49 protein-coding genes and 1 pseudogene (2 of these 50 cut by a window edge) are annotated in these 57,671 nt (G+C 44.6%); 19 read left to right on the forward strand and 31 right to left on the reverse strand.

Going from position 1 to position 57,671, the window contains the following annotated elements:
- Positions 1-39 carry the start of a substrate-binding periplasmic protein gene (locus ACMXYT_RS09480; RefSeq protein ID WP_415911363.1) on the reverse strand. Its footprint begins 747 nt before the window's first position, so 39 of the gene's 786 nt are visible here — the first part of the coding sequence; its start codon is at positions 37-39; its stop codon lies off the left edge, out of view.
- A 292-nt stretch (positions 40-331) separates the two neighbouring features.
- On the opposite strand from ACMXYT_RS09480, the gene ACMXYT_RS09485 reads away from it, so the two are divergent.
- The gene (locus ACMXYT_RS09485; protein WP_415898469.1) at positions 332-991 is read left to right on the forward strand and encodes a DUF4253 domain-containing protein; all 660 of its coding nucleotides are present in this window, start codon (positions 332-334) and stop codon (positions 989-991) included.
- A 164-nt stretch (positions 992-1,155) separates the two neighbouring features.
- The gene (locus ACMXYT_RS09490) at positions 1,156-2,022 is read left to right on the forward strand and encodes a DMT family transporter (protein WP_415898470.1); all 867 of its coding nucleotides are present in this window, start codon (positions 1,156-1,158) and stop codon (positions 2,020-2,022) included.
- A 127-nt stretch (positions 2,023-2,149) separates the two neighbouring features.
- Here the strand turns inward: ACMXYT_RS09490 and prpF are convergent, their stop codons facing one another.
- The 6 genes from prpF to ACMXYT_RS09520 form a co-directional block, all read right to left on the reverse strand.
- On the reverse strand, positions 2,150-3,328 hold the full coding sequence (gene prpF, locus ACMXYT_RS09495) for a 2-methylaconitate cis-trans isomerase PrpF (protein WP_415898471.1): 1,179 nt from the start codon (positions 3,326-3,328) through the stop codon (positions 2,150-2,152).
- Between the two features lie 257 nt (positions 3,329-3,585).
- The gene (gene acnD / locus ACMXYT_RS09500; protein WP_415898472.1) at positions 3,586-6,189 is read right to left on the reverse strand and encodes a Fe/S-dependent 2-methylisocitrate dehydratase AcnD; all 2,604 of its coding nucleotides are present in this window, start codon (positions 6,187-6,189) and stop codon (positions 3,586-3,588) included.
- A gap of 123 nt (positions 6,190-6,312) precedes the next feature.
- The gene (prpC, locus tag ACMXYT_RS09505; protein ID WP_415896018.1) at positions 6,313-7,440 is read right to left on the reverse strand and encodes a 2-methylcitrate synthase; all 1,128 of its coding nucleotides are present in this window, start codon (positions 7,438-7,440) and stop codon (positions 6,313-6,315) included.
- An 85-nt stretch (positions 7,441-7,525) separates the two neighbouring features.
- Entirely contained in the window at positions 7,526-8,419 is an 894-nt protein-coding gene (prpB, locus tag ACMXYT_RS09510; protein WP_415887839.1) for a methylisocitrate lyase, read from the reverse strand.
- Positions 8,409-9,125, reverse strand: a complete 717-nt coding sequence (locus tag ACMXYT_RS09515; RefSeq protein WP_415881527.1) for a GntR family transcriptional regulator — start codon at positions 9,123-9,125, stop codon at positions 8,409-8,411. Before ACMXYT_RS09515 ends, prpB begins: the two co-directional genes overlap by 11 nt.
- Before the next feature lie 140 nt (positions 9,126-9,265).
- Positions 9,266-10,135: an alpha/beta fold hydrolase gene (locus ACMXYT_RS09520; protein ID WP_415881528.1), complete on the reverse strand. Its 870-nt coding sequence runs from the start codon at positions 10,133-10,135 to the stop codon at positions 9,266-9,268.
- Between the two features lie 237 nt (positions 10,136-10,372).
- On the opposite strand from ACMXYT_RS09520, the gene pabB reads away from it, so the two are divergent.
- The 3 genes from pabB (at position 10,373) to ACMXYT_RS09535 (ending at position 13,156) form a co-directional block, all read left to right on the forward strand.
- Positions 10,373-11,704, forward strand: coding sequence for an aminodeoxychorismate synthase component I (gene pabB, locus ACMXYT_RS09525; protein ID WP_415898473.1), 1,332 nt, complete (start codon positions 10,373-10,375; stop codon positions 11,702-11,704).
- 13 nt (positions 11,705-11,717) lie between these two features.
- Positions 11,718-12,179, forward strand: a complete 462-nt coding sequence (locus tag ACMXYT_RS09530; RefSeq protein WP_415891765.1) for a cyclic nucleotide-binding domain-containing protein — start codon at positions 11,718-11,720, stop codon at positions 12,177-12,179.
- A gap of 68 nt (positions 12,180-12,247) precedes the next feature.
- The gene (locus ACMXYT_RS09535; protein ID WP_415898474.1) at positions 12,248-13,156 is read left to right on the forward strand and encodes a hypothetical protein; all 909 of its coding nucleotides are present in this window, start codon (positions 12,248-12,250) and stop codon (positions 13,154-13,156) included.
- Here the strand turns inward: ACMXYT_RS09535 and ACMXYT_RS09540 are convergent.
- The 3 genes from ACMXYT_RS09540 to panD all read right to left on the reverse strand — a co-directional run bounded on the left by ACMXYT_RS09540 (position 13,128) and on the right by panD (position 15,746).
- Positions 13,128-14,309 (reverse strand): HD domain-containing phosphohydrolase, encoded by a 1,182-nt coding sequence (locus ACMXYT_RS09540; RefSeq protein WP_415898475.1) that lies wholly within the window; start codon positions 14,307-14,309, stop codon positions 13,128-13,130. The two genes, ACMXYT_RS09535 and ACMXYT_RS09540, sit on opposite strands and share 29 nt — an antisense overlap.
- A gap of 155 nt (positions 14,310-14,464) precedes the next feature.
- Positions 14,465-15,082, reverse strand: a complete 618-nt coding sequence (gene thrH / locus ACMXYT_RS09545) for a bifunctional phosphoserine phosphatase/homoserine phosphotransferase ThrH (protein WP_415887833.1) — start codon at positions 15,080-15,082, stop codon at positions 14,465-14,467.
- 229 nt (positions 15,083-15,311) lie between these two features.
- Complete coding sequence (gene panD, locus ACMXYT_RS09550; protein WP_415898476.1) at positions 15,312-15,746, reverse strand: aspartate 1-decarboxylase; 435 nt, start codon at positions 15,744-15,746, stop codon at positions 15,312-15,314.
- Between the two features lie 566 nt (positions 15,747-16,312).
- On the opposite strand from panD, the gene metH reads away from it, so the two are divergent.
- Entirely contained in the window at positions 16,313-19,963 is a 3,651-nt protein-coding gene (gene metH / locus ACMXYT_RS09555; RefSeq protein ID WP_415901111.1) for a methionine synthase, read from the forward strand.
- 212 nt (positions 19,964-20,175) lie between these two features.
- On the forward strand, positions 20,176-20,982 hold the full coding sequence (locus ACMXYT_RS09560) for a transporter substrate-binding domain-containing protein (RefSeq protein WP_415898477.1): 807 nt from the start codon (positions 20,176-20,178) through the stop codon (positions 20,980-20,982).
- 502 nt (positions 20,983-21,484) lie between these two features.
- Here ACMXYT_RS09560 and ACMXYT_RS09565 read toward each other — a convergent pair.
- Complete coding sequence (locus tag ACMXYT_RS09565) at positions 21,485-21,703, reverse strand: addiction module protein (RefSeq protein ID WP_415898478.1); 219 nt, start codon at positions 21,701-21,703, stop codon at positions 21,485-21,487.
- Between the two features lie 328 nt (positions 21,704-22,031).
- Between ACMXYT_RS09565 and ACMXYT_RS09570 the strand changes: the two genes are divergently transcribed.
- From ACMXYT_RS09570 to ACMXYT_RS09590, 5 genes are all read left to right on the forward strand, one after another.
- Positions 22,032-23,603 carry an inorganic phosphate transporter gene (locus tag ACMXYT_RS09570; protein WP_415898479.1) on the forward strand — a complete coding sequence of 524 codons (1,572 nt, stop codon included), beginning with the start codon at positions 22,032-22,034 and terminating at the stop codon, positions 23,601-23,603.
- 92 nt (positions 23,604-23,695) lie between these two features.
- Entirely contained in the window at positions 23,696-25,498 is a 1,803-nt protein-coding gene (locus tag ACMXYT_RS09575) for a Na/Pi cotransporter family protein (protein ID WP_415898480.1), read from the forward strand.
- A gap of 32 nt (positions 25,499-25,530) precedes the next feature.
- Positions 25,531-25,773 (forward strand): hypothetical protein, encoded by a 243-nt coding sequence (locus ACMXYT_RS09580; RefSeq protein ID WP_415898481.1) that lies wholly within the window; start codon positions 25,531-25,533, stop codon positions 25,771-25,773.
- A 172-nt stretch (positions 25,774-25,945) separates the two neighbouring features.
- Positions 25,946-26,866 (forward strand): MYG1 family protein, encoded by a 921-nt coding sequence (locus ACMXYT_RS09585; protein WP_415905679.1) that lies wholly within the window; start codon positions 25,946-25,948, stop codon positions 26,864-26,866.
- Positions 26,867-27,229: 363 nt separating this feature from the next.
- Entirely contained in the window at positions 27,230-27,622 is a 393-nt protein-coding gene (locus ACMXYT_RS09590) for a sirohydrochlorin chelatase (RefSeq protein WP_415898483.1), read from the forward strand.
- On the opposite strand, the gene ACMXYT_RS09595 is transcribed toward ACMXYT_RS09590, so the two are convergent.
- Both ACMXYT_RS09595 and ACMXYT_RS09600 read right to left on the reverse strand, forming a co-directional pair.
- Positions 27,615-27,830, reverse strand: a complete 216-nt coding sequence (locus ACMXYT_RS09595) for a DUF6500 family protein (protein ID WP_415898484.1) — start codon at positions 27,828-27,830, stop codon at positions 27,615-27,617. The two genes, ACMXYT_RS09590 and ACMXYT_RS09595, sit on opposite strands and share 8 nt — an antisense overlap.
- 63 nt (positions 27,831-27,893) lie before the next feature.
- On the reverse strand, positions 27,894-28,769 hold the full coding sequence (locus ACMXYT_RS09600) for a LysR family transcriptional regulator (protein WP_415898485.1): 876 nt from the start codon (positions 28,767-28,769) through the stop codon (positions 27,894-27,896).
- Positions 28,770-28,863: 94 nt separating this feature from the next.
- Between ACMXYT_RS09600 and ACMXYT_RS09605 the strand changes: the two genes are divergently transcribed.
- Positions 28,864-29,364 (forward strand): lactoylglutathione lyase family protein, encoded by a 501-nt coding sequence (locus tag ACMXYT_RS09605; RefSeq protein ID WP_415891779.1) that lies wholly within the window; start codon positions 28,864-28,866, stop codon positions 29,362-29,364.
- 23 nt (positions 29,365-29,387) lie between these two features.
- Here ACMXYT_RS09605 and ACMXYT_RS09610 read toward each other — a convergent pair whose 3' ends face one another.
- Together ACMXYT_RS09610 and ACMXYT_RS09615 are read right to left on the reverse strand one after the other, a co-directional pair.
- Positions 29,388-30,164, reverse strand: a complete 777-nt coding sequence (locus ACMXYT_RS09610; protein WP_415898486.1) for a substrate-binding periplasmic protein — start codon at positions 30,162-30,164, stop codon at positions 29,388-29,390.
- 131 nt (positions 30,165-30,295) lie between these two features.
- Positions 30,296-31,228, reverse strand: coding sequence for an exopolyphosphatase (locus ACMXYT_RS09615; protein ID WP_415898487.1), 933 nt, complete (start codon positions 31,226-31,228; stop codon positions 30,296-30,298).
- A 380-nt stretch (positions 31,229-31,608) separates the two neighbouring features.
- Between ACMXYT_RS09615 and ACMXYT_RS09620 the strand changes: the two genes are divergently transcribed.
- Positions 31,609-32,811, forward strand: a complete 1,203-nt coding sequence (locus ACMXYT_RS09620) for a hypothetical protein (protein WP_415898488.1) — start codon at positions 31,609-31,611, stop codon at positions 32,809-32,811.
- A gap of 64 nt (positions 32,812-32,875) precedes the next feature.
- Here the strand turns inward: ACMXYT_RS09620 and ACMXYT_RS09625 are convergent, their stop codons facing one another.
- Entirely contained in the window at positions 32,876-33,337 is a 462-nt protein-coding gene (locus ACMXYT_RS09625; protein WP_415911364.1) for a hypothetical protein, read from the reverse strand.
- Positions 33,338-33,483: 146 nt separating this feature from the next.
- On the opposite strand from ACMXYT_RS09625, the gene ACMXYT_RS09630 reads away from it, so the two are divergent.
- Complete coding sequence (locus ACMXYT_RS09630; RefSeq protein WP_415898490.1) at positions 33,484-35,379, forward strand: phosphate ABC transporter substrate-binding/OmpA family protein; 1,896 nt, start codon at positions 33,484-33,486, stop codon at positions 35,377-35,379.
- Positions 35,380-35,445: 66 nt separating this feature from the next.
- Here ACMXYT_RS09630 and torT read toward each other — a convergent pair whose 3' ends face one another.
- On the reverse strand, positions 35,446-36,546 hold the full coding sequence (gene torT / locus ACMXYT_RS09635) for a TMAO reductase system periplasmic protein TorT (protein ID WP_415898491.1): 1,101 nt from the start codon (positions 36,544-36,546) through the stop codon (positions 35,446-35,448).
- 170 nt (positions 36,547-36,716) lie between these two features.
- Between torT and ACMXYT_RS09640 the strand changes: the two genes are divergently transcribed.
- The gene (locus ACMXYT_RS09640) at positions 36,717-37,334 is read left to right on the forward strand and encodes a LysE family translocator (RefSeq protein WP_415898492.1); all 618 of its coding nucleotides are present in this window, start codon (positions 36,717-36,719) and stop codon (positions 37,332-37,334) included.
- Here ACMXYT_RS09640 and ACMXYT_RS09645 read toward each other — a convergent pair.
- Positions 37,323-38,132 carry an SDR family NAD(P)-dependent oxidoreductase gene (locus ACMXYT_RS09645; RefSeq protein WP_415898493.1) on the reverse strand — a complete coding sequence of 270 codons (810 nt, stop codon included), beginning with the start codon at positions 38,130-38,132 and terminating at the stop codon, positions 37,323-37,325. The two genes, ACMXYT_RS09640 and ACMXYT_RS09645, sit on opposite strands and share 12 nt — an antisense overlap.
- 30 nt (positions 38,133-38,162) lie before the next feature.
- Complete coding sequence (locus tag ACMXYT_RS09650) at positions 38,163-39,191, reverse strand: zinc-binding alcohol dehydrogenase family protein (RefSeq protein WP_415901112.1); 1,029 nt, start codon at positions 39,189-39,191, stop codon at positions 38,163-38,165.
- 129 nt (positions 39,192-39,320) lie between these two features.
- On the opposite strand from ACMXYT_RS09650, the gene ACMXYT_RS09655 reads away from it, so the two are divergent.
- Positions 39,321-40,319, forward strand: coding sequence for a LysR substrate-binding domain-containing protein (locus tag ACMXYT_RS09655; RefSeq protein WP_415898494.1), 999 nt, complete (start codon positions 39,321-39,323; stop codon positions 40,317-40,319).
- Between the two features lie 22 nt (positions 40,320-40,341).
- On the opposite strand, the gene ACMXYT_RS09660 is transcribed toward ACMXYT_RS09655, so the two are convergent.
- The 3 genes from ACMXYT_RS09660 to ACMXYT_RS09670 all read right to left on the reverse strand — a co-directional run bounded on the left by ACMXYT_RS09660 (position 40,342) and on the right by ACMXYT_RS09670 (position 44,498).
- The gene (locus ACMXYT_RS09660) at positions 40,342-41,967 is read right to left on the reverse strand and encodes a hypothetical protein (RefSeq protein ID WP_415911365.1); all 1,626 of its coding nucleotides are present in this window, start codon (positions 41,965-41,967) and stop codon (positions 40,342-40,344) included.
- 152 nt (positions 41,968-42,119) lie between these two features.
- The gene (locus ACMXYT_RS09665) at positions 42,120-42,812 is read right to left on the reverse strand and encodes an aspartate/glutamate racemase family protein (RefSeq protein ID WP_415898496.1); all 693 of its coding nucleotides are present in this window, start codon (positions 42,810-42,812) and stop codon (positions 42,120-42,122) included.
- Between the two features lie 9 nt (positions 42,813-42,821).
- Positions 42,822-44,498, reverse strand: a complete 1,677-nt coding sequence (locus ACMXYT_RS09670; RefSeq protein ID WP_415898497.1) for a diguanylate cyclase — start codon at positions 44,496-44,498, stop codon at positions 42,822-42,824.
- 302 nt (positions 44,499-44,800) lie between these two features.
- On the opposite strand from ACMXYT_RS09670, the gene ACMXYT_RS09675 reads away from it, so the two are divergent.
- Positions 44,801-45,571, forward strand: a complete 771-nt coding sequence (locus ACMXYT_RS09675) for a DUF4197 domain-containing protein (RefSeq protein ID WP_415898498.1) — start codon at positions 44,801-44,803, stop codon at positions 45,569-45,571.
- A gap of 61 nt (positions 45,572-45,632) precedes the next feature.
- On the opposite strand, the gene ACMXYT_RS09680 is transcribed toward ACMXYT_RS09675, so the two are convergent.
- The 7 genes from ACMXYT_RS09680 to ACMXYT_RS09710 form a co-directional block, all read right to left on the reverse strand.
- On the reverse strand, positions 45,633-46,529 hold the full coding sequence (locus ACMXYT_RS09680) for a helix-turn-helix transcriptional regulator (RefSeq protein ID WP_415911366.1): 897 nt from the start codon (positions 46,527-46,529) through the stop codon (positions 45,633-45,635).
- 150 nt (positions 46,530-46,679) lie between these two features.
- A complete protein-coding gene (locus ACMXYT_RS09685; RefSeq protein WP_415911367.1) occupies positions 46,680-47,636 on the reverse strand; it encodes an alpha/beta hydrolase in 957 nt (318 codons plus the stop codon).
- 315 nt (positions 47,637-47,951) lie between these two features.
- Positions 47,952-48,308, reverse strand: coding sequence for a hypothetical protein (locus ACMXYT_RS09690; RefSeq protein ID WP_415898501.1), 357 nt, complete (start codon positions 48,306-48,308; stop codon positions 47,952-47,954).
- Positions 48,309-48,358: 50 nt separating this feature from the next.
- Entirely contained in the window at positions 48,359-49,339 is a 981-nt protein-coding gene (locus ACMXYT_RS09695; RefSeq protein WP_415911368.1) for an alcohol dehydrogenase catalytic domain-containing protein, read from the reverse strand.
- Positions 49,340-49,341: 2 nt separating this feature from the next.
- Positions 49,342-50,814 (reverse strand): TolC family protein, encoded by a 1,473-nt coding sequence (locus ACMXYT_RS09700; protein WP_415911369.1) that lies wholly within the window; start codon positions 50,812-50,814, stop codon positions 49,342-49,344.
- On the reverse strand, positions 50,807-53,992 hold the full coding sequence (locus ACMXYT_RS09705; RefSeq protein WP_415911370.1) for an efflux RND transporter permease subunit: 3,186 nt from the start codon (positions 53,990-53,992) through the stop codon (positions 50,807-50,809). The genes ACMXYT_RS09700 and ACMXYT_RS09705 overlap by 8 nt, the downstream gene beginning before the upstream one ends.
- A gap of 10 nt (positions 53,993-54,002) precedes the next feature.
- On the reverse strand, positions 54,003-55,130 hold the full coding sequence (locus ACMXYT_RS09710) for an efflux RND transporter periplasmic adaptor subunit (RefSeq protein ID WP_415911371.1): 1,128 nt from the start codon (positions 55,128-55,130) through the stop codon (positions 54,003-54,005).
- A 223-nt stretch (positions 55,131-55,353) separates the two neighbouring features.
- Here ACMXYT_RS09710 and ACMXYT_RS09715 point away from each other — a divergent pair, with 223 nt between their 5' ends.
- A complete protein-coding gene (locus tag ACMXYT_RS09715) occupies positions 55,354-56,259 on the forward strand; it encodes a LysR family transcriptional regulator (RefSeq protein ID WP_415898506.1) in 906 nt (301 codons plus the stop codon).
- A gap of 12 nt (positions 56,260-56,271) precedes the next feature.
- On the opposite strand, the pseudogene ACMXYT_RS09720 reads toward ACMXYT_RS09715, so the two are convergent.
- Together ACMXYT_RS09720 and aspS are read right to left on the reverse strand one after the other, a co-directional pair.
- Positions 56,272-56,364: pseudogene (locus ACMXYT_RS09720) on the reverse strand (YebC/PmpR family DNA-binding transcriptional regulator); the annotation flags it as partial.
- Positions 56,365-56,478: 114 nt separating this feature from the next.
- Positions 56,479-57,671, reverse strand: partial view of an aspartate--tRNA ligase gene (gene aspS, locus ACMXYT_RS09725; RefSeq protein WP_415898507.1) — the 3' portion only. The gene runs 568 nt beyond the window's last position; the window shows 1,193 of its 1,761 coding nt (coding positions 569-1,761); its start codon lies beyond the right edge, outside the window; it ends in the stop codon at positions 56,479-56,481.

Here is a 57,671-nt window from a genome sequence, read left to right on the forward strand (position 1 = left end):
AAAACATATTATCTTTGCTATGTATCGATTTAACCCCATCTAGCATGCCTCGATTTTCTCAAATATCTAAACAGTATTGTGCATATTCCTCATAGATCAAATCAGGCAATTTGCTACTGACTTACGTTAAGCTTTAAGCCACCGATCGGAAGAACACTCATAACACCGCATCAAAGAATATCAGTCACTTTCTTCCAACTACACGTAACTGCTCGACCCGTACTTAAAAAAGACTGATTAACTAAGCCACTCCCTTAGCAACTCAAACAGACTGATAAATCCCCCTCCCATTTCTGATACCATTACGCGAAACTATTCTTTAGGGCCGAAAATGAAATTCGTCAATCTTGATCCAGCTGATGCCTTCGCAAAAGCTATTAAGGCAAGCAGCAAAGATAACAAACTGGTGGTATGCGGTACTGAAGAAGATAAATCTTATATTGAAGAGCACCTTCTAGAAAGCTCGCAATCTCCAAAAGATATTATCCGCGCTGCTGCAAAGATCAAAGCAGCTACATGGCTCAGCAAACGACGCCAACTGTTAGAATCAGATGAGGAGTTAAACCTCGCAGAAATAACCGGCGAATTTAAAGCTGAATCAAGTGATAAACAAGGCTTTAATCTTGCGACAGACTTTGTCACAGGCGAAGCCGTAGATAATCTTTTAGGCGTCAAAATTAAAACCGACAGTAGCTGGAAGATCCCCGCTCATTTTAAGTTTGGTGGCTGGAACGCCTGCCCTGAACCAGAAGTTCACTGCGCCATGTGGAAACATTGGCAGCTAAAGTATGGCGCTAAGATTGTCGGGGTCAGCAATGACGTGATTGAAGCTTATATTACTAAGCCACCACAAACCGCAGAAGAAGCAATGGAACTGGCTTGGGAGCAATATCTATATTGTCCGGATATTGTAGATCAAGGCGTGGAAACAGTTTCAAAACTTGCAGAAGTTCTACTTAACCACGACTGCTGGTACTTTTGGTGGGATTAAGTTTAAAGACAGGCCAAGTTCGGTAGAAAACAGCTAAAAGCAGCAAAAGACTGATAGAGAAATAGCTTAAAGAGCTAAGCCCCGTTCTAACAGCTGAATAACTGGCCGTCAGAACAGACTTAGGGTACTGTCCTTACACCTACATACCTAATACCGAGTTAAGGATGACATTAAAATCCAAAGCACTTCTCATTGCTTTCCTGCTAGTAGGCTTGTCGCTCATACCTGTTGGGGACTCCGCCGGTAAACTGCTTGGCATTCAAGGTGTAGATCCACTATTTATTGCTTGGAGCAGGCTCGCTGTTGGCTTTGCGTTTGTTCTGCCCTTCTCTGGATTGACGATTAAAGAGGTCGGTCAACTCTTTAACTGGCGCTTATTAATCCGTGCAGGTTTATTCACCTGCGCTATCTTCAGCATGCTCACAGCGCTGAAAACCGAGCCTATCGCCAATGTCTTTGGTATCTTCTTTATAGGACCAATCGTTTCTTATTTTCTAGCCGGATTAATTCTTAAAGAGACAATTACACCGGCGCGCTCAATCGCTTTGCTTATAGGCTTTGCCGCTGTTCTGATGGTAGTAAAGCCAGGATTTAATATGGGAACAGGCGCACCCTTAGCACTACTAGCAGGTACGTGTTTTGGCTGTATGCTGGTGTGTAATCGATGGCTGGCCGGGCAATTTAGACCAAGACTCATTCTGCTATCCACTCTCTTAGCAGGCAGTTTGGCTCTGGCGCCTATAGCTACACCAACCATTCCCGCAGAATTGGATACCCATCTGGTCACACTGATCTTAGTTAGCTCACTCGCGTCTGCTATTGGAAATCTAATAATCCTGCAAAGCAGCAAACACCTAGAAGCCAGTATTGTTGCACCGTTCGTTTATTCTCAACTCATTATCGCAACGGCACTTGGCGTTGTTTTGTTTGATGAATGGCCTGATATGATCAGCGGTATTGGGCTCATCATTATCTTTTCTTCTGGTGTATGTTCTTTTTTCTTATCTAACAAAAAAGCGCCTAACCCATAAAATGATCATTTAGCTTTTTCCAGATAAAAAAAACCACGCTAAAAAGCGTGGTCGTTAAGGAAGAGCTGGAGTATCTACTCTGATAGGAAAATAGAACCCCAGTGAGCCCTTCAGGGTTACTCTAGAACTAGAAACTGTCTCCTGGAATGCGTAGATTGCCTTCCATAATTACACGGGCACTTCGGCTCATTACCGCTTTCTTAGCAGTCCAATCGCCGTTAACCTCTTCAGCGGCAGCACCAACACGCAATGTGCCAGATGGATGACCAAAAGTTACCGCTTCACGCTCACCACCACCGGCAGCAAGGTTAACTAAGGTACCTGGTACAGCTGCAGCAGTGGCAATAGCAACAGAGGCTGTGCCCATCATCGCATGGTGTAATTTGCCCATAGATAATGCACGTACACAGACATCAATATCGTTTGCAGAGATCTGCTTACCGCTTGATGCTTCGTAGTCAGTCGCAGGCGCAACAAACGCAATCTTCGGCGTATGCTGACGTGCAACTGCTTCAGAGATATCGCTGATCAAACCCATCTGCACAGCACCGTGTGCACGCATGGTTTCGAAACGCGCCAACTCATCGGCATTACCATTAATATCTTTCTGTAGCTCAGTGCCTTTGTAGCCAATATCTTCAGCATTCACGAAGATAGTCGGGATACCTGCATTGATGAATGTTGCTTTAAAGGTACCAATACCCGGCACTTCCATATCATCAACCAAGTTACCCGTTGGGAACATGGAACCTTCACCATCAGCCGGGTCCATAAACTCAATCACAACCTCAGCCGCTGGGAAAGTTACACCGTCCAACTCAAAGTCACCGGTTTCCTGCACTTCACCATTGGTAATTGGCACATGAGCAATGATGGTTTTCTTAATATTCTTTTGCCAAATACGAACTGTGCAGATGCCGTTTTCAGGAATACGCTCTGGGTCTACTAGCCCGCCACTGATCGCGAAAGCACCTACGGCTGCCGTCAAATTACCGCAGTTACCCGACCAATCTACGAAAGGCTTATTGATCGCTACCTGACCGAACAGGTAATCCACATCGTGATCTGCAACTGAACTTTTATCCAAAATCACGGTTTTACTGGTACTGGATGTTGCACCGCCCATGCCATCAATTTGCTGGCCGTAAGGGTCTGGGCTACCGATCACACGCATTAGTATGTTGTCACGAGCTTCGCCTGGCTCTTGCGCTACTTCTGGCAGATCCTGACGACGAAAGAAAACACCTTTACTGGTTCCGCCGCGATAGTAAGTCGCTGGGATTTTTATCTGTGGTACGTGTGACATAAACTTTTCCTACTTGATTCACACAGCTATCAAAAGCTGCTCTATCAATTCGAATAAAACGCTTAGTAACAATGACTGACATGACCTTGCATTCAAGGCCACATGCAGTCTCTACTCTGGCCAGTCATTGTTAGTAAAAGCTTTGCTTCTATTCTCGGCAAAATGATGGGCGCTGCTTGCTCGACTTTGAAACCCCAGCCCTACGTGAGCCTGTAGAGCTAGGATTTGCAAACAACGCCTATCGGAACTGCCTGCTATTAATTTCCTTCTAGGAAATCTTTAGCGAAACGCTGTAGAACACCACCCGCGTTGTACACATGTACTTCCGCAGCAGTATCCAAACGACAAGTCACTGGTACTTCTACCTTCTCGCCGTTAGCACGGTTGATGATCAAAGTTAGATCGCAACGTGGTGAGATATCACCAACGATGTCAAATGTCTCAGTACCATCAATACCGTAAGTGTTACGGGTATCACCCTCTTTGAACTGAACAGGTAGTACGCCCATACCAACTAGGTTAGTACGGTGGATACGCTCGAAGCCTTCAGCAACGATTGTTTCCACACCTGCAAGGCGAACACCTTTCGCAGCCCAATCTCGGGATGAGCCCTGACCGTAGTCAGCACCTGCAACGATGATTAGGTTCTGTTTACGATCCATGTAGGTTTCAATTGCTTCCCACATGCGGCTTTCTGTACCTTCAGGCTCGATACGCGCAAGGGAACCCTGCTTGATCTCACCGTTTTCGTCACGACACATTTCGTTCAACAGTTTCGGGTTAGCGAACGTTGCACGCTGTGCTGTTAAGTGGTCACCACGGTGAGTTGCGTAAGAGTTAAAGTCTTCTTCTGGAAGACCCATCTTCGCGCAGTATTCACCTGCAGCAGAACTCGCTTGAATCGCATTAGATGGGGACAGGTGGTCAGTTGTGATGTTGTCACCTAGAACCGCCAGCGGACGCATACCTTTCATAGTACGCTCGCCTGCCAATGCACCTTCCCAGTATGGAGGGCGACGGATATAAGTAGACATTTTACGCCAGTCGTAAAGCGGGCTTTCTGCGCGCTCAACGTCACCAAGATCGAACATTGGGATGTAGATCTGGTTGAACTGCTCTGGCTTAACTGCCTTAGCTACGATTTCATCGATCTCTTCATCTGATGGCCATAGATCTTTTAGTGTGATCTCTTTGCCATCAACAACAGCCAATACATCATTCTCGATATCGAAACGAACTGTACCTGCGATTGCGTAAGCAACTACCAGCGGTGGCGACGCTAGGAATGCTTGCTTGGCGTGTGGGTGGATACGCCCATCGAAGTTACGGTTACCCGATAGAACAGCTGTTGCGTATAGATCGCGTTCAACGACTTCTTTCTCGATAACAGGGTCTAGCGCACCGGACATACCGTTACATGTAGTACATGCGTATGCCACGATACCGAAACCTAGTTTCTCAAGTTCTGGTAATAGACCCGCTTCTTCCAAGTAAAGTTTCGCAACTTTAGAACCTGGTGCAAAAGAGGTTTTAACCCAAGGCTTACGCACTAGACCTAGCTCGTTTGCCTTTTTAGCAACTAGACCTGCAGCAACAACGTTGCGCGGGTTAGATGTGTTTGTACAAGATGTGATAGCAGCAATGATTACCGCACCATCTGGCATTAGGCCTTCTGCTTCTTCAGCTTTTGCTGCAGCCAACATATCTTCACCAGCAATACCGCGCTCATTTAGCGCAGTCGTTGGTAGACGACGATGTGGGTTAGAAGGACCAGCCATGTTACGAACAACGCTAGACAGATCAAACTCAAGTACACGCTCGTACTGTGCTTCAACTAGATCATCAGCCCATAGACCTGTGTGTTTCGCATATTGCTCAACTAGCGCTACCTGTTCTGGTTCACGGCCTGTTAGCTTCAAGTAATCGATAGTCTGCTCATCGATGTAGAACATACCCGCAGACGCACCGTATTCAGGTGTCATGTTGGACAGTGTCGCACGGTCACCGATAGACAAGGTCGCAGCACCAGGACCGAAGAATTCTAGGTAAGCAGAAACAACTTTCTCGTTACGTAGGAACTCAGTCATTGCAAGTGCGATGTCTGTCGCAGTGATGCCAGGCTGGCGTTCACCAACAATCTTCACACCTACAATGTCTGGTAGGCGCATCATAGAAGGCAGACCAAGCATAACGGTTTCTGCTTCTAGACCACCTACACCAATCGCGATTACACCTAGTGCATCAACGTGTGGCGTGTGGGAGTCCGTACCTACACAAGTATCTGGGTAAGCTACACCATCGCGGTTTTGGATAACCGGAGACATCTTCTCCAAGTTGATCTGATGCATGATGCCGTTACCTGCTGGGATAACATCTACGTTATCAAACGCAGTTTTACACCAGTCGATAAAGTGGAAACGGTCATCGTTACGGCGATCTTCAATCGCACGGTTTTTCTCAAACGCATCTGGATCGAAACCTGGCGCTTCAACTGCTAGAGAGTGGTCAACGATAAGCTGAGTCGGTACAACTGGATTTACCTTAGATGGATCACCACCTTGGTCAGCAATCGCATCACGCAGACCAGCAAGGTCAACCAGTGCAGTCTGACCAAGGATGTCATGACATACAACACGCGCTGGGTACCATGGGAAGTCCAGTGTACGTTTAGTTTCGATCAATTGTTTTAGAGAGTCGGTCAGCGCAGATGGCTCACAGCGACGCACCAGTTGCTCAGCCAAAACACGAGACGTGTATGGCAGTTTTGCATAAGCACCTGGCTGGATATCTTCAATCGCTTGGCGGGTATCAAAGAAATCTATAGAGGTACCCGGAAGAGGCTTGCGGTATTCAGTATTCATGGCACAACCTGTCAGGTTCATTCAAGCCGAGAGGGGTTAGCAAAGCTAATCTTTCAGCTTTTTATTATTCAAATCAGGACAGCGATCCGGCTGATAGCTCAAACCGCTGTCTACTGTCGTCTCTTATGGACGATCTTCGATAGCAACCCAATCAGCCGTTTCTGGACCAGTGTAGTCAGCAGATGGACGGATGATACGGTTGTTAGCGCGCTGCTCCATTACGTGAGCAGTCCAACCTGCCGCACGAGAACAAACGAAGATAGGTGTAAATAGCTTCGTAGGAATTCCCATGAAGTTGTATGCAGATGCATGGAAGAAGTCTGCGTTACAGAACAACTTCTTCTCGCGCCACATAACTGCTTCAACACGCTCAGAAACTGCGTACAGGTGAGTATCACCAACCTGCTCAGATAGCTTCTTAGACCACTCTTTGATGATCGCATTACGTGGGTCAGACTCGCGGTAGATCGCGTGACCGAAGCCCATGATCTTGTCTTTACGCGCCAACATACCCATGATCGCTTCTTCAGCTTCATCCGCAGATTTCCACTGCTCAACCATATCCATTGCCGCTTCATTAGCACCGCCGTGAAGAGGACCACGAAGGGAACCAATTGCAGCAGTCACACAGCTATGAATATCAGATAGCGTTGATGCACATACACGCGCAGTGAATGTAGACGCGTTGAATTCGTGCTCAGCGTAAAGGATCAAAGACGCGTGCATTACTTCAACGTGTAGCGGCTCAGGCTTCTCGTTGTGAAGTGTCCATAGGAACTGCTCAGCAATAGAATCTGCATCAGTTTCAACGTTTACACGTACGCCGTTGTGGCTGAAGTTGTACCAGTAGTTGATCATGCCAGGGAAGACTGCAAGCATGCGATCGATGTGATCGTGCTGCTCAGAGAAATCTTTCTCTTCTTCTAAGTTACCCAACATAGAGCAACCTGTACGCATCACGTCCATTGGGTGCGCTTCAGCAGGAATCTGTTCTAGAACTGTTTTTAGTGCTTCTGGCAGAGCACGCATACCTTTTAGCTTAGCTTTGTATGCATCTAGCTCAGCCTGATTTGGCAGTTTTCCGTAAAGTAGAAGATAAGCAACTTCTTCAAACTGCGCTTTATCAGATAGTTCTTTGATATCGTAACCACGGTAAGTCAGACCTGAACCTGTTTTACCTACAGTACATAATGCCGTTTCACCTGCAGACTGACCACGTAGACCAGCACCACCCAGTTTTTTGTCGACCATGATTATGCTCCTGTTTCCTATCTATGCGGGTTCTGCGACCCGCTTGCTAAAATCAATTAAGTAAGGCGTAAAATAAAAATAGCGCTTACTTGTTCTTACCTTCTGCGAACAATGCATCCAACTTCTGCTCGAAGTCGTGATAATTCAAGAAATCGTAAAGTTCCATACGTGTTTGCATAGTGTCGACAACCGCTTTTTGATCACCATCTTTTAGAAGGTGCTCGTATACATTAAGGGCTGCCTTATTAGCTGCGCGGAATGCAGACAGTGGGTATAGCACCATGCTTGCACCGTGTTCAGCCAATTCATCTTTATTGAATAGTGGCGTAGCACCAAACTCAGTGATGTTAGCCAATAGATGCGCACCATTGATGCCATCAGAAAACGCTTTGTAATCATCTAGCGTGTGCACTGCTTCTGCGAAGATGCCATCTGCACCTGCTTCTAAACATGCTTGTGCGCGCTCAACTGCAGCATTCAGACCTTCCATCTGGAAAGCATCTGTACGTGCTACAACAAAGAAGTCGTCATCAGTTTTGGCATCAACCGCTGCTTTAACACGATCAACCATCTCTTCAAGCGTAACAATCTCTTTGTTTGGACGGTGACCACAACGCTTTTGTGCTACCTGATCTTCAATGTGAACTGCAGCCGCACCTGCTTTGATCATCTCTTTAACTGTGCGTGCAATGTTAAAAGCACCACCCCATCCCGTATCAATATCAACCATCAGCGGAGTTTCTACTGCGCTGGTAATACGGCTTACATCTGCTAGAACATCATTCATTGATGTCATGCCTAGGTCAGGCAAACCGTATGAGTGGTTAGCGACACCACCACCAGATAAGTAAATTGCTTTATGACCTACACGTTCAGCCATCATGGCGTGATATGCGTTAGTCGTACCTACAATCTGAAGTGGGTTTGTTTCAGCTAGTGCTTTACGAAAACGTGCACCGGCAGACAGGTTATTGGACATGTTCTTCCCCTCTGGTTTCGGTCGCTGCGTTCAGTTTCTCTTCCACGTTTCGGCGTGCTGCACCTATATGTCGGCGCATGAGCATTTCAGCCAATTCCGGATCACGAGATTCAATCGCGTCTACAATCTGGCGGTGCTCTTTAAGTGCACGTTTTGGTCGTGAACTAGAGACACTGAACTGGTATCTGTACATTCGTACTAAGTGATATAGATCCCCGCCTAAAAATTCGAGCAGCTTCTCATTTTTGCTGCCGTGAACAATGCGGTAGTGAAAATCCAGATCACCCTCTTTTTGGAAATACGATCGGCCCTCTAGCTGTTCGACACTCTGTTCATGCTCATCTAATAGAGCACGCAGGCTATCGATTTCGTCTTGAGGCATATTCTCTGCTGCTAAGCGGCAGGCCATACCTTCAAGTGCTTCGCGGACACGATATATTTCAATAAGTTCTTTTGCCGACAGATTAACAACCCGCGCACCGACATGAGGCTTACGCTCAACTAACCTTAGCGCTTCCAAACGACGCATCGCTTCTCGCAATGGCCCACGGCTAATGCCGTATGTTTTGGCAAGCTCAGGCTCGCTGATCTTCTGACCGGGAGGAATATCCCCCACCACAATCGCAGTTACAATTTGTTCGCAAACGCGATCGGCCAATGTGCGCGTTTCTTGTTGAAACGCTTTATTGTCTGTTTTATCAGTCATAACAACCCTTGATTGAAGATTGTCGACAATCTTGAACTGAGACCAAGATACTCCTGCTAAATTGAGCCGTCAACTCGAAATAGCGAAAAGATTGTCAACACAATACAAAAGTTTAAGGGTTTTACCTTATCACTTCGTAATTATTTGTTAGTTATATAACGCTGTAACTCATCATTCATCACTCGCGCGATCTGGCGCGGCTTTTGAAACGGTAACGAATGATCAGTTCCAGCCATCAAAAAGTAGTGCCAATTAGGCAGACGCTCCGCCAGCTCTCGCTGGTACTGGTGCATAAGGTCGACACTGTTACCACCTATAAAGCTGGTCACATCACCTTGCGCCGCCACTAATTCTTCTCTATCTATCTGCTTTACTGCCTGTGTTACGCAGTCCAAAGCATTCGCAAAACCCTCAGGTCGTGCCCCTAATCTGCTGACAGTTAACTTTTCTACTTGCGGTGAAACTTTACGATTAGGCGAGATCGCGTCTAAAAAGTTAACAATACCCTTCTCTACCTGCACAGAACCTCTAAGATTCAGCGCCGCCTCCGAGAATTGGTTACGTAGCTCTATGGTGGTTTCCCAGCAAGGACGATCTAGCACCGCCGATTCCAATAGATACTGCTTACCAACACGATCAGAGTGCTGCTGTTTAAACAGCAGCGAGATTAAGCCACCTAAGGAATAACCTGCTAAATCAAACTGCCACCAGCCTAAGTGATCAACTAAGGCATTTAAGTCTGCAACCAGCTCCTGCGCTGCAAAGGGGTGTTCTTTCTTATCGGGGAAATAGGTATCACCCATGCCTCTTTGGTCAGGCACTAACACCTCAGACCATTGAGTTAAAAATGCAGTGATATGCTCCCAAGTATCAACCCCAGCAACACCTGCACCATGCAGTAAGACCAGCCTTCTGGAAGGCTTAATATCAGGATTTCGATAGATTCGATAAACAATATGCTGATCAGGCAAAGTAAGGCTTTGCTTATCAACACTAAAAGGATGCTTCATGTAGCAACAATACTCTTAATGCTTTAATAGATTTAATCTCATTCTAGCTGAACAGAGTAACCAAACCAGCATTTTGTCGACAATCTTTGGTATGAACGAAAAACAAGCAACGATTTTTAAAGGTTTTCAGTTGTTTTCACTTATTTCGTTGCGACAAAGCCTTTCACATAGACAGTTCCAATGGGGTTACATACAATTCACACACTTCATTCAATAACTAAGAATTAAGCCAGTTCATTGATCACCCAACGTTCTGTTCCGTATTTAGCTAACAGTGAAATTTACTTTGAGCGCCTTCGCCCTCTAGGTAATGCTGTATTTCTTGATAGTGGTCGCCCTAACTGTCCATGGGGACGGTTCGACATCATCGCGGCTGCACCGGTTGAAACCTTGAGCATGAATGCAGATCAACCTGCATTTGATGCACTACAAGATCTGTACAACCGCTATCAAAACCCGCAAGCGAAACAAGCAGACCTGCCCTTCCAAGGCGGTATCATCGGTCACTTTGCTTATGATCTGGGTCGATCCGTTGAAAACATGCCGGCGAAGGCAGAAGATTTTGCATCCCTACCCGACATGCAAGTAGGCATGTACCTATGGGGTTTAGTGGTTGATCACCATAAAGAGCAAGCTTACCTCGTTGCCGATCATCGCGTATCTAAAGAGCAACTCGACCAGATCGAACTGCAACTGACTCGAGCAACAACCTCGCCAAACGCTGATTTCCAGCTTGATAAAGCCTTTAGCGCCAATATCACTGAAGCGGAATATCAACAGAAGCTTGAGCAGATAGATAACTACATCCATGCTGGCGACTGTTATCAGGTTAACTTTGCTCAACGCTTTAATAGCAGCTATCAAGGCGACAGCTGGGAAGCCTATAAAAAGCTAAGAACCCATGCGCCAACACCCTATTCTGCTTACATCGATTTGGGTGAGCAGCAAATTCTGTCTCTATCCCCTGAGCAGTTCTTAGAAACTAAAGACGGGGTAGTAACGACTAAGCCGATCAAAGGTACGCGACCACGCTCATCTGATACGGCAGAAGATCAACTCCTCAAACAGGAACTTAGCGATTCACTTAAAGATCGCGCAGAGAATCTTATGATCGTCGATCTGATGCGCAACGATCTTAGTAAGGTCTGTCAGCATAACTCTGTAAAAGTACCTAAGCTCTTCAACATTGAGAGCTACGCCAATGTGCATCACAAAGTCAGCACAGTCACTGGCTACTTAAGTTCCGATTACTCGCCGATTGCTCTACTAAAACATTGCTTCCCTGGTGGCTCTATTACCGGCGCTCCAAAGATAAGAGCAATGGAGATTATCGAGGAACTAGAACCGCATCGTCGTTCTATCTACTGCGGGTCTATCGGCTATATCAGCCTATGCGGTCGAATGGACACCAGCATTACTATTCGCACCCTGCTTTGCGAAAACAATCAGATTTTCTGCTGGGCGGGTGGCGGGATTGTCGCAGACTCTGTTTCGTCCATGGAATATCAAGAAACCTTCGACAAAGTGAATAACTTGCTCCAATGCTTGGAAGCGACTATTCCTAACTAGAAGGAGTATATCTATGGCTAAAAACAAGACGCTCAGTAAAGAAAGTGCTCTAGCCATTCTGGATAAAGTGGCTTTATTCGACGATATGAACCGCAAGGACAAACAGCTTCTTGCTCAGTTTCATTGGTATTTCGTTGCTTACAAAACCGGAGATTATCTAACCGATGAAGACTCACTAGATAAACGCTTTTTTATCCTTTTGAGCGGCGGTGTCAATGTACTAAAAGGTACTTCTCAGCAACTAATAACCCAACTTTCACCTGGCGAGATAATTGGTGAGATATCTTTCTTAACCAATGAACCTCGAACAGCTAGTGTTATCGCTAATACAGACAGCACGGCGCTTGTTATCGACCAAGAATTGCTGGATGAGCTTCCGATAGAAACTAGAGAGAAACTCAAGGACCAATTGATCCTAAAGATGGCACTTCGTTTAAACCGAATGAACAATCGATTCGCACTGAGTCAGACCTAGCTAAATTTAACCTACATATCCCAATAGATTGCCTATACTTGAACTGTCGTGTTCCAAAAGGAATTACTATGCAGCGCAGCAGGCTATTATCAATCTCACTACTAATGTTTTATTTGGCTAGCCCTTATGCTGCTGTAGCCGATAAGCACCCATCAAAAATATCGACCAACGAAAAACCGATCATCGTATGGGCCAGAACCGATTTTGCTCCCGTATTCATCCTAAAAGGCAAATACAGCAATCAAGGTATCGGCGATGAAGCAATCAAGCTATTTAAGCGAAAGTTAAAACATTATCGTCATATCAGTAGCGATATGAGCCTAAAGCGCGCAATGCAGTTAGCTAAAGAGGGACAGATGATCTGCCATGTATCTTTAGTTAATTCGAAAGAAAGACAAAAATTTATGGATTTTAGTCAGCCATTAATGCGCTTGTACGCAAATGGCTTAGTGACCACAAAAGGAGCTCTACATAAATTTGGCGTCAGTGCAGACAAAATTAACCCTGTTAACCTTAACAGTTTAACCAAAAAGCCCCTTTCTATTAGCATTCATGATGCAAGAGCCTACTCTGCATACATCGACGAAATCATTCAAAAGAATAAAACTAAGCCAAATAGCATCTTTAAAGTTAAAACAGGCCAAAAAGATCAGGAAAGACTTATTCAGATGGTGCAGAACCATCGGTTAGACGCAATGATCGGTAGGCCTGAAGAAGCACAGTTTAGCAAGTTAGAGCACGATATTAGTGAAGATCTATATTTTGTTCCGCTTGAAGGCCAACCAGTAACAAGCATGGGGCACGTAGGATGTGCCAAAGGAGACTGGAATAAAGCGCTGATAAGCACGCTCAATCAGATGATCGAAAAAGATGAAGAGTTAAAAACAACCATCTATGAGTCCTACCAAAAATGGCTTCCTTCACAACTCAGGACTACCCGCGAAGCATTTAACTACCCGCTAGTTCCTCAGCCGTAGCAAGATCATTTTCAGCAATAAGATCGCTCATGGAATGAAGCATCAAATCAGCACTGGATGGGAACACATCTTCCAGCTTGAAAGAGATCCTTTCAAACATATCCTGTAGATCCAAAAACGCATCCACAACTGCTGGATCAAAATGGCTACCGCGACCGGAAACAATGACATTAGTCACGCGTTCATGATCAACAGCATTTTTATAAGGCCTGCGTGAGATCATCGCATCATAAACATCAGCCACCGCCATCAAACGTGCAATCAATGGGATGTTTTCACCTTTCAAGCCTTGCGGATAGCCTTCTCCATCCCAGCGCTCGTGATGACTTAAAGTCACTTGCTGAGCCAGCTCCAAAAACTTAACCGCTTTGCCGCTGGATGAACTATCCAGCAACTGTTGAGCCGAAGTTACTGCCTGATAACCTAAAACCGTATGAGTTTTCATCACACGATACTCTTCAGCTGTTAATTCACCCGGTTTTTGAAGGATATGATCTGGAATTCCCACTTTACCGATATCGTGCAGAGCTGAAGTCTTGTAGTACAGCTCAATCGTCTCAGCATCCAGCTCGTCATGATAAGCAGGATTCTTATAAAGGTGCTCAGCTAATGCTTTTACATAGTGCTGAGTTCTAAGAATATGGTTCCCGGTAGAATGGTCACGGATTCTAGCAATCGTCGCCAAACATAAGATAGCCGCATCTTGAACGGCCAATAGTTCTGTGACATCAACTAGATCACCAGCAGGTACTGCACTCGTAGGCACATCTGTTGCTGCACGCGATGTAAAGTTCTGCTTGAGTTTAGCCAAGCTGATATAAGTTTTGCACTTGGCATTTACAACCGATGGAAAAAACGGCGGTCTTAGATAATCAGAACATCCTACTTCGATAGCGAACTCACGGTAATCTTCCTCTGCATTGTTCCAAACTAAAATGACCGGAACATGCAGATGCTCATACTGCTGGATAGCCGTAACTAATTCAGATTCGTCATACTGGCCAACAAGGTCATGATCAAGTAACACTAGATCACTATCTACACACACCTCCCTCAAGCAAGAAGATATTTCCAGTTGATAGTCCTCAGCCAAAATACCAACCAATTGGTCGGATAGAAGAGAATTAGCACTGATAATCTTTGCCAGAGGCATAGGGTAAACACCTTAAATAAGAGGAAGAATAAATCCGGCGCTTAAACGACGACGGGAAATATATTAACAAAAACTAATAAGAAAGGCTTGGGGAGAATGCCTAATCTACTGCCCAATATAGACTTTTTTGAGCAGTAGATTAAGTAGGAAAGAGCTTACAGGCTTAGATCGCGGTTACTTGCCTTGATAAATTCTTTCTTCAGATCTTCGTACGTGTGCACTGCTGGGAACTGAGGGAACTCAGCAATTACATTATCAGGCGCGTGGAACAAGATACCCGCTTCTGCTTGCTTAAGCATAGTTGTATCGTTGTAAGAATCGCCCGCAGAGATTACACGGTAGTTCAACAACTGGAATGCACGAACAGACTGACGCTTAGGATCTTTCTGACGCAAAGTGTAGTCAGTGATACGGCCATCTTCGTCTACTTCTAGCTTGTGACAAAGAAGTGTTGGAAAGCCCAGCTGACGCATTAGCGGCTGAGAGAATTCGTAGAACGTATCAGATAGGATCACAACCTGAAAACGCTCACGCAACCAGTTAACAAACTCAACTGCACCTTCTAGAGGCTCAAGTTTGCTGATAGTTTCTTGAATCTGCGGCAGTTTTAGACCGTGTTCATCAAGAATGCGAAGACGCTGCTGCATTAGCTCGTCGTAACAAGGAATATCACGAGTCGTCGCTTTTAATTCTTCAATACCAGTTTCTTCAGCAAAAGCGATCCAGATTTCTGGGATCAATACCCCTTCAAGGTCAAGACATGCGAGTTCCACGTGTAACTCCTAATATTGTATTTTGGTGTGCTTATTATGTTTGCCTAAGCAATATTCTGGGCGCCAATTTACCCGCAATAGCCCTACCATGCAAGGCGATATTAGGCCTAAAAATTCATACCTCAGTGGGATTCACTACAAACATATAGACAAAAGAAAACCCGCACTCGGCGGGTTTTCTCTAAACAAAAAAGCCACTCAACGGTGAGTGGCTTTTTAAAAATCTTGATCAGATATCTTTCGGCTGAACAGGAATTGCGCGTTTCATACCTGTTAGCACGTTTCGCTGATGAAGCTCTTCATCAGTTGCGCCTACGCCGCCATCTGACTTCGCATTTTCAAAGTAGCAAAGTGTTGGCTGGTGTTCTTCAACCTCTTTGTCGTCCAGTTGAACGTAAGAAGCGATGATCAGTAGATCACCTTTACTTGCTTTATGCGCTGCCGCACCGTTAACAGAGATAATACCGCTGTTCTCTTCTGCACGGATTGCATAAGTAGTAAAGCGTTCGCCATTGTTGATATTGTAAATATGAATTAGTTCATATTCACGAATGCCTGACTTATCAAGCAACACACCATCGATCGCACATGAACCTTCGTAGTGAAGCTCAGCGTGAGTTACTGTTACACGGTGTAGCTTGCACTTTAAGAATGTCTGCAGCATAGACTAAATCCTGCGTTTGCTCATCTTTACCAGGGTTTACCCCGGTTGCCCCCTTTCGCTACTCATCTCAGCTTTTGGCCGAATAAATATGAGTAACACATCAACGCTGTACCTGTTTCTACCCTTTTTAACGGTATGACAGGAAAGCTCGTCCACAAAAAACGGCATTTTAACCAGTATTTTGCGCTGCACATAATACGAAAAACGTCTAAAGGACTGACATTTTTGCCCTTCGAGATATATTCGCACTGCACAAAGGGCGGCTATTCTACCACCATCTGGGAAAATATTAAGGGGTTATTGAGCATTCTTTAGCACAAACAGATTTAATACCCGCCCCTCATATAGGACCCAATACTAAAGACATAGCTAAATTAGTGCTATTTATTAGCTTTGCTCAGCTCAAATTGAGCGAAGTTCATCAATAGATTAACTTTCCTCACTCCCTTTCTTAACTAATTGATTTACAATAGCGACCTTATTCTAGTAGTCGCTGATTTAGGTATTTAACTGTGACCGATAAAACTTTGATTGAAACGCTTTCAGAGAGCCTTAAAAAACGCATTATGATTCTGGATGGTGGTATGGGCACCATGATTCAGGATTACAAGCTTGAAGAAGCGGATTACCGCGGCGAGCGTTTCGCAGACTGGCACATTGAAGTCAAAGGTAATAACGACCTTTTGGTACTGACTAAGCCAGATATCATCAAAGCGATTCACAAAGAATACCTCTTGGCCGGTGCTGATATCATCGAGACCAATACCTTCAACGCGACCCAGATCGCTATGGCTGATTACGAGATGGAATCACTCAGCCGTGAGATCAACGTAGAAGCAGCGCGTCTAGCGCGCGAAGCTTGTGACGAAATTACAGCCGAAACCCCGGATCGCCCACGCTATGTAGCAGGTGTGCTTGGCCCAACAAACCGTACTTGTTCTATCTCTCCCGATGTAAACGATCCGGCGTACCGTAACGTTTCCTTTAATGAGCTAGTTGAAGCGTACACAGAATCAATCGACGGATTGATTGAGGGTGGTTCTGACATCATCCTAATCGAAACTATTTTCGATACTCTAAATGCTAAAGCGGCTATCTACGCGGTAGAAACTTACTTCGAAGAAAACGACATCCGTCTGCCAGTGATGATCTCCGGTACGATCACCGATGCATCCGGTCGTACCCTATCCGGTCAAACAACCGAAGCTTTCTGGAACTCCGTTCGCCACGCTAAGCCAATCTCTGTTGGTCTTAACTGTGCCCTAGGTCCTAATGAGTTGCGTCAGTATGTAGAAGAACTGTCTCGTATTTCTGAAACTCACGTTTCTGCTCACCCTAACGCAGGTCTACCAAACGCCTTTGGTGGTTACGATGAAACACCAGAGCAGATGGCTGAAGAGATCGGCGAATGGGCGCAGTCAGGCTTCTTAAACATTATCGGTGGTTGCTGTGGTACGACCCCAGCACACATCAAAGCGATTCGTGAAGCGGCAGAAAAAGCTGAACCGCGTCAGCTTCCTGAACTACCAGTAGAGTGTCGTCTGTCGGGTCTTGAACCTATGAACATTGGCGAAGATACCCTATTCGTTAACGTTGGTGAGCGTACCAACGTTACTGGTTCTGCGATGTTCAAACGTTTGATCAAAGAGCAGGACTACGAAACAGCACTGGATGTTGCTCGCCAACAGGTTGAAAACGGTGCACAGATCATCGATATCAACATGGACGAAGGCATGTTGGATGCTCACGCAGCGATGGTTAAGTTCCTTAACCTAATCGCATCTGAGCCTGACATCGCTTGCGTACCGATCATGATCGACTCCTCTAAGTGGGACGTTATCGAAGCTGGTCTGCAGTGCATCCAAGGTAAAGGTGTTGTTAACTCAATCAGCCTTAAAGAAGGTGAAGAGAACTTTATCGAACAAGCGAAAAAGCTTCGCCGCTACGGTGCCGCTGTAGTGGTAATGGCCTTTGATGAAACAGGTCAGGCCGATACTTACGAGCGTAAGATCGAGATCTGTGAACGCTCCTACCGTGTTCTTGTCGATAAAGTGGGCTATCCACCAGAAGACATCATCTTCGATCCAAACATCTTTGCCGTAGCAACCGGTATCGAAGAGCACAACAACTACGCCGTAGACTTTATTCAAGCAACAGGCTGGATCAAACAGAACCTACCTTACGCGAAGATCTCCGGTGGTGTATCCAACGTATCCTTCTCCTTCCGTGGTAACAACCCGGTACGTGAAGCGATCCACTGTGTGTTCCTTTACCATGCAATTCAGCAAGGCATGGATATGGGTATCGTTAACGCCGGTCAGTTGGCAATCTACGATGATCTTCCAGAAGAACTTCGTTTAGCAGTAGAAGACGTTATCCAGAATACCCGTGAAGACGGCACTGAACGCCTACTGGATATTGCGGAGAAATACCGTGGCGATGGTTCGCAACAAGAAGATACTAAAACGCAAGAGTGGCGCGAGTGGGACGTTAATAAACGTCTTGAGCACGCACTGGTTAAAGGTATCACCGAATTTATCGAAGACGACACAGAAGAAGCACGTCAAAACCACGACCGCCCACTTCATGTAATTGAAGGTCCATTGATGGATGGCATGAGCGTGGTGGGTGACCTGTTCGGTGCCGGTAAGATGTTCCTGCCGCAGGTAGTAAAATCTGCACGTGTAATGAAAAAAGCCGTTGCTTACCTAATGCCGTTTATCGAAGAAGAGAAAGACGGCGCGAGCAGTTCTAACGGTAAGATCGTACTAGCAACCGTTAAAGGTGACGTACACGATATAGGTAAAAACATCGTGGGCGTAGTACTGCAATGTAACAACTACGAGATCATCGACCTTGGCGTAATGGTGCCGGCAGAAACAATCCTGCGTACTGCACGTGAAGAGAACGCTGATCTAATCGGACTGTCTGGTTTGATCACACCATCTCTAGACGAGATGGTTCACGTTGCCAAAGAGATGGAACGTCAGGAATTTAATATTCCTCTACTGATCGGTGGTGCAACTACATCTAAAGCCCACACAGCGGTTAAGATCGATCCGGTATTCCATCGCGATCAAGTAGTCCACGTAACCAACGCATCCCGAGCAGTAAACGTTGCTTCTAGCCTGCTAGGTGAGAAGAAAGAAGGTTACGTAAAAGAGATTCAAGAAGAGTACCAAGCGGTACGTGATCGTCACGCTGCCCGTATGAACGACAAGCGTCGTGTCACACTTGAAGCAGCACGTGAAAACAAATACCAGATCGAGTGGGATAACTACACTCCACCAGCACCGCTAAAACCGGGCATTCATGTATTTGATGATATCGCCCTAAGCGATATTCAAGAGTACTTCGACTGGACGCCGTTCTTCCACTCGTGGGAGCTAGCGGGTCGTTACCCTCGCATCCTAAATGACGAGATCATCGGTGAAGAAGCGACTCGCCTATTTGCAGATGCTCAAGCGATGCTAAAAGACTTGGTTGATCAGAAACTACTAACCGCTAAAGCGGTTGTTGGAATCTTCCCAGCGAACAGCGTTAACCACGACGATATTGAGCTATACACAGATGAAAGCCGCAGCGAAGTACTGATGCAGCTACATCACCTGCGTCAGCAAACTGAAAAAGTCGCTGGCAAAGCTAATATGTGTCTAACCGACTTCGTAGCGCCAAAAGAAACTGGCAAGCAAGATTACCTTGGTGCCTTTGCGGTCACTGCAGGTCATGGCTGTGATGAATTGGTAGAGAAATACGAAGCGGACCACGATGACTACAACTCCATCATGGTTAAAGCTCTGGCAGACCGTTTTGCCGAAGCCCTAGCTGAGATGATGCACGATAAAGTTCGTAAAGAGATCTGGGGTTACGCATCGGACGAGCAGCTATCCAACGAAGATCTGATCGCCGAGAAATACAAAGGCATCCGCCCTGCGCCAGGTTACCCTGCGTGCCCAGAGCACACAGAGAAAGGCCTGCTTTGGGAACTGCTAGACGTTGAGAAGAACACTGGCATGACCATCACCGACTCTTACGCAATGCTGCCAACAGCAGCGGTAAGCGGCTTCTACTTCAGCCATCCTGAATCACAATACTTCGGTGTTGCGAAAATCAGCGAAGACCAAGTAGAAAGCTACGCGAAGCGTAAAGGTATGGAGATGTCAGAAGCTGAGCGCTGGTTGGCACCTAACTTGGGTTATGAGCCTGAGGAGGGGTAGCGCCGGAGGCGTTTAGAACGCCACTTCGTGGCTACTAGTTTTAGAGGCTAGTTGCTAGAAAAAAAACCGAACCTTTTGGGTTCGGTTTTTTTATATTTGATGAACTCACCTGGCCATTAATAAGAATGAAAAATAGTCCCTATAATCTTTTATTCTTCACTTCACACTTCAGCTACAATTAGTAGACATGCCCCTTTGGAGAAGCCATAAAAGTGAATGCAGTAGATTCGATAAAAGGGAGTAAGTCTCTAAAAGCTAGTAAAAGCCTCACAAGCATTTTAGCTCTTCTATTTTTATTAATGCCCCTATCAGGCCTGGCTAATGAAGATGACCCAATTCTTTGTGGTATGGCCATTGGCTATCCCCCTTTTCAGTATTTAGAACAGAATAAATACTCCGGGATTGATGTTGACGTCATAAAATTGATTGCGAAAAGGGGAAATCTCAATTTATCGATTAAACATGGTCATTGGGACGATATCGTAAGCTTACTTCGCTTTTCTGAATTGGATTGCGTAATAGGCATGGAGATAAATGAATTGCGGCTAAAATACTTTGACTTCTCTTACCCCTACTACAATCGCTATACCGCAATTTTTGTTAAAGCAGACAGAACTGATCTAACTGAAGTAAATGATTTATATGGTCAGATAATATCGGGCGATAGACACTCTCTAATCGAAAACAATTGGACGAATCAACGTGTTAGAGATTCTTTCAGAATAATGCAAACTGATAGTAAGAGAGAGTCCATGAACTTACTCAATAAAGACTTAATTGCTGCAGCAATTATGCCTCGTTCAGTAGGGTATTACTTAGCAAAAGATATAGGGATTAGAGTTAAGATTATAGAACTAAGTGAACAAGGAGCTCCGGTTGGTATATCCGTAAAAAAGGGTAACTCAGAGCTATTAAACGCTCTAAATAGGAATTTACATCAGCTTATAAAGGAGGGTGAAATAGATAAACTTTTTTCAACATACCAAAGAGATCTGACGTACCTCGAACCGGAAAATTAAAAGGGTAAAAGTGGTTACTGTGATTAAGCGCAATACTAACCACTATCAGTTGTTGTAACTACCAATCACTAGATACAGCATAACAATGGGATTAGGTCTTGCATTGTGCAGAACTTGCTGATTTTTGGTCCACTACCAAATAGCCTACATCAAAACATATTAAAGGCTTCAAAGTAAAAAATTTATTCCCAACCTATACACCTTTCCGCTCCTCCCAATACCCCGGCTTTTGCCGGTTATGCATAACAGCCAAGACCAAAATGACTTCTGTAGATGGGGTATAGATGACTGAAAAAGGGAATTTATTTAGAAGGAACCGACGTGTTCTTGCACTAAAAACAGGCCACGTAATTGGTTGTTCTCGGATAAGCCTAAATGAATATTCAAGCTAGATAAGAAAGTCATCGCCTAACCCTTGGGCTTGCTCTTCATACCATTGGTATGCAGTTCTGACTTCTTGGCTCACATCCGGGTGAAATTTGATCTCTGGCATCCTAGCCCTTTACTTTACCTGCTGTTTTATCTCTTCCCAAGATATCGCTTTAGCTTCGCCAGATAACAAAGCATCATGACGCTTTTCAACTAATTCTTTCCAAGCTTGCTCAGAACCCTCATCCTGTGCCGAATCCAGTGATTCAATCAGACGATGAGCTACAAGCGCCTTCTCCTTTGGGGACAAGGAGTCTATTTCATCAATAACTCTTTCGAATGCAGCTGACATAGAGCCTCCGATTAATTTCTGTTCTCAGTCTAGCATTACAGGATATTCAAAGCACATAGCAAAATATGTTTAACCGGACGGCTGCGGCTAGGAAAAACCATTGCTCCGATCCCCCCTTTAAAAATCTGACTCCCATTTACCAAAAACTCACCTTCTCGGATTTATTTAAAGCCTGTTTTATTGATCTACTCAATGGTTTTAAACCATACAGAAAGTTAAATTTGTTAATCATATATTTCTATTTCGTGACGAACGGAACACTTCGGGGCTACATGATAATTCCTGATAATTCGTCCATTTATTCATGAACCTGAGGAGTAAAACAGAAGTGGATATCAACCAACTCGACAAACTAGAGCAGGCTACACTCTTCGGCAGACCTGAAATCGTCAGGCTGGGCTACGCAATCCTCTTCATTGTAGGGGTCATTATGTACAGTTACTCGACAGTGGGTAACGTTCCAAACGGAATAATGCTTGTTGCAGCGGCCATGATCGGTGGTTATATGGCGATGAATATCGGTGCTAATGATGTGGCAAATAACGTTGGTCCAGCCGTTGGTTCCAAGGCATTATCATTGACCGGTGCCATTATCATTGCTGCAGTTTTCGAAGCTGCGGGGGCTTTACTGGCCGGTGGTGATGTCGTTAGTACGATCAAAAAAGGGATCATTAATCCTGAAATAATTCAGGATGCGGATACGTTTATCTGGCTAATGATGGCCGCCCTTCTCTCTGCGGCTATATGGCTTAATATCGCCACGTCATTAGGTGCACCTGTTTCGACTACCCACTCCATTGTGGGTGGCGTATTAGGTGCCGGTATGGCTGCTGGGGGCGTTGCCGTCGCCAACTGGGACAAAATGGGCATGATTGCCGCCAGCTGGGTTATCTCTCCGGTTATGGGTGGGGTGATTGCAGCCTCCTTCCTTATGTTCATCAAAAAGAACATTACGTATCAAAGCGACATGATTGCCGCAGCGAAAAAATGGGTGCCTATTTTAGTGACTGTCATGGCTTGGGCATTCTCTACTTACCTTGCCCTGAAAGGTCTGAAGAAAATCTGGAAGCTAGACTTTGCCACTGCGGCAATTATTGGTGCAGCAGCAGCGGCTGTCGTCTATGTAATTGTAAAACCCATGATCAAATCTGCTGCCGATAAACTTGAGAACACTAAGGATGCCGTTAACTCTTTATTTACCATTCCTTTGATTTTTGCCGCGGCACTGTTGAGCTTTGCTCATGGTGCGAATGACGTTGCTAATGCGGTTGGCCCGCTTGCAGCCATAAATGATGCCATTATGAGTGGTGAAGTATCTGCCAAGGCCAGTATTCCAATATGGGTAATGATGATTGGTGCCCTTGGTATCGCGCTTGGCTTAGCCTTATACGGTCCGAAACTGATCAAAACGGTAGGTTCTGAAATCACAGAACTCAACCAGATGCGCGCTTTCTCAATCGCAATGGCAGCAGCGATTACCGTAATCATAGCTTCCCAGCTAGGACTACCAGTATCTTCAACCCATATTGCCGTTGGTGGTGTTTTCGGTGTTGGCTTCTTGCGTGAGTATTTGAAAGCCAACTATGCGAAGAAAATCGCAGAGATACACGCACACCATCCAGAAGAAGACGAAGAGAAGGTTCAGCAGTTCATCGATACATTCGAGAATGCGAGCATCGAAGAAAAAGGCCTGCTGCTTAAACAGCTAAAAGAGCACAAAGCGTCTGCTGAACTGAACAAGAAAGAGCGCAAAAGTCTGAAAAAAATCTACCGTACGGAGTTAGTTAAACGTTCGGCATTGTTAAAAATCGCTGCGGCCTGGGTCATCACCGTCCCCGCGGCAGGCATCATGGCAGCCATTCTTTTCTTCACATTACGAGGAATGATGCTAGAAATATAGATATAGCCTATTTTTCAATAAGTTAAATACTCAATGTAATTCTACCTTTTAGACTGGTTATTTTTAAAAATCGAAAGGGGCAACTCTCGTAAATGTTCAGGAAGATAATTTTATTCACCATGCTTGCGATTTTGGCTTGGGGTTTCTGGATCAGTCCGAACTTCAAGGAAATTGCTGCCGGCGTTGCTATTTTCCTTTTCGGGATGCTTGCCCTTGAAGAAGGCTTCAAATCCTTCACTGGCGGAGTATTGGAGCGAATACTGCGAAAAACGACCGATGGTCCATGGAAATCACTGACATTTGGTGTGGTCAGCACCTCTGTTATGCAATCCAGCTCATTGGTTTCAGTTATTACTATCTCTTTCTTAAGTGCCGGTCTTATTGGCTTAGCCGCCGGAATAGGAATTATTTTTGGTGCCAACCTTGGCACTACCACCGGCGCTTGGTTAATTGCTGGCTTGGGCATGAAGGTAAAGATTTCCGCCTACGCTATGCCAATGCTGGTATTCGGAGTTATTCTGATTTTCCAGAAATCGAGAACGATGAATGGCATCGGCTATATTCTTGCGGGGCTCGGTTTCCTATTCCTTGGCATCCACCATATGAAAGAGGGTTTTGAGGCCTTTCGCGATACCATTGATCTGACAGCTTTTGCTGTTTCGGGCTATGCCGGGATTATGCTTTTCACCCTTATTGGTGTCGCCGCGACTGTGATTATGCAGTCCAGTCATGCAACCTTGGTAATCATAATTACCGCGCTGGCGGCACAGCAAATCACCTATGAAAACGCTTTGGCCTTAGCAATTGGTGCCAATATAGGTACCACTATCACGGCCATCATTGGCTCGTTGAGTGCCAATGTGCAGGGTAAACGTCTTGCTGTAGCCCACTTGATATTTAATATTGTCACTGCGTTCATCGCCATTGTGTTTATCTACCAGATTGCCAATCTTGTAGATGGGTTCAGTGCTTGGGTTGGTATTGACGCAGATGATTACACCTTGAAGCTGGCCGTATTTCACACCATTTTCAATGCAATCGGTGTGGTTGCGATGATGCCTTTCATCGAGAAACTGGCCAACTCTTTGATTAAAGCTATGCCTGAAACAATGCAGCCCAGAGAAAAACCTATCTATCTCAATGAGGCAGTTGAAGAGCTACCAGACACAGCGATAGAGGCAGTGCGTAAAGAGACATTGAGATTGTATGACAACGCATTCGCCATCCTCGCCCACGGCTTGAGTTTACATCGAGATGATATTTTGTCGGATAAAGATCTTGAAGATGTCGTCAGACAAGACAATAACGTGATTCCAATCGATTTTGACGACGAGTATGAAAAGAGTATCAAAGGGCTCTACAGTGACATCGTAAAGTTCATCAGTAGCGCGCAATCGAATATGACCCCGGAACAAAGTGATGAGCTGTTCAGGCTGCGCGCAGCAGGGCGAGACATTGTGGAGGCAATTAAAGATACCAAGCACATGAACAAAAACCTTTCACAGTACATTCTCTCCCCAAACTGTCATATCCGAGCAGAATACAACAAGTTCCGTATTCAACTGGGTAACCTGATGCGTGAACTGGATAATATTCGCAATGATGACGAAGACTCTTCAAACATTCTTTCTCTAGATAATCTAAAGCTTGATATGAAAGCAAATGACGTGACTGTAAACGGTGAGATGGAAAGGCTGATTCGCGACAAAAAAATCACTGCAGTCATGGCAACATCAATGATGAATGACGCCAACTATGCTTATGGTGTTGCCAAAAACCTGATCCAAATGGGTGAGTCCCTATTCGCTAGTGGAAATTTGGATATGAATGAGGCGGTGCGCAGCGTGGCACTTAACGATGATGAAGTTGCCGAAATTCTCGAAGAAAGCAAATAATATCTCATTATGGATTGATTGGAGTTAAGATTGTGAAACTGCTTAAGCTTTTAGAAATCACCCAAGAATATCTCAACGATGAGAAGCTGAAAAAGGGTGAACGAAAGAGATGCCTTAAAGACATCCAGCAAAAGTTAAAAAAGAAAAAGAAACAACTAAAAGAAAAAATGGCTGATGAACAAGATGAAACAGAAAGAAACCTCCTGAATAAGAAACTCGATATAATCACGGCTCAACGCAAGAAAGTCATTGCAGCGCTTAAGGAGCTAGATTAAGACATTAAAGGAGTATGCCTGTCTCAAAAATCCAGATAAACACTGACCACTATCAGCAGTTATAGCTAGAGTCACTAGATACAGAAGCCCCCTATTCTTCTCTGTTACCTTCGTATAGTATCCGCCTCATCAATTAGACGATGAAGATCACGTCGCAATAGCGAGCCTAACCATGAGGGTTTGGTTAGCGGCCTTCTTTCCACACTCAAATGACGCAATAGAAATGCCTGATATCACGATAGTAACGCACAGCGGTAATTTTCATGCAGATGATGTTTTTAGTATCGCTGCACTTAGAGCTATTTTTCCTTCTTTTAAGCTGATCCGTACGCGTGATGAAGAGCTTATCCGTCAGGCTGATATCGTGGTTGATGTCGGGGGTGAGTATGACCCTGACACAGGTCGGTTTGATCATCATCAACGCGGCGGTGCCGGTGAACGTGAGAACGGTATTCCCTACTCCTCATTTGGATTGATTTGGCAGAAGTATGGCGTTGAGATCTGCCAAGGCAATGCTGAAGTCGCTCAAGCGGTGGATGCTGATCTGGTTTCTGCCATTGATGCGATCGATTGCGGTTATGGTGACGGCGTTGCTAAAGGAGTGAGCCTTAGCCAAACGATCTCTATGTTTAACCCAACTTGGCAGGAAGAGACTCATTTCGATGAGGGCTTTGATGAAGCGGTTGATTTTGCTTCTCGTGTGTTAAACCGCTTTATTGCATCGGCTGACGGTGGCATTAGCGCCAAAGATATCGTAGCTAAAGCCATAGAGAATGCCGAAGACCCTCGAGTAATTGTGTTAGAGCAATATACCCCTTGGAAAAGAACCGTACACGCTCTATCAAAAGAGGCTTTGTATATCGTTTACCCTTCAGATACAGGTCAGTGGCGTATTCAGGCCATTCCAGTTAAACCTGGCTCTTTTGAGGATAAAAAATCATTGCCTAAATCATGGGCTGGATTATCCGGTAAAGCACTGCAAGATGAGACGGGCATAAGCGATGCGATGTTCTGCCATAACGGCTTATTTATTGCAGGCTGCGAATCCTTTGACAGCACAATGAAAATGGCAGAATTAGCTCTGGCAGAATAGATCATTAAAGGGAATTGGCTTAATGAGATCATTTCCCTTAATTCCCCCCACTCTTAGAAAGCTAAGTAAGGATAATTAGGATCAAATAAAAACGGCTTTCTACTCACCCAATTCTGATCCAAACAGATTCCACCCGCGTAAGTAAATGCTTAACCAGTCAATAGAAGCCGGTGATGCATGAAAACCACTCCTGATTCATCTAGTACAAACAAGACCCCTTCCAATAACAGACTTCCATGCAGAGGCTGTAGAAAAACATGTAAGCATTATCACACTTGCGAGGGAAAACCTTGGCGGGTGAATAAAGCTCAATTCTGAACTTAGTTTAGTTGTACATATAACCCAACATTGACAGGAAATATGATGAAGTCACTCGTCATTGTGGCCCACGGTAGTAGACGTGAACGTTCTAACAACGAAGTCCTTGAGTTAACGGCTTCACTCCAGAAAAAGATTGAAAATGAATACCCGATTATAGAGACCGCATTTCTAGAATTAGCGCGCCCTTCGATCGAGGAAGCAATAGAAAAGTGTATCCAACAAGGATCGACTGACATAAAAATACTGCCCTACTTTTTATCAGCCGGTATACATGTTCATGAAGATATCCCCCAAGAAGCCGAGAAAGCATCGATGAACAATAAGCACATCAGCATAGAGGTGCTTCCACATCTAGGAAGCTCGCTGATGATGCTTGGGTTACTAGAACAGGTACTTGTTACACACGGTAATGTAGACAGTGCTATGGCTAGTTAGACTCAACCATTTCCCTAATCTTCACAGCCTTCTCAAAGTGATCAAGCTGGTGAGTTTTGATCCACCACTCGGCAGCTTCCATTAATAGGTCTGGATCATCATTTTTGTTTTTGAAGAATGCATAGAACGAGATACCTACATTGTCTCCCTTACTCGCAATCTTCTTATCGCAGACTTCGATGATCTTCTTTTTTAAACTTTTTCTCATTAGGCTGCTTTACTCACCATCAAATATTTCGGTTCTTCTAAAAATCAACATGCCAAAACCCGCTTAGCTTTCAAAGTGCTTTTTCAGAACACCTTCAAGCAATTCATAACGTTTAGGAAGTGGACGGTATTTTTTCTGTACTCGATAGACAGGCTCTTTCACAACTTCGGTTAAGTCAGCAATTTCGATGGCTTCATAATAAGCAGACCACACAATCGAGGATTCTGGCAATACGGTAAATCCCAAGCCTTCAGCCACTGGCAGTAAGATCTGGCTTAACTGATTGATATACCCCGACTGTTTTATCTCTCCCATCCCTCTGAAATGTTCAGCAAAATTATTCTCCAATATCTGCACAGCGTAATGGTGGCCGTCTGGGTGATTGATAAAGCCTAACGCCATTAATCCATCCCAATCGGCGTCAAATCCTTTAGGTATAACGAGGCACAATGGATCATGCCCAAGAAGACCCTGTTCTAATTCAACATCATTGATCAGTTGGGTAACCAAACCCAGATCGGCTCTGTTGTCTTTTATCTGTTTAAGGATTTCATGATTGGGAGCCGCTTCCATACTGATGCTTAGATCTGGATAACGCTTCTGTAATTGCAGTAGATCAGGGTATAGCTTTGTCACCATTGATCCTGAACAGGCGAGTTTAATTTCACCCGTCTCTGCTTGAACGTCTGTTAATCTATCTAAAAGAGCGGACTCTTCCTGAAACTGTTTTTGCGCGAACTCATACAACTCTTCACCCGCTTCAGTGAGTTCAAACTTTTTACCAAAGCGACTGATAATCTGGCAATTTAGATGAGCCTCTAATTTCTTAATATGCTGGCTAACCCCCGGTTGCGTCATATGTAATAACTCAGCCGTTTTCGTGAAATGTTGCGTTTCAACAAGGGTAATAAAAGTTCGGAGATGATGCGGATTAATCATAACAATAAATTATTATTTTGATTTCAAATGATAATTTTTAATAAGGATAGCCTCTTTATAAACTGCTTCCAATAAATCTTGTTGGAGCATAACGATGAATCAACCTTACCCACGTACGTTCTCTCATATTGGTATCTCTGTACCTGACCTTGAAGCCGCAGTGAAATTCTATACAGAGGTTCTAGGTTGGTATCTGATTATGGAACCAACTGAGATAACTGAAGATGACAGTGCCATAGGTGAGATGTGTACCGACGTGTTTGGCCCTAATTGGGGCTCTTTTAGAATCGCACACCTATCAACAGGCGATCGCATTGGCGTTGAGCTGTTCCAGTTCAAAAATCAGGAGAATCCTGAAAATAATTTTGAATACTGGAAAACGGGCATCTTCCACTTCTGCGTTCAGGACCCTGATGTCGAAGGTCTAGCAGAAAAGATTGTCGCAGCTGGCGGTAAAAAACGTATGGCTAAACCACGCTATTACTTCCCTGGTGAAAAGCCTTACCGCATGATTTACATGGAAGATCCGTTTGGCAATATTCTCGAAATCTACAGCCACAGTTACGAACTGCATTATGCGGCAGGTGCTTATTAAGGCGTTAAGCGATGACAAGGATATTAAGGAGTTAGCGGCTTAAGCTCCGGCAGCTCCAAAATACCATGACGTTCATATAGCGCTTTTGCGGAGGCGCTTTTGATAACGTCTCCTGCGACTTTGTTTAGATTATTTGCTAGCTCCTCACTATTGAATGCATTGTGGGAGATAACAATATGAACGTCTGTATGTTGATAGGAGTAGGGTAATACGGAGAATTGTTCGAAATCGAGTGAAGGCGTATCCGCTATGACTGCCATACCGTTACGATATTCGGCTAGCACTATATCCACTCGGCCTTTCGCCAACATTTTGAACATATTTTCAAAGGAGTTTACGACCGTTAGTTTCGGGTGTTTCTGAATAAACTCATCCTTCTGATAACCTGAGCCATCCAAAATCCCTAGATAGTAATTGTTTAAGTCAGCTAGCTTTTCAATTTCAGGGGTAAACTCTCTGCGATGGAAAACTACGGTTTGCTCGATCAGAAGCGGTGGCTCGATATAGTGCATTCGTGATTTGCGCTCTTCTGTTTTGAACATACAAAGCGAGCCATCTAGATCACCCGTATCAACGCCCTTAACCACCCTTTTCCAAGGCATAATCACAACATCAAGGTGTTGATTAGAGGCGGTGACGATCAAATCACTTAACTCAGCTAAAAACCCCTTACCCGGTAACTTGTCAGATATGTACGGTGGCCATTGAACGCAACCTAAACGAAGGGTTCTTTCAAAGGGTTCTGCTCTAAGGAAGCTTGATAGACATAAGGCTATTAGAAATAGCGAGACTTTAGGCATGACTAAAACTACATAACTGATTTAACGATCAACAATTAATTATCACCTATAGGGAATACAGCGTCACTATGATCTAAATAAAAAAACCGAGCGGGTATTAGCTCGGTTTTTTTATTCTTCTATAAACGATATTAACCATCTTGATTAATCTGACCGATCAACTCATTTAAAGTTGATTCAGCGGCGTCATTCTCAACCTGACAAGTACCCGCAGCGTGATGTCCACCACCTCCATATTTCAGCATCAGCTCGCCCACATTGGTTTTAGAGCCTCGATCAAAGATCGACTTACCGGTCGCAAATACAGTGTTCTGTTGTTTAAGGCCCCAAAGGACATGGATGGAGATATTACATTCAGGGAATAAGGCATAGATAACAAAACGGTTACCGGCGTAAATAGTCTCTTCGTTTCGCAGATCTAGAACAACGAGGTTGCCATGTACGGTAGCACAACGTTTGATCTGGTCTTTAAATTTCGCTTCTTGCTCAAAGTAAAGGTCGACCCTTTCTTTTACATCCGGCAGCGCTAGGATCTCATCGATATTGTGATCTTTGCAGTAATCGATCAGGTCCATCATCAGGTTGTAGTTGGAGATTCTAAACTCTCTAAAACGGCCAAGACCGGTACGGGCATCCATCAAGAAATTGAGCAGTTCCCACCCCTTAGGGTTCAGAACTTCTTCTTGGTTATATTGCGCCGAGTCGCCCTTATCGACCGCTTCCATCATGTCGGTCCATTCATCGGGGAAACCATCGATGCCGCCGTAATGTAGCCACACCACTCTTGCAGCTGATGGGGCTTCGGGATCGATGATGTGGTTTTCTCTCTCGCCTTTATTTCGAATGGTTTCAGATAGATGGTGATCAAATACAAGATGAGCAGCTTCGACATACGGCAGGTTTGTGGTGATGTCGTTGGAGGTTATATCGACTGTCCCATCCTGCATATCCTTAGGATGAACAAATTTAATATCATCAATCAGATCCAGATGTTTAAGCAAAACTGCACAAACTAAACCATCAAAGTCACTACGGGTTACCAACCGAAATTTATCTCGTGACATACTTCGCTTCCTTATTCTTGTTGTTGCCGGAGAGTGTTATGCACTGAAATCTATAAGCTTTTTCCAAGCTGCTAGAGCAGTATAGACAAGAATGATTGAGGAAGAAGCAAAATCTAGCTAGTGATCGTCGTCAACTATTCTAAAGAAGACTCCACCTTCATACGTAAAATAGATTCACCTACAACCTAGCTTCGACAACTTTACAGACTTCCCTTCGGTAACATAGCGGTAAAAAACTTCCGCACTCGTGCGGAAGAGCCTTTCCCCTCAGAGCAAAGAAACCTGCTTAATCCCTATAATTACGGCCTATCTAGTTCTGGAATGATTTATGCTTAAAAATGTACAAAAGATACATTTAGCTAATATTCAAGGAACCTTAGATGTCTAGCATTAATTCATACTCCGCTGTCTACGGATCATCTTTATTAAACACCAATAATCAAATAAAAACGGCTGCTACAGATTTCGCAGCAGAAGCTAACGATTTGGTAAAAGAAGGCCTTATTGGTGAAGACAGTTTAATTGGTTTTGGTGCTCAGTCCGGTTCCATCAGTTACTGGAGCAATCAAAGTCATGCTCAATGGAAAGCCTATAACCAAGAAGGCAGTGATGCTGCTCTACAAGCTGCTGAATATCACAAACAGATGATTGCTGAGCGACAAGATATCGCCAACCAATACCTCAGCCAAGTTACATCCTTAGCTACAGAGTTCAATGATCTCAGCATAGATAAGATTAGTTTTCATCAGGTGTTAGATAACGCGCAGGCTGGAAATTCTTTGACTCACGGCCTGGATCATTTGAGCGAGTCTGACGTTAAAAAAATTGAGCAGTTTTGGCAGGACCAAACGGCTAATTTAAATCGACTTGATAATAGCCTGACTCGTTTACAAAGCTTTCCAAAAGATCTTGATAATTGGCTTCAGCATCAAGACGAGCCTATCAGCGATGAAGTCTTTCAAATTGTAGATCAGCTGAAAAATAGCTGGGTGAATATAGAATCTACAGGTCCAGAAAAAGACTACCAAGCGCGAAGCTTTGACCTTCAAATAGAAGAAGGTGCCTCAACACCCAACACAGTAGCTATTTCTGAATCGGATAAAGGCTCTTCATTGCTGCAAAGCCTTGAACAAGTAGCTCTTAAAAATGCACAGATTGATTACACATCTTTTGGCTTTAAAGATAATTTGCTCGAATACGCAGGCAAAGAGTTTTTACAACATGATCTCCGACAGACTTATGCTGAAATGCAAATCTTAAGTAAAGATCTGTATTCTGAGTTTTCTGACCTGTTTGGTAAAAGCAGCGGGAATAGTCCTTACAGCTTACAAGATATGATCGATAACCACCTTGAGAACAAACCGTTAGCACAACTCGAAGATGGTTCGATACATCCTCAAGAGCTAGCAATTCAAGAATTCTGGAAAGAGAATGAATTAGCATTAGAGCAATACAGTGCCAAACAACAAAAGCTCAATGACCAGCCGGATAATTTTGGTGCTTATCAAAGCCAAAACAAGTCCAAAATTAATCAATATTTCATGGATAATTTGGACCGCTTTTTAAACATGAAACTAAGCTGAAAAGCGTCACAGATAAAAGCCAAATACGTTAGAAGTGGATAAGGCGAATAAATAAGTAAAGTGTTTACTCGCCTTCCCTAAATTCCGAATTATTCATATGTAACCCAACCTCGATAAACCACTTCGGCTGCATTTGATCAAAATCGGTTCTGATCTTGCTGTCCAGATAGCTTGCTGAATCCAGCACAAATGGCTTCCCGTCTAGCCTTTGAAACACAACCCAATGCCAAAAATCTTTGCCCTCTTCTTGATAGTCCTTAATCGATAAAAGCGCTAAATCGGGCAACTCTTCCCAAGTGTTAAACGGCGTTTCTATATTTGAAACTGAGGCATTCTGGCTCTTCAAAAGTTGACGAACGTAATCGGTTTGAGACCAGAGCGATTTGTCGTCTGCAAAGATCCCCATTGCATTGGCGATCTGTTTCATCTCGGCATATGTTTTACCCACGATATTGGCCACAGAGGCGATTCCACAGCCTGTCACTTCCTCTTGCACCACAGGCTCTATCTTATGTGCTTGTAACATGCCCTATTACTCTGCTCACTGATCAATTTAGCTCATTAATACAGATCTTAAGTTATATGTCTGCACTGTCATATTGCAGCAACCTTTACCCCCTACAATAGCCGCCTCCGTGACAGATCACCACACAAATAGATGAGAGTATTGCTGTGAAGACTACTGTTTTTGACCTTATCTGGAAGTTTAAGAACGCGCTGGAAAAACAGGGCCATGAAAAAATAGATCTACACCGCTTTACCCACGAAAGAGACTACCGCAAAGCGATCTTACTTAATGTAGATATCAGTGAGCTACCGCTAAGCCGTTCTCTACAGAAGATCTATAAAGATCTGCTAGAAGCAGACGAGCTAGAGTTGGCTAAAGAAGTCGAGCTACCACCTGAGCCAAAGCCAGCTCCTATTCCAACTCAAGAGAAGCAAAAATCGGATAAAGAGCCAAACGACAAACCTATTTTCTACGGTATTGCCGCAGTCGTTTTACTGGTATTTGGCTTCGCTGTTTTCCAATTTTCTAGCACAACACAAGAAGCTAAAGCACCAATCGCTGAGATAAGTGAGCCGAAACCTACAAGCACAGCAGCACAGGTGACCGAGCAACCTAAACCGACAGCAGAGACACCTACAGCTCAACCGGCTAAAGCCGTTGAAGTAGCCATAACTGAAATTAAGAAAGTTGAAACTACTCCACCAGCAATACAACCAGCACCGGTTGTAGCTGCACCCGTTGTCGAAGTTGAAGAGATTGTTAAAACAACACCTTTTCGCATCCAAGGTTCAAATACGATCGGTGAAGTACTTGCGCCAGAATTGCTAAAAGCGTTTTACGCAAGTGAAGGAGCCCAGCAATCCACTTTAGTTGCGAGTGATATTGAAGTCGAAAACAACTTGGAGATTACTTATCCGGGTAAAAAAGAGATCTCGGTTATCCCAATTCATGCGCACGGTTCTAGCACGGGCTTTAAAGCCCTAAAAGAAAATAAAACTGACCTTGCGATGGCTTCTCGTCGAATCAAAGACAAAGAAGTTGAGCAGTTAGAAAGCCGTTACGGCAATCTAAAATCTAAAAGTACCGAACACATCATTGGGATGGATGGTTTGGCAGTCATTGTTAATCCAGATAACCCTATTGCTCACCTCAGTACAGAAGATCTGGCTAAGCTGTTTGCCGGTAATATTACTAACTGGAGCGAGCTAGGCGGCCCTGATCTAGCGGTTAAGATATATGCCCGCGATAGCAACTCGGGCACTTGGGACTCATTTAAATCCATGGTGCTTAAAAAGCACGGGGTTAAACTCTCTGAAGCTGCTGAGCGATTAGAATCCAGCGTTGAACTATCGGATAACGTAAGTAAAACCCCAGGAGCTATTGGCTTTATCGGCCTTCCTTATGTTTTACGTGCTAAAGCCCTAGCGATCTCTGATGGTGAAAAAGGTTTACCGATCTACCCAACCTCTTTCACGATCTCTACAGAAGACTACCCGCTGGTTCGTCGTCTTTATATCTACGAGCCAAGTACCATCAGCACGCAATCGGAAGCACATCGTTTTATCAGCTTTGTTCTATCTAAAGAGGGGCAAGATGTTGTTAAGAAAGCTGGTTTTATTTCACAGAATATCTACCCGACCACGCCTGTATTAACGGATACCTATCCGCAGGAATATATCCAATCCGTTAAGAATGCTCAGCGTTTATCCCTAAACTTCCGTTTTAAAAGCGGGACTGTAGTTTTAGATAACAAAGCGGTACGCGACTTGGAGCGTGTAATTCAATTCTTTGAATCCAACCCGGGTCAGCAAGCCACGTTGATCGGCTTTTCCGACAGTATTGGCGACCCAGTAATAAATAGAACACTGTCTTTGCAACGTGCAAGAGCCGTTGAACAAGCGCTACTTGCTCGCGGAATTAATATTCAACGCTCGATAGGCTTAGGTGAAATGGCGCCGATCGCCTCTAACTTAACGAAGCTTGGCCGCGAGAAAAATCGCCGCGTAGAAATTTGGGTCGATAGCAACAACGCTCAGAGTTACAACACAGCGACTCGCTAATATTGCTATCTCCTGTCCCCAAAAGGCGATCACTTTGATCGCCTTTTCTATATATAAACCATCTTGTTATCGAGTTCTAAACTCCGTTACTTCTGGCTCAAAGTAAGCAGGACCAAAGAGTTTATAAAAACTATATTCATTGATATTACTATTTGTGATCATTAGAAAATCAGGTTTAGCATGATAAGGAAAATCAACGCCTGGCTTTTGGCCATTCAAGGTCTTAACCATCATATCTATAGCTAACTGACAAATTACGAGTGTCTGATCATGGGGAGCCGCTTTAACATTCCCATTCTTTATATCGTCATAAATGTCTCGAGTGATGTAAGTAGAGACAACCTCTGCACTACTACTTTCACCTAAATCACTCAATATTTTCGCCGCCTCTTTCGCGGCTACAGCATTGCCAACAATATAATCGATCTGAGCTAGGCCTTTCGCTTTAATTAAGGTGGATACTCGCAATCTTTGTACCTTGTGACGAGTATCCCCATACAGCGGAGGAAATATCGTTATGGTTTGATTAACCGGTTTAAGCTCTGAAATAGCAGCCAAAAAGCCTTCATACATATCATCGGCCCAACCTGACCGCTTAGGCCCGGGAAAAAACGCGATATTGATATCTTTGCCAATGGAGTCTTCGACAACATATTTACCCGCCGCATAACCCGCATCTTGATATGAAACCATCGCTTTCGCTTTAATCGCGGAAGACTTAATCTCGTTAATAAGACCGATAACAGGCAAGTCTAACTGTTGTAGGGTTTGGTCCATTTTAACGTTATCGACGGTTGCTAAAATGATCCCATCAACCTCTTTTGATAACTGGACAAGCTTGTGCCGTTGATCCCCAAAATTACCATATCCCCCAAATGAATAGAGTGATAATTGAATACCCAATTCCTTTGCATGAGAGATAAGTCCGTAGCTAGCAGTAATCCAATAGGGGTCATTAAGGTGTGGAATCAATACAGCTATATGATAAGGCTTAGCTGGGGTTACAGTTTCCCATGACTCTCTCTTAAATTGAGGAGTGGTTGTAAGAAAGTTTGTTTCTAATGAATAGTAACTTTGAACATTCAAGGGCGAATCTGCCGCTAGTAAATTTGACGCAAAGAAAAATGATGTAAAGATAAAGATTAATAGTTTCATGTAGCTAAGCATGAAATAACGCCTTAACGAATATAGAGCATCAATAAATAATAACTGTAAGACCGCGATATACTTTATAGCAGCAATATGAAGATAAATCCCTTGCCTTTTATAGGCTCAAATCACATAGTGGCTGGCTAATATTTACTATCTTAAACGCTACACGATCACAGAGTTTCATTATGTCATTAGAGAGCGCTATCTCTTTCTTTTTGGCCGTTTTAGTCTTTGGAGTTACTCCAGGCCCAGGCGTATTCGCCATATTAGCAAGAGCTCTGACCTCTAATGCCCGCTCATGCATATCCCTAGCTTTGGGTATGACCATCAGCGATATTCTCTACTTAATCGCAGCTTGTTTCGGTCTCGCCGTTATCGCTAACCAATGGGGTGAACTGTTTACGGTAATCCGCATTGTCGGGGCGATTTATCTTGTCTATCTAGGATGGAAGATGTGGAATGCACCATTAAATCTGGATTCAGAGCCTGACAAGAATTCTAGATCAGGTGCGATTTCGGGATTTGTGCAAGGCTTTTTGATATCCGCTTCAAACCCCAAAGTCATCCTCTTTTACATCGCCTTTCTTCCAACATTTATGGATTTAGAGGCGCTAAACGGAGGAGACATAATCTTAGCCTCTGTATTAACGCTGATAGCATTAATGATTGGAATAATGATGATCGCTATTTTTGCGGCAAAATCACGGCGTTTTTTCCAGTCAGAGAAAGGTGTTAAAAGGCTAAACAGAAGCGCTGGATCCATTATGGTTGCAGCGGGCGCCTATTTAGCCTCACGCCACTAACTGCTGAATGATGCTATCCATCGCCTGCACAATCTGTTCATTTTTTTGCGGATTGAGCGCGCCTTCATCTGGCTGAGCAAACGCACCTGAATCATTATCAAAATACTCCCCCGCTTTATCGGAAAACTCATCTGATAGAGCGGCGCGGATCAATATATCTGCCCCTTGGCTGATGTCGTTCCCGGCAACGCCAAAACCATCTTTAACCATTTTGGTGGCTAACAACGAACCTGGATTTACAGAGGCAACCAATACGCCCTCATTAGATAGCTCAGTCGCAAGGTGGCGTGTCCAAGCGATCAACGCCAACTTGCTTTGCGCATAAGCTGACATAGCTCTGTCTGCCGATTTGTTACCCAGAAGAAATTCGATATCGACTGGCGCTTGAGCGGCCGAGGCCAAATTAATCACTCTACTGCCTTTAGCTAAAGCAGACTTTAACTGCTTCATCAGGAGGTAAGGCGCGATGGTATTAACAATAAACCGAGCATCATATCCATCATCAGTTACGGGCTGCTCGACCTTAAATACCCCGGCATTATTGATCAAAACATCGATGTCAGTGTATTGCTTACTGACCTCATCCGCCAGCGACTTAACTGCATTCAAATCAGAGAGATCAGCAGTAAAACCAGAGATTAATTCAGAGCTGTAACTTTGACCTAATTGGTCGATCACTCTTTCAACTTTCTGAGGTGTTCGACCATGAATCAATACATGGTGCCCTTGCGCCAGAAGCTTCTGAGCCGTCGCGAGACCAATGCCATCAGTCGAGCCAGTAATTAATATGGTTTTCATCCGTTAATCTCCCTGCTGTAGCGGTTTTACTTAGAAGCCTTCAAGTACGATCTTGCCGATAGAACGACCCGCCTCTAACTCAGCATGGGCGGTTTTTAAGTTTTCAGCATTAATGGTGCCCAGGTTTTTACCTATAGTTGTTTTGATAAAACCTTGATCAATCAGATCAGCTACTCGATTTAGCAGTTTAGATTGCTCATCCATATCTTTGGCATTAAACATCGAACGTGCGTACATAAATTCGATATGCAAAGAGAGGCTTTTCGGCTTCATCTTCATCACATCTAGCGGTTCCGCTGGATCATCAATCATCGCGATTCGACCAAACGGCGCTAGCAGCTCAGTATAGGCATCAAAATAGCTATCGGTGCTATTTAAGCTAGCAACGTGGGTAAGCGGCCCAAGATCCAAAGCATCAATTTGCGCTTGAAGCGGTTTGGTGTGATCTACTACATAATCCGCACCTAAAGATTTAACCCACTCACGTGATGCATCACGAGAAGCGGTCGCGATAATAGTTGCCCCAGTGATCGCTTTGGCAAGCTGAACCAAAATAGAACCCACACCACCAGAAGCCCCAACTACCAGTAAAACTTCATCGGTCTTAGTCGTCTCGTTTGGCTGCTGTTGTTTAAGCTCAAGGTGCTCAAACAATAGCTCCCAGGCGGTAATCGTTGTCAAAGGCAGTGCTGCTGCTTCAGATAGACTCAAGCTCTTTGGTTTATGACCTACAATGCGCTGATCAACCAATTGGTATTCAGCATTGCTACCGGCACGATTCAGGTCCCCTGCGTAATACACTGCATCACCGGGTTTAAACTCGGTGACCTGATCACCAACTGCGATCACCTCACCTACTGCATCCCAACCTATGACTTTATAACTGCCATCTTCATTCGCCATACGTTGACGGATTTTATAATCAACCGGATTCACGGCAATCGCTTGTACTTTCACTAGTAGGTCTTGGCCTGTTGCGATTGGCTGAGGTAATTCAATATCCACCAATGAATCTTTGTCAGTAATCGGTAGGGATTTTTGGTAACCAATAGCTTTCATTGTTTGTTGGCTTGTCATCTTCTCTCTCCACTGCCTTGGTTCATTGTTTAAGAACAGGCAGCTGTATCTGGCTGAATGTGTTGCAACAGATATTAGTATTTGATTACCAAGCTATAAACAGCATAATACTTGAATTACTATCAAATAATTTTTGAAAATATGCTTTTAGAAGATCTACAGGTTGTTTTGAAAGTAGCGGAGTTTCGCAGTATCACGGCCGCTGCAGCTAATCTTGATATGCGCACTGCTACAGCCAGTGCAGCGATAAAACGAGTCGAAAGCCAATTAGGTGTTGATCTGTTTATCAGAACAACTCGACAGCTAAGGCTATCTGCAGCTGGAGAGCGCTATATACCGCAGTGCCAGCAAGCCCTTCTTACTTTGCAACTAGCACAGCAAAATATCCGAGATGATCTCAATGTGGTTGAGGGGGAACTTCGTATCTCTATCTCATCTGACCTTGGCCGAAATCTGGTCATTCCATGGTTAGATGAGTTTGTCGATCAGCACCCTAAAATCAGTCTCAAAATTAACATCAGCGACAGCACTATCGATTTTTATCGTGACTCTGTCGATCTAGCACTGCGTTACGGCTCGCCTACTGATGCGAATCTATATGGGTTTAAGATCTGTGATGTACCGGCATTGTTATGCGCGACACCCGATTATTTAGCCAAGTACGGTACACCCACTCACCCCCAAGAACTGACCAACCATAACGGCCTGTTTTATCAGCTACACGATATTACCCATGATGTTTGGGAATTTACTGAAGAGAAGAGCACCCAAAAAAATAGCGCAGAAGGAAATAAAACTCATAAGATAAAAATGAAGGGGAACAGAGCTTCCAACGACGGTGATCTGGTTAGACGCTGGTGCACCTCAGGACAAGGTATTGCGGTGAAATCCTGCCTAGATATCTCGAACGATCTACTCTCTGGCAAAGTCGTTAATGTGATGCCCGAGTTTAGTCCAAGGGTTACAGAACTGTGGCTAGTCTGCCCTAGCCGTCAATCTATTACTCCTGCAGTCAGAGCGCTAAGAGATCATGTCAGGGATAAAAGTCATCTGATTTTATCTGAGTTGGCTAAGCAAGATTTCTTAAACCAGCTTGAATCTCCAACATAGATCATTAGAACACACGGTAGGTTTAAGCCTCAGAAGTGCTCTGCTTTAACGTCTCGATAATCGCTTTTAGGTACTCGAACTTATCCTGCTCATCCGCGATTTGAATCTCTGTTCTCTCTCTTAGATCTTGCAAGACAGAAAGCCGTTCATGTTCTACATAAACCCTTGCTTCCTCTTGCTCTGTTTCACCGTCGGTTTGTGTCACTTCTCGGCTCTGGCTCGTTTCTCTCTGCTCTACGGTGCTTTCTGCACGAACACTCTGGCGTGTTTCACTTTCACCTCTTCGCTCAGCTAATTCGTCTGCAGCTTGGTCTTGAGCTAACAGCAGATCTAAGAATGTAGGACGCTCGTCAAACACCTCCTGATCCCTAGTTACGGTCTGTTCCTGACCAAAACGATCAATGGCATCTTGATACTGCTCGGCTAAACCACCAATGGCTGGTGTATTTTCCTCATGTACCGCTATATCCAACTCTTGAATACTGGAGACAGTCCCATCTTCAAATAAGAATACGCCGCTGCGTTTTACTTGGCCTAACAGGTTGTTCTGATCATCGGTCAGATCAAATGAAGATGATGTTGAGCCCAGATAGATCGCACCAACACCAGCACCTTTCAGACTGGTTAGCTGATCATTACCCTCTTCATCACGGGTCCAAACTTTCAGCTTGTTAAAGATCTCATCGTTTTCATCAATCCAATGATTATTGTCCGAGTCATATTTAGCTAGATCAGAGAAACCATCTTGCCCCTGCGTACCAAACAGCTCAGAGCCATCATTAATTTGGCCGTCATTATTGATGTCTAAAGCCAAGAACCCGCTACCCTGAGCAACAAAAGAGATCTCTTCTTCAGTGCCATCAGCATTGAGGTCAAAGCTGAAACTGCTATTGGTTAAACCGGCTGCACCACCATGGAGATTGATCACCAACGGATCGATCAAACTCCGATCGACTCGCTCTTCACTAAAGCGTTCTTCCAAGACAAAGCTACGTTCTATTTCTAGCTCTAACAGGAAGTTGATCTCTCGACCATCTTCAGTAGTAATGACACCTTGCGTGCCTACCGAGAGTTTTTCCTCTTCGGTATATACGCGTTGATTCGCTATCTCGACCCGGACCTCATCAGCGACCTGTCTACCTACATTCAAGGTGATATCAGATATATTTATATCGAGCTGTTCAAAGCTCGCTCGCGCTTGCAACTCTTCGGTACTAATAGCTTGTATATCTTGATCGCTAAAGGCTTGTATATCTTGTTCGCTAAGGGCTTCTATCTCCTGAAACGTCTCTAACGAAGCAAGCTGAATATTCCGTACTGGAATCTGTGGGTTCATAGCCAAACGTTCAAGCTGCATCCCTTCATGCAACACGGTTTCAACCAGAGAGCTTACATTGTGTGTTTGCTGGATTTGTTTGGTGCCTTGCGTCGATTGCACACTACTTACGCTATTCACACTGGCAGCTTTTTCCGAACGCATACGCGCGTCGTAGGAGAGGTCAACGCTCGTTCCCGCTCGCCAGTTAGAAGCCGCTTCTGGTGACAGCGTCACTTGCTGACTAACCGCAGCGCTCTGTTGTTGAGCTGAATCGGTGATCTGTTTTTCGTGCTGGCTATTAAAACCAATCATCGAACTGGAGATTTTCATGAGGCCTCCCTGCCGCGGCACCCAGAGGTAAAAAGATAGTGTAAGAAACCCTATCGGCCTAAATAGGAGGATAATGAGAAGAAAAGGAATAGGTACAGAGGGTACAGTTAAGCGAGCCGCTCCCTCTGTTCTAAATAACGATGACGTGAGGGCTACGCAAGCGCCAATTCAACTGCCGCTTGCGCGTGGATTGCTGTGGTATCAATAAGACGGATCTCTGTATCACTCTGTTTCACCAGCATACCAATTTCGGTACAGCCTAAGATCACAGCTTCCGCACCCTGTTCTGCCAGTGCTTTGATGATTCTTAAGTACTCGGATTTAGAATTGGGATTGATCTGACCTAAGCACAGTTCTTTATAGATAACCTCGTGAACAACCGCTCGATCAGCTTCATTCGGGACAACAACCGATAGACCAAACTTATCTGTTAATCGGTCTTTATAAAAACCCTGCTCCATAGTGAATGCAGTGCCTAATAAGCCAACAGTGTTTATATTTTGTTTAATCAACTCTTCAGCTGTGGCATCGGCAATATGAATCAACGGGATATCGATCGCCGCTTCAATCTGAGGCGCAACTTTATGCATAGTGTTGGTACAGATAAGGAGAAAGTCAGCACCTGCCGCCTGAATATTTTTAGCTGCTTGCGCCAAGATCGCAGCGGTTCCTGCCCAATCCCCCTGATGCTGCAGTTTTTCGATAGGATCAAAATCTACGCTATACATCGCTATCTGCGCAGAATGTAAACCACCTAAGCGCGACTTAACACCCTCGTTTATCGAGCGATAATATCCCTGCGTGCTCTCCCAGCTCATTCCACCCAGTAAGCCGATCGTCTTCATGTTAATCCTTTAAATTTCACTGACTAATTCTCGAGTGGGTTCAACCTTATAGGCGACCCGATTTCGACCCGACGCTTTCGCTTTATACAAGTAATGATCAGCTTTATCGATAAGATTAGACATACTATCCATCGGATCACTCATCTCAGCGATACCGATGCTCACCGTATATTGCACATCAAGCTGTTGCTGTTGAACCACCTGATTAGAGATAACACCAATCAATCGCTCTGCCAATGTTATCGCTTCATCATGCTGCGTTTCTGGGAGGACCAAAATAAATTCCTCTCCACCCCAGCGCGCCACGATATCTCCGGCGCGAAGTTCTCGCATCAACAGCCCAGATAAATCAAGTAACACCAGATCGCCAAAGCTATGACCATAAGTGTCATTGATCTCTTTAAATCGATCAATATCCATCAACATCACGCAGAGATTACGTGTGTTGCGCGTGGCATTACTGTAGATCGGCTCAATAACCTTCTGAAAGCCGCGGCGATTATATAAACCGGTCAACTGATCTCGATCGGCTAAACGTTGGGCTTCAATTTTTTCGGTTTGGCTAATGCGGAATTGGTAGGCAAGCGCTAAAGCAAAGAGTACTGCCTCAATCAAAATACCGTACTCTACCGCGTGGAAGCCAAATGCGTGGTACTCAACAACACCAGATACAGTGAAAGCCGTAACAATTGCGCTGATCATGGCAAAAATCGCGGCGCCCAAAAAGTATTTAGCTTCCTTAACACCTGCATGACAGGCAACTACACCAGCGGTAATCATTAAGAGAGCAAATGGGATTACACAGATAAAAGCAGTTACCAACATAGTCAGGTAATTGCCTGACAGGGCATACCAGATAACCGAACAGAGCATAAATGTGTTTAGCAGATTAAAGCTTGTGTTTATCCTAGGAAATTTCGTTGGCAATGCCAGAAAGGCCCGACAAAATAGGTTCCCTAGATAGGCAAACAGCATCATCATAGGAGGAATCATCTGGTTCTGGAACTCAGGCCAGTTAGGCCAGATCCATTTAAATGCATGGCCGGTATAAGCCAGATTTAAAATAATAAAGGTTGCCAAGTAGAGCGAATAAAAAATATATCTTCGGCTTTGCAGACTGAAATAAAGCAATACATTGTAGATCAGCAACGCCGTCAGAAAGCCGTAAATAATCCCGTATTCATAACCTGAATTAATCTTCCGCTCCAACATGTCGTTTTCTGTTAAAACAAACAATGGTAATAGTTGCGGTTCTGGCGTTTCGACTCTAATTAATACTGAGGCCTCGCCTGGCTGGAAGTTGTGCGGGAAAGAAAAAAATCGGCTTGTACGGTTCTCTTCATAGGGAGTCGCGTCACCCGCTTTATCGCTTTGAAGTAACTTACCCTCTTTAAATACGAATAGATTTATATGATCTAACCACGAGTTTTCGATTTGGATATAACGAAGCTGTTCGCTTTCACTGAAGTTACTCACTTCAAAATGAACCCAAACCGGCGGTGCACCCAGACCAAAATTTAGGATATCGGACTCCGAGCGTGTTCCCTTGGAACGAACATCTTTTAACGCTTGATTTGGGTGAAGACTATTACCATCTACTTCCTGCAGATACCGAGTATTAAACGGCTCTACAGCAAAAGATTTTTCGATACTCTGACCGGCATAAGAGGGAAATGAAAAAATCAAAAGAAGAGTACACAGGAGGAAAACAAACACCCTCCCGCTGGCGGATAACAAATCAGATATGTCCTGATGAAACCTAGGCACCTATATCCTTTCCTCAGACGGTAAATCCTTAAGTCAAATACCCACCTCTAAACTATGGGTACTTACCCTACCGATACTAGCTTAGTCGTTCTGCACAAAAAACACTTTTTTATAGTCCAATAGTTTACGTTTTTTACTTATTAGACTGCTTAGGATGTTAAGGCTCTGTTCGTGGTTCTTTGCTATGCTAGAGCCAATAGCGACAAAGGGAACTTTTACACATGAAAAAATCATATCTGATCGCCTCTATCCTAACGGCATCAATGGCTTCCGCTACAGCTCACGCAGGTTGGGCTGACGCACTTAAAGAAGCCGTTCAAGATGAAGAGCTGCAAAAGAAAGTACTTGATACAGCAACAGGCAGTGCTAGCAGCGGTAAAGTGACTAATCTAGACACGGAAACGCTAATTAAAGGCCTTAAAGAAGCGTTAGAAGTTGGTAGCAAGCGCGCTATCGAAGAGATCAGCCAACCAGGCGGTTATCTAGATAACAAAAACATCCGTATTCCTCTGCCAGATGGTATCGATAAAGTAGCCTCCCTTCTTCGCAAATACGGCCTAGAAAAACAAGTTGATCAGTTTGAAGAAAGCATGAACCGCGCAGCGGAGAAAGCAGCTCCTCAAGCAACCGATCTGATTGTCGGTGCGGTAAAAGAGATGAGTTTTGAAGATGCTAAAAAAATCTACCAAGGCTCTGACGATGCAGCGACTCAATACTTCAAAGAGAAGACTAGCGATAAGTTGCGCCAGTTGTTTCAGCCAAGCGTAAAAGAATCCCTAGGTCAGGTTGGTGCGACTCGTTACTACAATGACCTAGCCGGTGAAGCCAAAGATATCCCATTTGTAGGCGAGAAAGTTAACGTAGATTTAGATAACTATGTGACTGAAGAAGCCCTAAACGGCTTATTCACTATGCTTGCAGCTGAAGAGAAGAAGATCCGCGAAAACCCAGCAGCGCGTACAACAGACCTGCTAAAAGAAGTTTTCAAATAATCTCACCTAGAAAATTAGCTACCAAAAAAGCCGAGATCCTTAAAAAGAGCTCGGCTTTTTATTAGACTTCGCGGTACTTGCCAGGCGTCGTTCCAAAACGCTTTTTAAACGCTCGAGTAAAATGCGATTGGTCATTAAAACCCAAATCTAAAGCCAACGACATAATGTTTGCATGGCCGGATAGCAACATGGTTTTCGCTCTATCTAAGCGTCTATTTAAAAGATGCTGATAAGGCGTCTCTCCCACCATTTTTTTAAACTCACGCAGGAAATAGAACTTACTGCATCCGACCTCTTCCGCCAGATCATCAACCGTTATCTGACGATCAAGGTGCTTATCGATGAATTGATTGACGATCTCTAACTCCCTGTCACAGAACTTAGAATTTAGCGCCCTATCTTGCTCAGAGTCTGCAAAGTCAGAATAGTTATTGAGGTAATGAACAGAGAGCATTGAGATAAGGCTAACGAGATACTCTTTGCCATTTTTGCCACCGTTTTCCACTTCCATTAAAAACAGTTCGATCATCCCTTTCAGGACATTATCGTGAACATTGTAGTTTTTAAGAAAGCCGATCGACTTTCCTGCAACATGCAATGGGCAGTGCTTGAGCAAAGTGTCTTGTTCGATCGCCAGAATCACGAAGTAACAGGGGTCATCGATTTTGTGAGTGAAAGGCGTATTCGGAGGATTGATCCATACATCGCCCGGAACCGTCACTAAGTGCGACATACCCTCTGGCATTTCCGCTTCCCAATGCAAGTCCTCTTCAAGTGCTAAAGCGAAGTAGAAATAAGGTGTACTCACTTCCGTAGGATAGAAATGCGGAGATGTGCCTTTTTCCAACACCACCCCCTTCCAGTTCAGATCTTTACTAGAAAGCTGTATATCAAGAACATCGCCACAATCTGATGGTTGGCCTGACTTATGATCAATAAACTTTAAAAGTGACTTCATAATGCTCTATTTCTAACTACATTTTTCGGATCTAAGTTCTCAGAGTATATGCCAGACAATTAGTTTCAGTCGCTTTATCGGTCTATCTAACAGAACTATGCCCTCAGATGAGGGCATTTCTAACCTTTAAGTTATCTATCTCAAGATTCTTTAAAGGCTGTTATCAAAGTGCCTTACTATCTCTGTGACGGCTTTTCCTACAATTTCAGGTTGATCATAAAAATCAAATTGAGAAACACCATCGAACCAAACAGAATCAACATTCTCGTTGGCATTAGCCAAATACTGATGCGTGCCGGCAGGAAGCGCCATAGATTCTGATGCAACCATCAAAACAGGCTGATCCAAATGAGCAGCACTTTGCTGCGCATCGTAGTTGAGCCATCCATCCCATGAAGCAACATTAAATTGATTATCGTATTCAGGAATTAGGCCTCGATCAGATTCTGTATAGTAAGGAGTCTGATACATCAGTGCGCTCTCATTGCTTAAGCTAGCTGCTTCGATATAGATCTGTTCAGCACTGTTTTGAGCCTCTTTGGCAGCAGCAATTAAACTACTAACACTTTCTTCTCCGCCATAGATTTCGGTCGCCATTTTTTTATCATGTAACCAAGGAGCAACGACAGCGACGCTTTTCAGGTGCTTATTACCGACTGCCGCATCCAGCATATAGCCAGACGAAGCACACACACCCAAACCTGATATGTGGCTGTTATCAATCAGATCCAATTCAGATACAGCATCAATCACTGCTCTAATGTCTTCAGTCTTTCGCTTGGGATCCTCGAGAAAACGAATTTCATTTGGCGAATGACCCCAACCTCTGAAATCAAAGGTTACCGCTGCATAGCCTTGATCAACTAATGCTTGGGCATAAACGGCAGGCATCTGTTCTTTAACCGTAGTCCAAGCGCCTGTGACAATCACAACAGGCGGATTCTCGATACCTGCAGGTAGATATAAATTGGCTGCCAACGGGCCTACAGGTGTATCTAATTTAATTGTCTGCATAGTCATATCATTCATCGCTCTTGTGGAGTTGTTATTACCGGCCCAAGTAACCAGCGGTAAAATTCCTAGTACAAAAAAGAGAAGACGTTTCATCTTAAGTAGCTCCTATTTTTCAACTAACTTAGAAGTAGTTTAAAAGGAGAACGTAGATCGAACTTGCAGATTACTGCTCGGATATTTGTAAATTATTGCTTGACGCTTTTGCGTATAATTGCGGCTAATGGAATGCCAATAGAAAGATAGACTCGATTAATTTGGCTCTGTTAACTTTGCTTCCAAAGAGTCAATTTTCAACATATCCCCCAGCCTAACGACCTTCACTTTTTGATTAACCATCAAATCGTAACTCTCGCCAGAATATGTAGCGGCGCGCCAATTAACTTTGTAAGCAACAGACCACCCTTCCTATTAGTTCCCTTCGACTTTTAAGTCGGTCAGTTGGTGACTATTCCACTGAATATTATCTGTTACGCCCTTATACCAGTGTAAAAAGTCATCATGGGAATTAACCGTGTAATCGGGGTAAATCAAACGAGCACTCGGTGAAATACGGTTCAGAAAATAGCCAGCTTCACGCTGATGATCAAAGGCTGCAAACCATTGGTAGATAAAACCAATAACATCATTTTGACTGGGCTCGTAACGAGCCTTAGCGTCATAACCTGTACTCAAGTTATTTACTGAAGTAGCTTTATCAGACGCATAAGCAACATTGCCCATGAAGGCTAGCGCCAGCACAAAACCTAATATATTTTTTGTATTCATTTTGAACCTTAAAAAGAAGCTGCTTGAAAGCTACAATCGTTTTGCTTTAGTCAAAACGCCATTACGAGCTTACCCACCGTACGTTGCTGCAGCATCTGATCTAAATGTGCAGCAACATCGTCAAATTCGACTTTCTGAATTGAAGGTAAAGTAATAGCACCCGACGCCACTAGCTCAGTAAAAGATAGGCCTGCACAGATCATTTTCTGCTTCGCCGCCTCTCCATTTCTATGGCCTGATCCTAAGCTTAATTGATGAAAGCTAAGTCCTTTAATGAAAGCATCTTGATACTGCTCTGGACGAAGTGTGCGCACTAACTCAACCATTTCACCTTCAAATTTGAGCAGATTGGCTACCAAAATGTCATTGTCCCCACCAACAGCATCTAATCCTTTTGAAACACCCAAGCCGTGCGTGATTTGCATCACCTCCTCAATGACATCACTGTTTTTATAATCGACGACATGTGTTGCCCCGAGGTTATAAAGATAGTCATGATTAGGAGCAGAGGCTGTAGTAATGATCTGCTTAGCGCCAATATGATTGGCTATCTGAATGGCGTAGCTGCCAACACCACCAGCACCGCCGGCGATAAAGAGAGAGTCTTGATGGGTTAAGTCGAGTTTATCAACTAGTGCTCGCCATGCAGTCCATCCAGCACAGGGAATAGCAGCGGCTTGGATGGCCTCTAAATCTGGATGCTTGATGACTGTTGATGCACTCTGGACAGAATACTCTGTAAAACCGCCATGAGGTTTAAGCATTTCCCCATGGCATAGCACCTTATCGCCTACACTGAAGTCATTAACAGCGTCCCCTACTTCAACAATCTCACCTGCGATATCTAATCCAGGGACCCAATGCTCTGCGCTTGCTGGAATCATGGATTTCCAAAGGCGAATCTTGGCATCAACCGGATTAAGGCCACAAGCAGACACTTTGATTAATATCTCGCCATCACTCGGACGTGGAACAGGTATATCTTTGTAAATAAAGGAGTCGCTATTTTTATCAAATGTAAGCGCTTTCAAATTTAGCCCTCTTTAACTAATGAAGCCTGCTTTTCTATACCAGCCTGATCTAGCTGGTATAACCAACTCCCAGCAAATGCACGATATAGATCCGCGTAGGATGAGCTCCACTCAATCTTTGCAATGATCTGAGCATCTTCCGCAGCGAGCAATTCTCTTTGCGCATCGAGATAATCCACGTAAGGAATCGCGCCCTCTTCATAACGAACCTTTGCTTGATTTTCTGCTTTTTGAGCAAAAAAGTGGCGCTCATTTAGATAAGCCATTCTCTGATTACGTGCGTTCCACGTCTTAATGGATTGATCGGCGTTGTTTAACACTAACAGCAACTGCTTTTCATATTCTGCCAACACCGCTTGTTCTTCTAACTGAGATGCCTGCAGATTGGCTCTTAGCGCGCTCAGATTGAGTAATGACCATTGCAGCCTTGGTGTAATACTCAAGTTAGCTTCACCTTGATCCAACTGCAGCGTGCCAGCACTAAGCCATCCGACTAAACCACTAATACTGATATCCGGATACAAAGCAGCTTTTGCCTGATCGGACAGCGCTGCAGCTTGCAGAACATTTGTACGGGATTGCAGTAACTCTGGATTATCCAAAATCGATTGCTGAGGGTTAGCAAAAACAAGCGCCAACGATTGACTATCCGGCAAGACAAAAGCTGAATCAGCTATCGCTAAGTCAGGTACCATTTCACCCACCAGAGTCGCTAGACTACTGCGGTATTGAGCCGCTTGCTCGGCAATCAGTGGACGTTTCGCTTCAAATTCATAGCGTAAAACTTTGGCACGATAGAGCTCCAAAGGGGTCGCAAAACCCTCTTTAACTCGAGTATCGAGGGTTGCAACGGTCTGGTTGATCGAAGCCAGTTGCTGTTCAAGTACCACAAGTTGAGCTTGGGCACCGGCTAAGCGGGTATAGGTTTCAACAACTGCGGTAATAATTTCGGCTATTACTTGATCGTTAGCGTAAGCCTGCCGCTGGAGATTTGCCTCAACTGCTCGAATAGATGCTTCAATTCTGCCAAAGAGATCTAGATTCCAACTCGCCTCTATCCCAATACGCCCTTGGCGACTGGTAACTTTTTCACCATTACGAATAAGCTGTGCCTGTTGCTCATTCAGATCAGTGTACAAACCACCTTGCGGACGCTGTTGATCCTCCTGCAATCGTAAACGTGCAGCCGCTGCTTCCACTCTTAGTCGGGTCGCACGAAGATCGCGATTGTTTTCCAGTGCTGTCGCAACTAATTGATCGAGTTCCTGACTTGCAAACGCCTGCCACCAGCGAGCATTGTGCTCAATACTATCGGTCATTGTTGGTAGTTGCGAAGTGACCGCATAACGGACCTCTTCAGCGATCTGAGTAATCTCAGGTTGCGTGATGGTTTGCATGCACCCTTGCAGTAACACAACCATAGAGATCACTGACAGAACAGGTGACTTTTTATTCGGTTTTAAGCGCTTAAGCATTGATCTGCTCCTTCTCATTTTCAGGCAGCGCTTTCTGCTCTGATGTTTTGCCTCGTTCAAGTGCAGACATAGCCATATAGAATACTGGCGTAAACAGAAGTCCGAAAAACGTAACACCGATCATGCCAAAGAACACCGCAACACCCATGGCATGTCTCATCTCTGCACCTGCCCCTGTTGCCATAACCAATGGGATTACACCTGCAGTAAAGGCAATAGAGGTCATCAGGATAGGACGCAGTCGTAAGCGGCATGCATCGAGAATGGCATCAAACCTCGATGCACCGGTATTTCGTCTGTCTCTAGCAAACTCCACCATCAAGATTGCGTTCTTGGTGGCTAATGCTACCAACACAATGAGCGCTATTCTGGTGAAGATATTGTTATCACCATCGGTAATCCACACACCAAAGAGCGCAGATAAAATGGCCATTGGAACGATCAGAATAATCGCTAGCGGTAAGCTCAAGCTTTCGTATTGAGCTGCAAGCACCATAAAGACCAGCAGCACGACTAGCGGGAAGATATAAATCATGGTGTTGCCAGCTAATATTTGCTGATAAGTCACCTCAGTCCATTCAAATTCAAGGCCGTCGTCGAGTTCCTGATTAAGGATTTTTTCAATAGCAAGGCGCGCTTGATCAGAGCTATAGCCTGGCGCTGGGCTACCATTGAGTTCGGCACTTGGATAACCGTTATAGTGCATCACGCGGTCTGGACCAATCGTAGGTTCAACTGACAATAACGCGCCTAGAGGAATCATTTGCCCACTGGCATTACGTACTTCCAGACGCAGAATCTGTTCTGGGTCGACACGGTATTGAGCTTCAGCTTGCGCATTTACCTGATAGGTTTTGCCAAACATATTAAAGTCATTGATATAAAGAGAGCCTAGGTAGATCTGTAATGTTTCAAAAACCTGATCTAGAGAAACGCCCTGAATCATCGCCTGCTCACGATCCACTTCGATATCCATTTGTGGAACCTGAATACGGAAACTAGAGAACAAACCGGTTAACGCTGGGTCTTGTTGCGCTACATTGATGACCTTTTGTAAGTTAGCAAACAGGGTTTCAAAACCGTGGTTAGCACGGTCTTCAATCTGAAGTTTGAAACCACCGGTAGTACCTAGACCAAGGATCGGGGGTGGTGGAAATACCACAACAAAGGCTTCGTCGATAACCCCAAATTTAGCGTTAAGCTGCCCAGCAATAGCATTAGCTGATAGCTCTGGCGTGTCGCGTTGCTCAAAATCATCCAAGGTCGCAAAGACAATGCCGCTATTGGAACTGTTGGTAAATCCATTCACGGACAAGCCTGGGAACGAGACCGTCTGCTTTACGCCTGGAGTATCCAGCGCGAGCATCTCCATCTCTCGAATCACCTCTTCGGTACGATCAAGGCTTGCAGCATCAGGTAATTGCGCAACAGCAATCAGATACTGTTTATCCTGCTGTGGAATAAAGCCACCCGGTACCTGATCAAACAAACTGATCGTTCCGCCAATCAAGCCCAGATAGAGAACACCCACCGCGATCCCAAAACGGATCAAGCGTTTCACCGAATATTCGTAAAACTGACCACCACGCTCAAAGACACGGTTAAAAGGCTTAAACAACCAACGGCCAAATAGCTTATCCATTACACGTGTCAGCATATCGGGTTCTGAACCATGCGCCTTAAGCAAGATTGCGCATAATGCTGGTGACAATGTTAAAGAGTTAAACGCAGAGATCAGCGTTGAGATTGTGATTGTCAGTGCAAATTGCTTATAGAACTGCCCGCTTAGGCCCTCGATAAACGCAGTTGGAATAAATACAGCACAGAGCACCAAAGCAATCGCAATGATCGGGCCTGTAACTTCTGTCATCGCCTGCTTTGTAGCTTCAAACGGCGATAAGCCTTCACCTATATTTCGCTCAACGTTTTCGACAACAACGATAGCGTCATCAACCACAATACCTATCGCTAGAACTAGACCAAACAAGGACAGAGTATTGATCGAAACCCCAAGCATCTGCATTACCGCGAAGGTACCAATCAACGAAACTGGAACTGCAATTAGCGGGATGATGGATGCCCTCCATGTCTGTAGGAAAAGAATAACGACAATCACCACCAGCAGAACAGCCTCGATCAAGGTATCAATTACCGCCTCAATAGAACCTCGTACAAATACCGTTGGATCGTATGCAATTCGATGCTCCACACCCTGCGGGAACTTCTCAGAGAGTGAATCCATGGTTTCACGTACCTGATTAGAAAGCTCGATGGCATTGGCATCAGGACGTTGGAAAATAGGAATAGCTACAGCCGTTTTGCCATTTAACATGGCACGCAGAGCATATGAGTCTTCACCTAACTCGATACGCGCAATATCTCTTAAGCGCGTAATTTCGCCGTTTTCGCCCACTTGCACCACGATGTTGCCAAACTCTTCAGGTGTTTGCAGACGGCCTTTCAGGTTAAGTAACACTTGGAACTGGCTGTCATTCGCCACCGGCTGAGCGCCTAAGCTACCTGCGGCTACTTGTTTGTTCTGCGATCTTACTGCAGCAACGACATCACCTGGTGTCAGGTTACGTGAAGACAACGCATCTGGATTAAGCCACAGGCGCATAGAATATTTGCCGCCACCAAACAGCTGAACCTGACCTACCCCTGGCAGACGTGCCAGTTGGTCTTTAACGTAGATATCCGCATAGTTAGACAGATAACTGATCTCACGGCTACCATCGGTCGATAGCAAATGCACAACCATCGTCAGGCTTGGTGAAGATTTCTGCGCGACTACACCCAAACGCTGAACATCCTGCGGTAGACGCGGTAATGCACTCGTTACGCGGTTTTGCACTTGTACCTGAGCACGATCTAGATCGGTACCTAGTGCAAAAGTGATTGTCAGGGTCATACGGCCATCCGTTGTCGCCTGAGAGAACATGTACAACATATCCTCTAAACCATTCATCTCCTGTTCTAATGGCGATGCAACGGTTTCAGCAATCACTTGAGGGTTTGCACCCGGATAGTTGGCAGTGACCACTACCGTGGGTGGTATTACGCTTGGATATTCACTCACCGGTAGCTTAAATAGGGAGATCGCCCCAGCCACCAGAATGAGCAGTGACAGCATCGATGCAAAGATCGGTCTGCTGATGAAGAAATGGCTAAAATTCATCGGTTATACCTTACTTTGCTGGATTAAGCTCATTCGCTGCGACAGTGACTGCAGGCGATGTTTGGGAAGCGATGGTTACAGTACGAGGAGACACAGGCATACCTGGGCCCACACGTGCCGGACCATTGACTGCAATGACATCTTCAGGGGTAAGACCTTCTTCAATAATACGCAGCTCACCAATGCGTCCACCTAGAGTGACTGAACGATACTCCAATGTGTTTTCGGCATTGATAGTAAGCACGAAACGATTTTTCAGATCGGTTCCAACAGCGCGGTCCGGAATCATAATGCGATCAAGTGCTGCTGTTGCTGATAGTGTGACACGCGCAAATGCACCTGGGCGTAACGAAGGCTGACCATCCGTTTTGAACACAGCACGAATACGCAAAGTACCTGTGCGGCTATCAACTTGGTTATCGATAAAGTCGATAACACCTGCAAACTGTGTTGTATCTAGACCAGTTAATTTTAGTGACGCAGGCATATTTGATTGCGCTGTCACCGAAGTAAACACATTGTTCCAAGTACGCTCATCAACCGCGATATAAGCGTAGAGTTCATCAGTAGCTACGAGAGATGTCAGCACACTGTTGCCCGCTTGAACGTTATTACCTGGAGTAATGAAAGCGCTTGAGATCGAACCACTGATCGGTGCTTTTACCTCAGTAAATTCTAAGTTTAATCTTGCTGCCTCTAGAGCAGCTTCTACAGAAGCTAATTCAGAACGGCGTTGGCTTGCTAAGAACAATCTGGATTCAGCTTGTTCAGCGGAGATCGCGTTGCGAGATTTAAGACGCTTGGCACGCGTTGCTTCGGATTGCGCTTGTCTCAGTGCAGTCTTCGCACTGTTTAGCTGAGCTTCTAATCGCTTCACTTCTGCAGCAAAAGGACGAGGATCGATTTTAAAAAGCAGATCACCCTTCTCTACTCGACTACCTTCTTTAAACTTAACTGCTTCGATCACACCACTAACACGAGGACGAATCTCCACCTGTTGTGGTGATTCCAGTCGGCTAGTAAAGGTATGTTGAGGCGTGTAAGGCTGGTAAAGCACTTGTGCTACATCGACCGGTTGCGCAGGCACGGCAGACATTTGCTTATCGTCTGCTTCAAGAGAACATCCGCTTATTAACATTATAAGCGCCAAAGATAGTATTCGTTTCATCGCAAGCCTCTCGCAACCAATCCTCGCAGACCTAATGCCCTGTCGAGTAAATCTCTTTATTAGATATCTGTGCCAAAACAGGCATATCTGGGTGGAAGCGAAGTGTACTTAAGCGATTATTGTTTGATTAGACCCTCTTTATCTAAATGTTTGTTAGACTCTAACTAACACTTATTTCGGATTCGGAAATAATATGAACAGCTCCCTCTATAATCAACTCTCCATTTTCTTCACTATTGTTAAAGAAGGCGGCGTGAGGCCTGCTGCCAGAAAATTGGAATTAGCCCCTCCTTCGGTAAGCCAAGCACTGAAACAGCTGGAAAATTATCTAGGGCTGCCATTAATCAACCGTACAACAAGACAGATGGAGCTGACTGATGCTGGCGCACAGCTTTATGACAGAGCCTTACCCCTCGCTTCTGAACTCAGTGAAACAGTTGAATATGTAAAAGGTCTAAACCAAGTCCCCTCTGGCAAACTAAAAATTACCTTGCCGATGTTCACGTTTAACCACATGCTCAAACCGATCTATGCGGAGTTTTGTCGCCAGTATCCCGAAATTGATCTGGAGATCTCTATATCTGATGCAACCGTGAATATTATTAAAGAGGGAATCGACGCAGGTATTCGAGGCGCTCATAAGGTCGAAGAAGGCATGGTTTCAATCAACCTGACTCCGCCATTAAAGCAATGGATCGTCGCCTCTCCTGAATATCTGGAACAACACGGTGAACCACTCACACCTGAAGACCTGTGCAAACACAAATTTATCCGCTATCGCTATATTTCAGCGAACAACCTTGCACCACTTAACTTAATCGAAAACGGCGAACAAATTTCGGTAAACGTCGATAACGCGATGATTGTTAATAATCCAGAACTGATGATAGATGCCGCTGAGAAAGGGTTAGGTATAAGCGGCGTTTTAGCGCCTTTAGCTAAAAAATCAGTCGAAGAAGGTAAGCTGGTCACACTGCTAGATGATTACCAATTCAGCTACCCTAGCCTGCATCTATATTTTCCACAGCACAGCCAAAAAGCAAGAAGAATCAGGGTATTAGTAGATTTCCTAAAAGAGCATTCACTGAAAGAGTGGTAAACCGAAGACATGCTCTCGAATAAGCTTGGTAAAGATCTTGCCGCGCTTTGCATCCTGAGCAGCTGTACGGTGTTTGATATTGGCCCATTTAGAGTGACCTGCCATAACGCCTACTCCTTTTCGATATTATTTTTGTCCAATATAAACAAAAAAAGCCGCCCGAAGGCAGCTTTTTAGTTTTAACCGAGTCCTAGCTTGAACTAGGACAACGTGATGCTATTAAGGCGTTTTACGCAGCTTAATGTTCAATTCACGTAGCTGTGCAGCACTTACTTCACCCGGCGCTTCAGTCATCATACAAGATGCACTTTGCGTTTTAGGGAAAGCGATAACTTCACGGATTGAATCTGTACCCGTCATCAGCATGATCAAACGATCTAGACCAAACGCCAAACCACCGTGCGGAGGCGCACCGTACTGTAGCGCGTTTAGTAGGAAGCCAAACTTATCGTCAGCTTCTTCATCAGAGATACCTAGAATCTCCAGCACTGTAGCCTGCATTGCCTGATCGTGGATACGAACAGAACCACCACCAAGCTCACAACCGTTAAGTACCATGTCGTATGCACGAGATAGCGCTTCTAGCGGGTTCGCTTTTAGCTCTTCTGGAGAACAGCTTGGCGCAGTAAATGGGTGGTGAAGTGCTGTAAGGCCACCATCTGTTTCTTCGAACATTGGGAAATCAACAACCCATAGAGGTGCCCATTCACACTCAGCCATCTCAAGATCTTCACCCACTTTGATACGTAGTGCACCCAGCGCTTCAGAAACAACCTTAGCTTTGTCAGCACCAAAGAATACGATGTCGCCGTTTTCAACGCCTAGACGATCCATGATCGACATAGTCACTTCATCACCTAGGAACTTGATGATTGGAGACTGTAGGCCGTTAACGCCGTTTTCGATTTCATTAACTTTGATCCAAGCAAGACCTTTAGCACCATAGATACTTACAAACTTAGTGTAATCATCGATGTTCTTACGAGTCAGTTTAGCGCCACCAGGAACTTTAAGTGCAGTTACGCGGCACTTAGGATCGTTTGCTGGGCCTGCGAATACTTTAAATTCGATATCCGCCATTAGATCAGCAACATCAACCAACTCCATTGGGTAACGAAGATCAGGCTTATCAGAACCGTAACGCTGCATTGCTTCTGAGTAAGGCATGCGTGGGAAATCACCCAGATCTACACCTTTAAGCTCTAGGAACAACTTGCGGATCATAGTTTCAGTCAGACCCATGATACCTTCTTCGTCCATGAACGAAGTTTCGATATCGATCTGAGTAAATTCTGGCTGACGGTCAGCACGCAAATCCTCATCACGGAAACATTTAGCGATCTGGTAGTAACGGTCAAAACCAGAAACCATCAACAACTGTTTAAATAGCTGAGGAGACTGTGGCAGCGCAA

It is taken from the genome of Neptuniibacter sp. QD37_11 (genome assembly GCF_047778105.1).
Classification (GTDB): domain Bacteria; phylum Pseudomonadota; class Gammaproteobacteria; order Pseudomonadales; family Balneatricaceae; genus Neptuniibacter.

Excerpts from the sequence above, each read along its gene's own strand:
- ACMXYT_RS09680 (WP_415911366.1), bottom strand. The coding sequence starts at position 46,529 with ATGAAGTCACTTTTAAAGTTTATTGATCATAAGTCAGGCCAACCATCA.
- ACMXYT_RS09700 (WP_415911369.1), bottom strand. The coding sequence starts at position 50,814 with ATGCTTAAGCGCTTAAAACCGAATAAAAAGTCACCTGTTCTGTCAGTG.
- ACMXYT_RS09490 (WP_415898470.1), top strand. The coding sequence starts at position 1,156 with ATGACATTAAAATCCAAAGCACTTCTCATTGCTTTCCTGCTAGTAGGC.
- ACMXYT_RS09590 (WP_415898483.1), top strand. The coding sequence starts at position 27,230 with ATGAAGTCACTCGTCATTGTGGCCCACGGTAGTAGACGTGAACGTTCT.
- ACMXYT_RS09515 (WP_415881527.1), bottom strand. The coding sequence starts at position 9,125 with ATGACTGATAAAACAGACAATAAAGCGTTTCAACAAGAAACGCGCACA.
- ACMXYT_RS09710 (WP_415911371.1), bottom strand. The coding sequence starts at position 55,130 with ATGTTAATAAGCGGATGTTCTCTTGAAGCAGACGATAAGCAAATGTCT.
- ACMXYT_RS09530 (WP_415891765.1), top strand. The coding sequence starts at position 11,718 with ATGGCTAAAAACAAGACGCTCAGTAAAGAAAGTGCTCTAGCCATTCTG.
- ACMXYT_RS09605 (WP_415891779.1), top strand. The coding sequence starts at position 28,864 with ATGAATCAACCTTACCCACGTACGTTCTCTCATATTGGTATCTCTGTA.
- ACMXYT_RS09610 (WP_415898486.1), bottom strand. The coding sequence starts at position 30,164 with ATGCCTAAAGTCTCGCTATTTCTAATAGCCTTATGTCTATCAAGCTTC.
- ACMXYT_RS09540 (WP_415898475.1), bottom strand. The coding sequence starts at position 14,309 with ATGCCTCTGGCAAAGATTATCAGTGCTAATTCTCTTCTATCCGACCAA.
- panD (WP_415898476.1), bottom strand. The coding sequence starts at position 15,746 with ATGCTGCAGACATTCTTAAAGTGCAAGCTACACCGTGTAACAGTAACT.
- ACMXYT_RS09565 (WP_415898478.1), bottom strand. The coding sequence starts at position 21,703 with ATGTCAGCTGCATTCGAAAGAGTTATTGATGAAATAGACTCCTTGTCC.
- ACMXYT_RS09575 (WP_415898480.1), top strand. The coding sequence starts at position 23,696 with ATGTTCAGGAAGATAATTTTATTCACCATGCTTGCGATTTTGGCTTGG.
- ACMXYT_RS09620 (WP_415898488.1), top strand. The coding sequence starts at position 31,609 with ATGTCTAGCATTAATTCATACTCCGCTGTCTACGGATCATCTTTATTA.
- ACMXYT_RS09595 (WP_415898484.1), bottom strand. The coding sequence starts at position 27,830 with ATGAGAAAAAGTTTAAAAAAGAAGATCATCGAAGTCTGCGATAAGAAG.
- ACMXYT_RS09615 (WP_415898487.1), bottom strand. The coding sequence starts at position 31,228 with ATGTCACGAGATAAATTTCGGTTGGTAACCCGTAGTGACTTTGATGGT.
- ACMXYT_RS09675 (WP_415898498.1), top strand. The coding sequence starts at position 44,801 with ATGAAAAAATCATATCTGATCGCCTCTATCCTAACGGCATCAATGGCT.
- ACMXYT_RS09715 (WP_415898506.1), top strand. The coding sequence starts at position 55,354 with ATGAACAGCTCCCTCTATAATCAACTCTCCATTTTCTTCACTATTGTT.
- ACMXYT_RS09645 (WP_415898493.1), bottom strand. The coding sequence starts at position 38,132 with ATGAAAACCATATTAATTACTGGCTCGACTGATGGCATTGGTCTCGCG.
- prpC (WP_415896018.1), bottom strand. The coding sequence starts at position 7,440 with ATGGTCGACAAAAAACTGGGTGGTGCTGGTCTACGTGGTCAGTCTGCA.
- ACMXYT_RS09660 (WP_415911365.1), bottom strand. The coding sequence starts at position 41,967 with ATGAAAATCTCCAGTTCGATGATTGGTTTTAATAGCCAGCACGAAAAA.
- ACMXYT_RS09640 (WP_415898492.1), top strand. The coding sequence starts at position 36,717 with ATGTCATTAGAGAGCGCTATCTCTTTCTTTTTGGCCGTTTTAGTCTTT.
- ACMXYT_RS09665 (WP_415898496.1), bottom strand. The coding sequence starts at position 42,812 with ATGAAGACGATCGGCTTACTGGGTGGAATGAGCTGGGAGAGCACGCAG.
- prpB (WP_415887839.1), bottom strand. The coding sequence starts at position 8,419 with ATGTCCAATAACCTGTCTGCCGGTGCACGTTTTCGTAAAGCACTAGCT.
- acnD (WP_415898472.1), bottom strand. The coding sequence starts at position 6,189 with ATGAATACTGAATACCGCAAGCCTCTTCCGGGTACCTCTATAGATTTC.
- ACMXYT_RS09625 (WP_415911364.1), bottom strand. The coding sequence starts at position 33,337 with ATGTTACAAGCACATAAGATAGAGCCTGTGGTGCAAGAGGAAGTGACA.
- torT (WP_415898491.1), bottom strand. The coding sequence starts at position 36,546 with ATGCTTAGCTACATGAAACTATTAATCTTTATCTTTACATCATTTTTC.
- ACMXYT_RS09600 (WP_415898485.1), bottom strand. The coding sequence starts at position 28,769 with ATGATTAATCCGCATCATCTCCGAACTTTTATTACCCTTGTTGAAACG.
- ACMXYT_RS09535 (WP_415898474.1), top strand. The coding sequence starts at position 12,248 with ATGCAGCGCAGCAGGCTATTATCAATCTCACTACTAATGTTTTATTTG.
- ACMXYT_RS09585 (WP_415905679.1), top strand. The coding sequence starts at position 25,946 with ATGAGGGTTTGGTTAGCGGCCTTCTTTCCACACTCAAATGACGCAATA.
- ACMXYT_RS09685 (WP_415911367.1), bottom strand. The coding sequence starts at position 47,636 with ATGAAACGTCTTCTCTTTTTTGTACTAGGAATTTTACCGCTGGTTACT.
- ACMXYT_RS09520 (WP_415881528.1), bottom strand. The coding sequence starts at position 10,135 with ATGAAGCATCCTTTTAGTGTTGATAAGCAAAGCCTTACTTTGCCTGAT.
- metH (WP_415901111.1), top strand. The coding sequence starts at position 16,313 with ATGATTCTGGATGGTGGTATGGGCACCATGATTCAGGATTACAAGCTT.
- ACMXYT_RS09650 (WP_415901112.1), bottom strand. The coding sequence starts at position 39,191 with ATGAAAGCTATTGGTTACCAAAAATCCCTACCGATTACTGACAAAGAT.
- ACMXYT_RS09690 (WP_415898501.1), bottom strand. The coding sequence starts at position 48,308 with ATGAATACAAAAAATATATTAGGTTTTGTGCTGGCGCTAGCCTTCATG.
- ACMXYT_RS09705 (WP_415911370.1), bottom strand. The coding sequence starts at position 53,992 with ATGAATTTTAGCCATTTCTTCATCAGCAGACCGATCTTTGCATCGATG.
- ACMXYT_RS09485 (WP_415898469.1), top strand. The coding sequence starts at position 332 with ATGAAATTCGTCAATCTTGATCCAGCTGATGCCTTCGCAAAAGCTATT.
- prpF (WP_415898471.1), bottom strand. The coding sequence starts at position 3,328 with ATGTCACACGTACCACAGATAAAAATCCCAGCGACTTACTATCGCGGC.